This window comes from Streptococcus sp. CCH8-H5 (assembly GCF_001556505.1).
Classification (GTDB): Bacteria; Bacillota; Bacilli; order Lactobacillales; family Streptococcaceae; genus Streptococcus.
Genome location: NZ_LSIZ01000044.1, coordinates 1 through 57,671, shown reverse-complemented (window position 1 = coordinate 57,671; position 57,671 = coordinate 1). Strand labels below are relative to the sequence as shown.

General features: G+C 40.7%; 50 protein-coding genes and 1 pseudogene (1 of these 51 running past the window's edge). 45 read left to right on the top strand and 6 right to left on the bottom strand.

Annotated features, from left to right (window positions below; genetic code table 11):
• The 4 genes from AX663_RS03735 to AX663_RS03720 form a co-directional block, all read left to right on the top strand.
• Positions 1-1,088, top strand: partial view of an NADP-dependent glyceraldehyde-3-phosphate dehydrogenase gene (locus AX663_RS03735; protein WP_002884060.1) — the 3' portion only. The gene continues 346 nt to the left of window position 1, outside the view; 1,088 of the gene's 1,434 nt are visible here — the last part of the coding sequence; its start codon lies off the left edge, out of view; its stop codon occupies positions 1,086-1,088.
• 115 nt (positions 1,089-1,203) lie between these two features.
• Positions 1,204-2,031, top strand: a complete 828-nt coding sequence (locus tag AX663_RS03730; RefSeq protein ID WP_060972744.1) for an alpha/beta hydrolase — start codon at positions 1,204-1,206, stop codon at positions 2,029-2,031.
• A 46-nt stretch (positions 2,032-2,077) separates the two neighbouring features.
• The gene (locus AX663_RS03725; RefSeq protein WP_002884014.1) at positions 2,078-2,818 is read left to right on the top strand and encodes an esterase family protein; all 741 of its coding nucleotides are present in this window, start codon (positions 2,078-2,080) and stop codon (positions 2,816-2,818) included.
• Positions 2,819-2,864: 46 nt separating this feature from the next.
• Positions 2,865-4,028, top strand: a complete 1,164-nt coding sequence (locus AX663_RS03720) for an ATP-grasp domain-containing protein (RefSeq protein WP_022495748.1) — start codon at positions 2,865-2,867, stop codon at positions 4,026-4,028.
• Positions 4,029-4,080: 52 nt separating this feature from the next.
• Here the strand turns inward: AX663_RS03720 and AX663_RS03715 are convergent, their stop codons facing one another.
• Positions 4,081-5,163 (bottom strand): DEAD/DEAH box helicase, encoded by a 1,083-nt coding sequence (locus AX663_RS03715; protein WP_060972743.1) that lies wholly within the window; start codon positions 5,161-5,163, stop codon positions 4,081-4,083.
• 91 nt (positions 5,164-5,254) lie between these two features.
• On the opposite strand from AX663_RS03715, the gene udk reads away from it, so the two are divergent.
• The 5 genes from udk (at position 5,255) to mprF (ending at position 11,663) form a co-directional block, all read left to right on the top strand.
• Positions 5,255-5,890 carry a uridine kinase gene (udk, locus tag AX663_RS03710; RefSeq protein ID WP_002884073.1) on the top strand — a complete coding sequence of 212 codons (636 nt, stop codon included), beginning with the start codon at positions 5,255-5,257 and terminating at the stop codon, positions 5,888-5,890.
• Between the two features lie 36 nt (positions 5,891-5,926).
• Positions 5,927-7,846: an ABC-F family ATP-binding cassette domain-containing protein gene (locus AX663_RS03705; protein ID WP_060972742.1), complete on the top strand. Its 1,920-nt coding sequence runs from the start codon at positions 5,927-5,929 to the stop codon at positions 7,844-7,846.
• Positions 7,847-7,935: 89 nt separating this feature from the next.
• On the top strand, positions 7,936-8,196 hold the full coding sequence (locus tag AX663_RS03700) for a YiaA/YiaB family inner membrane protein (protein WP_002883990.1): 261 nt from the start codon (positions 7,936-7,938) through the stop codon (positions 8,194-8,196).
• 195 nt (positions 8,197-8,391) lie between these two features.
• A complete protein-coding gene (locus tag AX663_RS03695) occupies positions 8,392-9,111 on the top strand; it encodes an alpha/beta fold hydrolase (RefSeq protein WP_002884019.1) in 720 nt (239 codons plus the stop codon).
• Positions 9,108-11,663, top strand: a complete 2,556-nt coding sequence (gene mprF / locus AX663_RS03690) for a bifunctional lysylphosphatidylglycerol flippase/synthetase MprF (RefSeq protein WP_060972741.1) — start codon at positions 9,108-9,110, stop codon at positions 11,661-11,663. Before AX663_RS03695 ends, mprF begins: the two co-directional genes overlap by 4 nt.
• Positions 11,664-11,717: 54 nt before the next feature.
• Here the strand turns inward: mprF and gatD are convergent, their stop codons facing one another.
• Together gatD and murT are read right to left on the bottom strand one after the other, a co-directional pair.
• On the bottom strand, positions 11,718-12,506 hold the full coding sequence (gene gatD / locus AX663_RS03685; RefSeq protein WP_037600521.1) for a lipid II isoglutaminyl synthase subunit GatD: 789 nt from the start codon (positions 12,504-12,506) through the stop codon (positions 11,718-11,720).
• Entirely contained in the window at positions 12,506-13,849 is a 1,344-nt protein-coding gene (gene murT, locus AX663_RS03680) for a lipid II isoglutaminyl synthase subunit MurT (protein WP_060972740.1), read from the bottom strand. The genes gatD and murT overlap by 1 nt, the downstream gene beginning before the upstream one ends.
• Positions 13,850-13,950: 101 nt before the next feature.
• Between murT and cdaA the strand changes: the two genes are divergently transcribed.
• The 32 genes from cdaA to AX663_RS03520 all read left to right on the top strand — a co-directional run bounded on the left by cdaA (position 13,951) and on the right by AX663_RS03520 (position 42,643).
• Positions 13,951-14,802, top strand: a complete 852-nt coding sequence (gene cdaA, locus AX663_RS03675; protein ID WP_037597670.1) for a diadenylate cyclase CdaA — start codon at positions 13,951-13,953, stop codon at positions 14,800-14,802.
• Complete coding sequence (locus AX663_RS03670; RefSeq protein WP_002890696.1) at positions 14,799-15,764, top strand: CdaR family protein; 966 nt, start codon at positions 14,799-14,801, stop codon at positions 15,762-15,764. The genes cdaA and AX663_RS03670 overlap by 4 nt, the downstream gene beginning before the upstream one ends.
• Positions 15,765-15,984: 220 nt before the next feature.
• On the top strand, positions 15,985-17,337 hold the full coding sequence (gene glmM, locus AX663_RS03665; RefSeq protein WP_060972739.1) for a phosphoglucosamine mutase: 1,353 nt from the start codon (positions 15,985-15,987) through the stop codon (positions 17,335-17,337).
• A 2-nt stretch (positions 17,338-17,339) separates the two neighbouring features.
• Positions 17,340-17,780, top strand: a complete 441-nt coding sequence (locus AX663_RS03660; protein ID WP_060972738.1) for a GtrA family protein — start codon at positions 17,340-17,342, stop codon at positions 17,778-17,780.
• 98 nt (positions 17,781-17,878) lie between these two features.
• Complete coding sequence (locus AX663_RS03655; protein ID WP_060972737.1) at positions 17,879-18,565, top strand: tRNA (adenine(22)-N(1))-methyltransferase; 687 nt, start codon at positions 17,879-17,881, stop codon at positions 18,563-18,565.
• Positions 18,555-19,343 carry a Nif3-like dinuclear metal center hexameric protein gene (locus AX663_RS03650; protein WP_060972736.1) on the top strand — a complete coding sequence of 263 codons (789 nt, stop codon included), beginning with the start codon at positions 18,555-18,557 and terminating at the stop codon, positions 19,341-19,343. Before AX663_RS03655 ends, AX663_RS03650 begins: the two co-directional genes overlap by 11 nt.
• Before the next feature lie 12 nt (positions 19,344-19,355).
• Entirely contained in the window at positions 19,356-20,183 is an 828-nt protein-coding gene (locus AX663_RS03645; RefSeq protein ID WP_060972735.1) for a ZIP family metal transporter, read from the top strand.
• 64 nt (positions 20,184-20,247) lie between these two features.
• Positions 20,248-21,336 carry an NAD(P)/FAD-dependent oxidoreductase gene (locus AX663_RS03640; protein ID WP_060972734.1) on the top strand — a complete coding sequence of 363 codons (1,089 nt, stop codon included), beginning with the start codon at positions 20,248-20,250 and terminating at the stop codon, positions 21,334-21,336.
• A gap of 185 nt (positions 21,337-21,521) precedes the next feature.
• A complete protein-coding gene (locus AX663_RS03635; RefSeq protein WP_060972733.1) occupies positions 21,522-22,868 on the top strand; it encodes an acyl-CoA thioester hydrolase/BAAT C-terminal domain-containing protein in 1,347 nt (448 codons plus the stop codon).
• Positions 22,869-23,080: 212 nt separating this feature from the next.
• Positions 23,081-23,950 (top strand): glucose-1-phosphate thymidylyltransferase RfbA, encoded by an 870-nt coding sequence (gene rfbA, locus AX663_RS03630; RefSeq protein ID WP_002883992.1) that lies wholly within the window; start codon positions 23,081-23,083, stop codon positions 23,948-23,950.
• Positions 23,950-24,543 carry a dTDP-4-dehydrorhamnose 3,5-epimerase family protein gene (locus AX663_RS03625; RefSeq protein ID WP_060972732.1) on the top strand — a complete coding sequence of 198 codons (594 nt, stop codon included), beginning with the start codon at positions 23,950-23,952 and terminating at the stop codon, positions 24,541-24,543. Before rfbA ends, AX663_RS03625 begins: the two co-directional genes overlap by 1 nt.
• 270 nt (positions 24,544-24,813) lie before the next feature.
• Complete coding sequence (gene rfbB, locus AX663_RS03620) at positions 24,814-25,860, top strand: dTDP-glucose 4,6-dehydratase (protein WP_002884100.1); 1,047 nt, start codon at positions 24,814-24,816, stop codon at positions 25,858-25,860.
• 64 nt (positions 25,861-25,924) lie between these two features.
• The gene (locus AX663_RS03615; protein WP_060972731.1) at positions 25,925-27,013 is read left to right on the top strand and encodes a hypothetical protein; all 1,089 of its coding nucleotides are present in this window, start codon (positions 25,925-25,927) and stop codon (positions 27,011-27,013) included.
• A 202-nt stretch (positions 27,014-27,215) separates the two neighbouring features.
• Positions 27,216-27,956, top strand: a complete 741-nt coding sequence (locus tag AX663_RS03610) for a hypothetical protein (RefSeq protein ID WP_060972730.1) — start codon at positions 27,216-27,218, stop codon at positions 27,954-27,956.
• 96 nt (positions 27,957-28,052) lie between these two features.
• Positions 28,053-29,189, top strand: a complete 1,137-nt coding sequence (hemW, locus tag AX663_RS03605) for a radical SAM family heme chaperone HemW (protein WP_060972729.1) — start codon at positions 28,053-28,055, stop codon at positions 29,187-29,189.
• Positions 29,190-29,933: an acyl-ACP thioesterase domain-containing protein gene (locus tag AX663_RS03600; protein ID WP_060972728.1), complete on the top strand. Its 744-nt coding sequence runs from the start codon at positions 29,190-29,192 to the stop codon at positions 29,931-29,933.
• 1 nt (position 29,934) lies between these two features.
• Positions 29,935-30,708, top strand: coding sequence for a TIGR01457 family HAD-type hydrolase (locus AX663_RS03595; RefSeq protein WP_060972727.1), 774 nt, complete (start codon positions 29,935-29,937; stop codon positions 30,706-30,708).
• Positions 30,698-31,342, top strand: coding sequence for a TIGR01906 family membrane protein (locus AX663_RS03590; RefSeq protein ID WP_060972726.1), 645 nt, complete (start codon positions 30,698-30,700; stop codon positions 31,340-31,342). Before AX663_RS03595 ends, AX663_RS03590 begins: the two co-directional genes overlap by 11 nt.
• A gap of 8 nt (positions 31,343-31,350) precedes the next feature.
• The gene (locus tag AX663_RS03585) at positions 31,351-32,085 is read left to right on the top strand and encodes a PHP domain-containing protein (protein WP_060972785.1); all 735 of its coding nucleotides are present in this window, start codon (positions 31,351-31,353) and stop codon (positions 32,083-32,085) included.
• Positions 32,086-32,246: 161 nt separating this feature from the next.
• Entirely contained in the window at positions 32,247-33,170 is a 924-nt protein-coding gene (locus AX663_RS03580; RefSeq protein WP_060972725.1) for a phosphodiester glycosidase family protein, read from the top strand.
• Positions 33,151-33,540 carry a hypothetical protein gene (locus tag AX663_RS03575; protein WP_060972724.1) on the top strand — a complete coding sequence of 130 codons (390 nt, stop codon included), beginning with the start codon at positions 33,151-33,153 and terminating at the stop codon, positions 33,538-33,540. Before AX663_RS03580 ends, AX663_RS03575 begins: the two co-directional genes overlap by 20 nt.
• A gap of 750 nt (positions 33,541-34,290) precedes the next feature.
• Complete coding sequence (gene hisC, locus AX663_RS03570; protein WP_060972723.1) at positions 34,291-35,346, top strand: histidinol-phosphate transaminase; 1,056 nt, start codon at positions 34,291-34,293, stop codon at positions 35,344-35,346.
• On the top strand, positions 35,343-36,323 hold the full coding sequence (locus tag AX663_RS03565; RefSeq protein ID WP_037601023.1) for an ATP phosphoribosyltransferase regulatory subunit: 981 nt from the start codon (positions 35,343-35,345) through the stop codon (positions 36,321-36,323). Before hisC ends, AX663_RS03565 begins: the two co-directional genes overlap by 4 nt.
• Complete coding sequence (hisG, locus tag AX663_RS03560) at positions 36,316-36,966, top strand: ATP phosphoribosyltransferase (protein WP_060972722.1); 651 nt, start codon at positions 36,316-36,318, stop codon at positions 36,964-36,966. Before AX663_RS03565 ends, hisG begins: the two co-directional genes overlap by 8 nt.
• The gene (gene hisD / locus AX663_RS03555) at positions 36,963-38,246 is read left to right on the top strand and encodes a histidinol dehydrogenase (RefSeq protein ID WP_060972721.1); all 1,284 of its coding nucleotides are present in this window, start codon (positions 36,963-36,965) and stop codon (positions 38,244-38,246) included. Before hisG ends, hisD begins: the two co-directional genes overlap by 4 nt.
• 19 nt (positions 38,247-38,265) lie before the next feature.
• The gene (gene hisB, locus AX663_RS03550) at positions 38,266-38,850 is read left to right on the top strand and encodes an imidazoleglycerol-phosphate dehydratase HisB (RefSeq protein ID WP_002888923.1); all 585 of its coding nucleotides are present in this window, start codon (positions 38,266-38,268) and stop codon (positions 38,848-38,850) included.
• Positions 38,847-39,455 (top strand): imidazole glycerol phosphate synthase subunit HisH, encoded by a 609-nt coding sequence (hisH, locus tag AX663_RS03545; RefSeq protein ID WP_060972720.1) that lies wholly within the window; start codon positions 38,847-38,849, stop codon positions 39,453-39,455. Before hisB ends, hisH begins: the two co-directional genes overlap by 4 nt.
• A 48-nt stretch (positions 39,456-39,503) precedes the next feature.
• The gene (gene hisA, locus AX663_RS03540) at positions 39,504-40,223 is read left to right on the top strand and encodes a 1-(5-phosphoribosyl)-5-[(5-phosphoribosylamino)methylideneamino]imidazole-4-carboxamide isomerase (protein ID WP_060972719.1); all 720 of its coding nucleotides are present in this window, start codon (positions 39,504-39,506) and stop codon (positions 40,221-40,223) included.
• A gap of 1 nt (position 40,224) precedes the next feature.
• Entirely contained in the window at positions 40,225-40,983 is a 759-nt protein-coding gene (hisF, locus tag AX663_RS03535) for an imidazole glycerol phosphate synthase subunit HisF (protein WP_002890735.1), read from the top strand.
• Complete coding sequence (gene hisI / locus AX663_RS03530; protein ID WP_060972718.1) at positions 40,980-41,318, top strand: phosphoribosyl-AMP cyclohydrolase; 339 nt, start codon at positions 40,980-40,982, stop codon at positions 41,316-41,318. The genes hisF and hisI overlap by 4 nt, the downstream gene beginning before the upstream one ends.
• An 8-nt stretch (positions 41,319-41,326) precedes the next feature.
• Entirely contained in the window at positions 41,327-41,641 is a 315-nt protein-coding gene (gene hisE, locus AX663_RS03525) for a phosphoribosyl-ATP diphosphatase (RefSeq protein WP_002884043.1), read from the top strand.
• 207 nt (positions 41,642-41,848) lie between these two features.
• Complete coding sequence (locus AX663_RS03520; protein ID WP_060972717.1) at positions 41,849-42,643, top strand: hypothetical protein; 795 nt, start codon at positions 41,849-41,851, stop codon at positions 42,641-42,643.
• A gap of 137 nt (positions 42,644-42,780) precedes the next feature.
• On the opposite strand, the gene AX663_RS03515 is transcribed toward AX663_RS03520, so the two are convergent.
• Positions 42,781-43,464 (bottom strand): DUF4956 domain-containing protein, encoded by a 684-nt coding sequence (locus tag AX663_RS03515; RefSeq protein ID WP_060972716.1) that lies wholly within the window; start codon positions 43,462-43,464, stop codon positions 42,781-42,783.
• Positions 43,457-44,236, bottom strand: coding sequence for a polyphosphate polymerase domain-containing protein (locus AX663_RS03510; RefSeq protein WP_022495761.1), 780 nt, complete (start codon positions 44,234-44,236; stop codon positions 43,457-43,459). The genes AX663_RS03515 and AX663_RS03510 overlap by 8 nt, the downstream gene beginning before the upstream one ends.
• 379 nt (positions 44,237-44,615) lie before the next feature.
• Here AX663_RS03510 and AX663_RS03505 point away from each other — a divergent pair, with 379 nt between their 5' ends.
• The 4 genes from AX663_RS03505 (at position 44,616) to AX663_RS03490 (ending at position 56,673) form a co-directional block, all read left to right on the top strand.
• A complete protein-coding gene (locus AX663_RS03505) occupies positions 44,616-45,896 on the top strand; it encodes a carbohydrate-binding domain-containing protein (protein WP_060972715.1) in 1,281 nt (426 codons plus the stop codon).
• A 33-nt stretch (positions 45,897-45,929) separates the two neighbouring features.
• Positions 45,930-46,952 carry a glycosyltransferase gene (locus AX663_RS03500; RefSeq protein ID WP_060972714.1) on the top strand — a complete coding sequence of 341 codons (1,023 nt, stop codon included), beginning with the start codon at positions 45,930-45,932 and terminating at the stop codon, positions 46,950-46,952.
• 262 nt (positions 46,953-47,214) lie between these two features.
• Entirely contained in the window at positions 47,215-51,690 is a 4,476-nt protein-coding gene (locus AX663_RS03495) for a glycoside hydrolase family 70 protein (RefSeq protein WP_060972713.1), read from the top strand.
• Between the two features lie 426 nt (positions 51,691-52,116).
• Positions 52,117-56,673, top strand: a complete 4,557-nt coding sequence (locus AX663_RS03490) for a glycoside hydrolase family 70 protein (RefSeq protein WP_060972712.1) — start codon at positions 52,117-52,119, stop codon at positions 56,671-56,673.
• A gap of 213 nt (positions 56,674-56,886) precedes the next feature.
• Here the strand turns inward: AX663_RS03490 and AX663_RS03485 are convergent.
• A pseudogene (locus tag AX663_RS03485) lies at positions 56,887-57,671 on the bottom strand (transposase); the annotation flags it as partial.

The window sequence follows — 57,671 nt, the reverse complement described above, 5'->3', positions numbered from 1 at the left end:
TGCGTTTGGAAGGTGAAGTACTTGAAGGTGGTGCCTTTGACGCTGGTAGCAAGAAAAAAATTGCTGTTGTTCGTCGCGAACCAGTAGGTCTTGTCCTTGCTATTTCACCATTTAACTATCCAGTAAACTTGGCTGGTTCTAAAATTGCTCCTGCCTTGATTGCTGGTGACGTTGTTGCCTTCAAACCACCAACACAAGGTTCTATCTCAGGTCTTCTTTTGGTTGAAGCATTTGTTGAAGCTGGTATCCCTGCAGGTGTCTTGAACTCTATCACAGGTCGTGGTTCTGTTATCGGTGACTACATTGTTGAGCACAAAGCAGTTGATTTCATCAACTTTACAGGTTCAACACCAGTTGGTGAAAACATCGGTCGTTTGGCAGCTATGCGTCCAATCATGCTTGAACTTGGTGGTAAAGATGCCGCTATCGTTCTTGAAGATGCTGACCTTGACTTGACTGCTAAAAACATTGTTGCTGGTGCCTTTGACTATTCAGGTCAACGTTGTACAGCTATCAAACGTGTCCTTGTAATGGATAGCGTTGCAGATGAATTGGTAGAAAAAGTAACTGCTTTGGTAGGTAATATCACTGTTGGTATGCCTGAAGAAAGCGCAAGCGTTACACCACTTATCGATACAAAAGCAGCTGACTTCGTTCAAGGTTTGATTGATGATGCCGTTGAACAAGGTGCTACTGCTAAAACTGAATTGAAACGTGAAGGCAACCTTATCTACCCAGCTGTTTTTGACCATGTGACAACTGACATGCGTCTTGCTTGGGAAGAACCATTTGGTCCAGTATTGCCATTCATCCGTGTATCTTCAGTTGAAGAAGCAATCAAGATTTCTAACGAATCTGAATTTGGTCTTCAAGGTGCAGTCTTCACTCAAGACTACCCACGTGCGTTTGCAATTGCTGAACAACTTGAAGTTGGTACAGTTCACATCAACAACAAAACACAACGTGGTACAGATAACTTCCCATTCCTTGGTATTAAAGGATCTGGTGCCGGAACTCAAGGTGTGAAATACTCTATCGAAGCTATGACTCGTGTGAAATCAACAGTATTTGATATTGCAAACTACTAAGAGTTTAGCTATTCAATCATTAAAAAAGTGTAAAGAGTCCCCATTATTGGGGCTCTTTTTCTTTTAAAATATGGTATAATAGAACTAAATTTCGAATATAGAGAGTTTTCTGACAATGAATAAATCTTATTTTTACTTGGTTATGAAGACCCATGAATTAGAGGTGCCATACACTGGTAAACTTCGTCGTGTGCGTGTTCTTCTACCTAAGAACTATGAAACGGATACAGATCGTTCTTACCCTGTCGTGTATTTCCATGATGGTCAGAATGTTCTTTATAGTAAGGAGTCATTTTCTGGATATTCTTGGAAGATTATCCCAACAATCAAGCGTAATCCTGATATTTCGCGCATGATTGTTGTAGCCATCGATAATGATGGCCCTGGCCGTATGAATGAGTATTCTGCGTGGAAGTACCAAGAATCTAATATCCCTGGTGTTCAGTTCGGAGGCAAGGGAGTAGAGTATGCGGAGTTTGTCATGGATGTGGTTAAACCCTTTATTGACAAGGAGTACCGTACCTTCTCAGATCGTCAGCATACAGCTATGATTGGTTCATCTCTTGGTGGTAATATCACTCAGTTTATGGGGCTTGATTATAAGGAGCAGATTGGTTGTCTTGGGGTATTTTCTTCAGCTAACTGGTTGCATCAAGATGCCTTTGATCGTTACATGTCGCGTCAAAAGCTCGATGCAGATCAACGTGTCTACATTTATGTAGGGACTGAGGAAGCTGATGATACTGACAAGACCTTGATGGCTGGTAACATTAAGCAGGCTTATATTGACTCTTCATTGAGCTATTACCATGATTTGATCGCTCGTGGGGTTGATTTGGAAAATATCAAGATTCACATTCAATCTGGTGCTGAACACAATGAAGAAGCTTGGGCCGAGAATTTACCAGACTGTCTTCGCTTTTTCGCTGAAAAGTGGGACTAGTCTATATTAACGAAAATTATTTTAATTTAGGAAAAGGAATATAAATATGAATATCGAACATCTTAGCCACTGGAGTGGTCAACTTAATCGTGAAATGTATGTTAACCGTTATGGGCACGCTGGTATCCCTGTTGTGGTTTTTGCGTCATCAGGTGGTAGCCATAACGAATACTATGACTTTGGTATGATTGATGCTTGTGCACGTTTTATCGAAGAAGGACGCGTACAATTCTTTACGCTATCAAGTGTGGACAGTGAAAGCTGGCTTTGTGATTGGAAAAATCCACACGATCGTGCTGAAATGCATCGTGCCTATGAACGTTATGTTATTGAAGAAGCTATTCCGTTTATCAAACACAAAACTGGTTGGTTTGATCCAATGATGACAACAGGATGTTCAATGGGTGCTTACCATGCGCTTAATTTCTTCTTGCAACACCCTGATGTTTTCAATAAAGTAGTAGCCCTTAGTGGTGTCTATGATGCTCGTTTCTTTGTGGGTGAGTTTGGAGGGGATGAAGCTATTTACCAAAATTCCCCATCAGATTATATCTGGAACCAAAATGATGGTTGGTTTATCGACCGCTACCGTCAAGCTGAGATCATCGTATGTACAGGTCTTGGTGCTTGGGAACAAGATGGTCTTCCATCTTACTATAAACTCAAGGAAGCCTTTGAACAAAAGAACATTCCAGCTTGGTTCTCTGAGTGGGGCCATGATGTCGCTCACGATTGGGAATGGTGGCGTAAACAAATGCCTTATTTCCTTGACAATATGAACCTATAATTTCTTTGTCTATCCTATCTAAATAACTATAAAAGAGGAATCACTAATGAATTATCTTGTTATTTCACCATACTATCCACAAAACTTCCAACAGTTTACAGTTGAACTTGCAAATAAGGGAATCACAGTTCTTGGTATTGGTCAAGAGCCTTATGAGCAATTGGATCAACCTTTGAAAGATGCATTGACTGAGTACTTCCGTGTAGACAATTTGGAAAACTTGGATGAAGTTAAGCGTGCCGTAGCCTTTCTTTTCTACAAACATGGTCCAATCGACCGTATCGAATCTCATAATGAATACTGGTTGGAATTGGATGCAGCACTTCGTGAACAGTTCAATGTTTTTGGTGCTAAGCCAGAAGACCTTAAGAAAACTAAATTCAAGTCTGAAATGAAGAAACTCTTCCAAAAAGCTGGTGTTCCAGTTGTGCCTGGTGCTGTTATTAAAACTGACGAAGATGTGGATAAAGCTGTGAAAGAAATTGGTCTTCCAATGATTGCTAAGCCAGATAATGGGGTTGGTGCAGCTGCAACCTTCAAACTTGAAACAGAAGATGATATCAATCATTTCAAGGCTGAGTGGGACCATGAAACAGTTTATTTCTTTGAAAAATTTGTAACTTCAAGTGAAATCTGTACTTTCGATGGTTTGATTGATCATGATGGTAATATTGTCTTCTCAACAACTTTCGATTATGCTCACACTCCACTTGACTTGATGATTTACAAGATGGACAATTCTTACTACGTTCTTAAGGATATGGATCCTAAGTTACGTAAGTATGGTGAGGCAATTGTCAAAGAATTTGGTATGAAGGAACGTTTCTTCCATATTGAGTTCTTCCGTGATGGTGACGATTATATTGCTATTGAATATAACAACCGTCCAGCAGGTGGCTTCACAATCGACGTCTATAACTATGCTCATTCTTTCGATTTGTACAAGGGCTATGCGGATATCGTTGCTGGAGAACCATTCCCAGCTTCTCAGTTTGAGCCACTTTACTGTTTAGCAACTTCACGTCGTGCAAGCTCACACTATGCTTACTCAGAAGAAGAACTTTTTGATAAGTATCGTGAACAACTTAAAGTTAAGAAAATCATGCCTGCAGCCTTTGCAGAGTTGCAAGGTGACTTCCTTTATATGTTGACAACTCCAAGTCGTGAGGAAATGGAACAAATGATTGAGGACTTTGGTAAAAAAGCCTAATCTGTATATGTTAAAAGCACTTCAGAGTAAACTGAAGTGCTTTTGTAATGGCTTATTTTTCGTGGAGTTCTTGGTTTTTAAGAACCAGTTCTGATACTTTAGCGAATTTTTTAAGTTTTTTGAGGTCTTCTGGATGGGTTACCAAGCTAATGACGCTACCTTCATTTCCCATACGTCCGGTACGACCTGCACGGTGAGTGTAGGCTTCACGGTCTCGAGGAATATCGAAGTTGATGACCACTTCCAGATTTTCAATATCGATGCCTCGTGCCAATAGGTCAGTACCTAGTAAGAGTGAAATCTCATGGTTCTTGAATTTTTCCAAGATAACCTTACGGAATTTGACGTTGATGTCACTTGCCAATGATACTGCTGAAGCTCCGTTAAATTGGAGGCGTTCTTCAGTAGCACCAAGGTCAGAAAGACTGTTGAAAAAGACAAGGCCACGGAAGTCAGGAATATTGGAGAACTTACGGAGAAGTTCGACACGGTTACGTTTATCAACACTGATATAATAATGTTTGATGGTGTCTAGTTCCTGATCAGATAGGTCATAAACGATAGTATTTTCGACAAGATCTTGATCGTCAATTTTGTTGGTTGCCGAAATATAAATCATTTGATGGTCACGAGGAACATGGTGGCTGATTTTTGTCACAAAGTGGTATTGGCTATCACTGAGAAGCTCATCAAATTCATCAAGGACGATAGTATTGACGTTCATCATCTTGATCTTTTTGAGTTTAATCAGCTCAAAGACACGGCCAGGGGTTCCGATGAGAATTTCCGGTCCTTTCTTCAGGCGTTCAATTTGTCGCTTTTGACTAGAGCCAGAAAGGAAGAGCTGGGCAGTGAGTCCTAGTGGCTCAGCCCACTGTTTGGTTACGTCGAAAATCTGTCCAGCAAGTTCAGAATTAGGTGCTAGGATAAGCAGTTGCTGAGCTTTTTTGGGTTTGAGTTTGAGGAGCAGTGGGAGAAGGTAGGCAAGGGTCTTACCTGTTCCTGTAGGACTGATACCTAGGACATTATCTCCTTCAGTGATTGGTGCAAAGAGTTCTTTTTGAATGGCAGTCTCTGTAGTGATTCCTTTTTCTTTAAGGAGGTCTTGCCATTGTTCAGTAAAGTTTTTAAACATAAAAGTCTCATTTTCTATATGGATTTGCTTTTATTATATCATGATTTAGTGTAGAATAGATAAGAAAGACTATATTAGATAGGAATTTACCATGCCTAAAAAACCGATTATTATTGGGGTTACGGGTGGCTCTGGTGGCGGTAAGACCAGTGTTTCTCGTGCCATTCTATCAAATTTTCCAGATGAGAAAATTGCCATGATTGAGCATGATTCTTATTATAAGGATCAGACACATTTGACTTTTGAAGAGCGTGTGTCAACTAACTACGATCATCCCTTTGCCTTCGATACAGATCTTATGATTGAACACATCAATGAGCTGATTGCTGGGCGTCCAGTGGATATTCCCATTTATGACTACACCCAACACACTCGTAGTGAAAAGACTTATCGTCAAGAGCCACAGGATGTTTTCATTGTTGAAGGGATTTTGGTACTTGAGGATAAACGTTTGCGTGATTTGATGGATATCAAGCTTTTTGTAGATACTGATGATGACATTCGTATTATCCGTCGTATCAAGCGTGACATGGAAGAGCGTGGCCGTAGCTTGGATAGTATCATTGAGCAATATATCAGTGTGGTTAAACCTATGTATCACCAGTTTATCGAACCAACGAAACGCTACGCAGATGTGGTGATTCCTGAAGGTGTCACAAATACTGTTGCTATCGATTTGATTAATACTAAGGTAGCAAGCATTTTGAAAGAAAGTCAGAAAGCCTAAGCAGGAGCTTGGCTTTTTTGGTATAATTGAAACGTTATGATTATTTTACAAGGAAACAAGATTGAGCGCTCTTTCTCAGGAGATGTGCTCTTTGATAATATTAATATTCAGGTAGATGAACGCGATCGTATTGCCTTGGTTGGCCGTAACGGTGCTGGAAAATCAACCTTATTGAAAATCTTGGTTGGAGAGGAAGCGCCGACGAGTGGTGAAATCAACACAAAACGTGATTTGAATTTGTCTTACTTGGCTCAGGATAGTCGCTTTGAGTCTAGCAATACCATCTATGTGGAAATGTTAAATGTCTTTGCAGACCTACGTGCAGATGAAAAACGTCTACGTGACATGGAAATGAAGATGGCCGAGTTGACTGGGGCTGATTTGGACAAGTTAATGACTGACTACGATCGACTTTCCGAGGATTTCAGACAGCGAGGTGGATTTACCTATGAATCTGATATCAGAGCTATTCTCAATGGTTTTAAGTTTGATGAAAGCATGTGGGAGATGCCTATTTCAGATCTTTCTGGAGGGCAAAACACGCGCCTGGCTTTGGCGAAAATGCTGCTTGAGAAGCCTGAGCTCTTGGTACTGGACGAACCGACCAACCACTTGGATATCGAGACCATTGCCTGGTTGGAAAATTACTTGGTCAATTATCAGGGAGCTCTAATCATTGTCAGTCACGACCGTTATTTTTTGGACAAGGTGGCGACAGTGACCCTGGATTTGACCAAACATAGTTTAGATCGTTATGTCGGAAACTATTCAAAATTCATGGATCTCAAGGCTGAAAAATTGGCTACTGAAGCAAAGAACTTCGAAAAGCAACAAAAGGAAATTGCTAAGCTGGAGGATTTTGTTAATCGTAATATTGTCCGTGCCTCTACAACTAAGCGTGCTCAAGCCCGTCGTAAACAGCTAGAGAAAATGGAACGTCTGGATAAGCCAACAGAAGGTCAAAAGTCAGCTAATATGACTTTCCATGCGGATAAGGTCTCTGGAAATGTAGTTTTGACTGTTAGGGATGCTGCTATTGGTTATGACGATGAGATTCTCTCAGAGCCTATTTCTCTCGATGTTAAGAAGATGGATGCCATTGCCATTGTGGGACCTAATGGTATCGGAAAAACAACCTTTATCAAGTCGGTAGTAGGTAAACTGCCATTTATCAAGGGAACATCAACTTATGGTGCCAATGTTGAAGTGGGTTACTATGACCAAACCCAATCTGCCTTGACACCGTCAAACACTGTTCTTGATGAGTTGTGGAATGATTTTGCGACAACTCCTGAAGTTGAGATTCGTAACCGTCTGGGAGCCTTTCTCTTCTCAGGTGATGATGTCAAAAAGTCGGTTTCCATGCTTTCGGGTGGTGAGAAGGCTCGCTTGCTCCTAGCTAAATTATCAATGGAAAACAACAACTTCCTCATCCTAGATGAGCCGACCAACCACTTGGACATTGATAGTAAGGAAGTCTTGGAAAATGCCCTCATCGACTTTGATGGAACGCTTCTTTTTGTCAGCCACGACCGTTACTTTATCAACCGAGTGGCAACCAAAGTGATGGAAATTTCTGAGGATGAAGCGACCATTTATCTTGGAGACTACGATTACTACCTTGAAAAGAAGGCGGAGCTTGAAGAGTTAGCACGTCTTGAGGCAGAGGAAAATCAAGTATCAGAGGAAGTCCAAGTGGCTTCAGCGGGAGCTAGTGATTATCAAGCTCAAAAAGCCAATCAAAAAGAGATGCGTAAACTAAGTCGACGCATTGAGCAAATTGAAAATGAGCTAGAGACGATTGAGGAACGCTTGGAGGAAATTTCTGCTGCCATGCTTGAAACAAATGATGTGGCAGAATTGTCTGACTTGCAGAAAGAGCTGGATGACTTATCAGTTTCTCAAGAAGCTCTGATGGAAGAGTGGAGTGACTTATCAGAACAGTTGGAAGGTTAAGGAATGATGAGAGCCTTTTCATGTTTTGAGTTGTGAAAGGCTTATATTGTTGGTATAATAGTCTTAGTATATAAAAGGAGACTAACTTTATGAACAAAGTAAAGAAAAAAGTGTATCGTAACACAACATCTTTCAACATGATGGCATGGGGATCATTTGCCTTCTTCGTAATCTTGATGTTGGTAGGCCTCTATACCCTTAAAGAGCCTTTGATGGTTAAGGGTTACTACCTCATGGGATGTGTTGGCTTGATTTCATCTTCCTTTACAGTATCTAAGGTTGTCCGTGATAATCAAGAAGATGAAGAAAACTATAACAAACTCATCGCACAACAAACTTTCGAACAATAAGAAGAGAAGCCTGAAAAGGCTTTTTCTTTTTGCAGAAAATGCACAAATATTCTGACTCTTTCCTAGTGGAAGTGTTATAATGGAGTGAAGAGGGTTAGATGGTTTTGGAATGAGATAAGTCCAATTCATCAGCCTCAATGCCTTATAAGACTAATTATCGTATAAGAATGCGTTAGTGAAAAGGTAGGTAATATTATGGAATTCAAAGTGAAAGATGGTCAAATCATCTATTATCGTGATCTCGGTAAAGGCTTTCCAATTGTTTTTTTGCATGGCAATAATTTGTCAGGAAATTACTTTGGTAAGCAAGGAATTCTGTATCGAGACTATCGTTTAATTTTCATTGATAGTCGTAATCACGGCAGGTCCAGTCGTCATAGTGTTAAGATGACCTTTGAACAGATGGCTGCCGATTTGGAGGAAATTTTGCAATATTTGAATATCAAGAAGGCCTTATTTGTCGGTCATAGTGATGGTGCCAATTTGGCTATGGTTTATGCTAGTCGTTATCCTGACCGGATTGCAGGGCTTTTGCTTAATGCGGGAAATATGACCTTTAATGGGTTGACGAGACGCTCAAGATTCGCGGTCTATCTACAATATCTTTGCTTAAAAGCCTTGTCACCATTTTCATCTAAAATGGATATCATGGCTCAGGTAACGGGGCTTATGCTTCATGACTTGCCACTAGATAGGGAACGTCTACATCAGGCTGCCTATCCTGTTTGGGTAGTTATGGGGCAAAGGGATGTTATCAGTATCAGGCATTCTAGGGAGATTTCAGAACTCTTTCCGATTCATAAGCTCTATGTCCAACGTCGTGAAGGGCATCGTCTAGCTCAACGTAAATATAAGATTTTCAATCAAATGATTCGTGAGCTTGTGAGAATTAGTCGAAAAGAGGTGGTGGCATGAAGCGTCTTTTAGAGAGACTTCAACCTTTAAAAGCGGCCGTTAAATCTATCTTCTTTATCTCGATTACGGTTCTTGTCGTCATAGAATTGGTTCGCCTCAAACGGACCATCACTTTAGAGTCACTTGAGTCAGCTCTGGCCGGTTTGTCTATTTGGCATCTTGTTTTGATGGCTATCATCGGACTAGTCGCTGTCTCCCCTATGCTCTTTTATGACATCATACTGAATAAGGAGCTAGAAACGGATTATTCCAAATCCTATATCTTAGAAACAAGTTGGGCTGTTAACACCATCAATAATTTAGCTGGTTTTGCTGGTTTGGTCGATGTGGGTCTGAGATATTCCTTTTATTCTGAGGATGGGCAGGAAAAGACGGGTGTTAAGGCACTTTCTCGTTTATTGCCTTACTTTATGTCTGGCCTATCCCTTTTAAGTGGTTTGGTATTCGCTGTCTTTTGGTTCTTCCCTCTAAGTCCAGATTTAAGAAAGTATTGGTTACTGTTATTGGGTATTTTCCTTTATCTGCCTTTTATTTTCTTTGTTTCTAGTCGTGAAAAATTAGCCTATTTTGGTCAAGTACCATTGAAAACGAGGCTAAGTCTTCTTTTAGCTTCGACAGCTGAATGGGGAACGGCCCTTGGAAGCTTTGTAAGTGTAGCTTATTTAATGGGCTTGCATGTTCCTCTTTATAATCTGATTCCTCTTTATTTCCTAGCGGTTATTATTGGTATCTTCTCTATGATTCCGGGCGGGATTGGTAGTTTCGATTTGATTGTGATTACCGGTCTGACCTCTATGGGGGTTAGTAATGCTCTTGCGGTTAGTCTGCTCTTGCTCTTTCGTTTAACTTACTACGTTATTCCCTTCTTGTTAGGTGTTGTCTTCTTTTTCAAACACATGGGAGGGCGTATCAACGAGAAATACTTCAAACTTTCTTCACGAGTATTTGGTGGAACTCTCCACCGTTTTCTCGTGTATTTGCTGCGTTTCTTAGGTATTTTCTTGATTTTGTCAGCCTTAATCCCTGAACGCTTGGCAAATGTCTACTTTATTAGCAGTTTTGATCCTATTCAGGAACAGTTAATTTGGCAATTCCCAAGCATCCTATTTGGAACCCTATTCATTTTCATGGCTCGTCTCATCAGACGTCGGGTGAAGGGAGCTTTCATTGCTTCCTTAATAACCTTTGTTTTGACATTGATTTATGTCAATCTCAATGGTATTTCTTGGGCTATGTCTTTCCTAATTGTACTCTCTTTGGTGCTTATGTTGATCATCAGAAAGAGGTTGTATCATCGTTACTTTGTTTATAGTTGGGAAGACAAAACAAAGGATTTCCTTTTCCTAGCCTTTACTATTCTGGTTCTTCTTGTTCTGGGTGGCAGCGGTTTTTGGTCTCATTTATTGCCACCTAAGAACCGGGATGTTCTTGGACATTTTGTTCATATTTGGTTTGATATTTTACTGGCATCAGTTATCATTGCAACTATTGTTTGGGGAGTCTTGAGAATTTTGGCACCCCGTAGGCCCTTTGGTCAAAGTATGGATGACGAGCGCTTCACAGCTCTCCTTGAGAAATACGGAGGTGCATCAGAAAGTGCTCTGGCTTATTTACATGATAAACGCCTCTTTTGGTATCGTGTCGATGGACAAGACCAGGTAGTTTTCCAATTTGCACAAACCAGCAACAAGTGTGTGGTTATGGGAAATCCAATTGGTAATGAAAACTATTACCGAGCAGCTTGGGAATCTTTCTTGAAGACACTATCAGATTGGAATTTACAAGCCTTGTTTTATGAGGCAGACGAGAGTATTACCCTGATGCTTCATGATTATGGCTTTGATTTTATGAAATTTGGGGAAAACGCCATGGTTGATTTGACGACATTCTCTGTCGATGGTAAGCATGGTAAGAAGTTCCGTAAACCAACCAATCGTGTCGAAAAAGCAGGTTTCCAGTTTAAGTTGCTTGATCCTCCATTTTCAGAGACTCAGATGCAAGAAATGAAGGCTGTCTCAGATATTTGGCTTAACGGTCGTAAGGAGAAGGGCTTCTCTCTTGGTTTCTTTGATGAAGCTTATCTGCAGCAGGCACCGATTGCTATTGTTGAGAGTGAGGATGGAGAAATTGTAGCCTTTGCCAATATCATGCCAACCAAAAACAAACGGGTGGCGACGATTGACCTTATGCGTTATGATTTTGAAAAGGCACCTGAAGGTATCATGGATTACCTCTTTGTCAAACTCTTCCAGTATTTCCAAGCAGAAGGAAAGCAGTACTTCGATATGGGAATGGCTCCACTCGCGAATGTGGGTACTGAAGAAGATAGTTTCTTGGAAGAGAAGGTTGCCAATTTGGTCTATGTCTTTGCGCAGCGTTTTTACTCTTTTAGTGGGCTCCAACGTTATAAGGAAAAGTTCTCTCCAATATGGTCTCCAAAATACATTGTTTATCCTAAACGAACTTGGCTCTTGTTTGATATGATTGCCATTTTAAGGATTGATAATCGTAAAATTGAAGACAGATTGAAGAAAAGACGACTTTGGAAATAGAGATGAAAAAATAGCGAAACCCTTAGGGTTTCGCTATTTTGCTATGTCATAGAATTATTTTTCAAATTCTGCTTTTGATTTAGTATCTGCGTATTCTTCAGCGACTTCACTTGAAAGAATGTCATTGTAACTTGGCAATTTAATGTCTTGGCCATATTTGTTACGAAGGGCAGTAGTGACCAAACGGTAGGCCAGGTTGGCGTTACGAGAAAGAATTGGTCCATGGAAGTAGCTACCATAAACATTTTTATAGTGGACACCCTCAGAACCGTCTTCCTTGTTATTACCATTACCGTAGACCACTTTTCCAAGTGGTTTTTCATCATCAGAGAGGAAGGTGCGCCCTTGGTGATTCTCAAAGCCATAGTAAGTTTCATCGAACTCTTCGTTATGGATCTTGATGTCACCAATATAACGATTATTTTCTTGATTGAGGGTGTAGTGGCCCATAACACCGATACCATCAATGCGGACACCATTAGCCTGGATGTAATATTGACCAAGAAGTTGGAAACCACCACAGATGGCAAGAATTACTTTGTTATCTTGGATGAATTGACCAATAGCCTCACGCTTAGTTGGGAGGTCTTTAGCAACGATGGATTGTTCGTAGTCTTGACCACCTCCAAAGAAGACCATGTCGTAGTGGTCCTTGTCGAAGTCATCACCAACTGAAACGATGTCGAAGGTCATCTTAGCACCAAGTTTTTCACCCACGTATTTGATCATAAGGACATTTCCGTTGTCACCGTAGGTATTGAGCAGATTACCATAAAGGTGGGCGACATTTAGGTCATAGGTGTAGTCACGATTTTCTGGAGATTTGAGTGAAGTATAAGTCATTAGTTCATCTCCTTTCCGACAGCATGACGTTGAGCAAGAATATCACGGAATTCAAGCATGGCAGTATAGGTCGCTAAGATATAGGCATGATCGCAATCTTGTTTTTCAATCAAGGCCATAATATCTTCAAGTTTTTCTGCTTGCGTAATCTTTTCCTCTGGATAGCCGGTTACACGAAGACGACGGGCAATTTCAGAATGGCGAACACCACCAGCGTTAATCTCAGGGATATCCATCTCGATAATGCTTTCAAAGTTGGCATCCCAAATCCAGCTAGTATCAATACCATCAGCATAATTGGCGTTAAGAAGGACTGACAAGCTAAACGGATAATCTGCAAGTTTAATCATATCGAGAGCTTGGCTGGCTCCTACTGGATTCTTAATTAGTACGAGAGTACATGATTTGTCACCAATCTTAAAGGTTTCTTGGCGTCCAAAGACAGCACGACTCTTATCAAAACCAGCTTTGATTTGCTCTGGAGCCACTCCGAAGAATTCAGCGACAGAGACGGCAGCAAGGGCATTGTAGATGTTATAAAGACCACCGACATTAATCTTGTAATCTTGTCCATCAATGACAAATTCAGAAGTAGTGTTAGTGATTTTAGTCAACTCTGTTAGCTTATAGTCTAATTCTGGACGGTGAAAGTCACAGTTGAGGCATACATAGTCACCCAGATTAGCATAAGTATTGAGGTGATACTGAAGAATGCTCTCACATTTAGGGCAGACAATTCCTTCGGTATTATAATGTGCCAGCTCTGGAGCGTGTTTTTCAGTGTCAAAACCATAGAAGCGTACAGGATTGACCACTTCTTTAGAATTAAAGAGAGGACTGTCCCCATTGGCCAAAATAGTGGCCTCAGGTGCCTTAGCAGCACCATCTAAAATCATCTGATAAGTGGTATAGATTTCACCATAGCGGTCCATTTGGTCACGGAAAATATTTGTGAAGACAAAAAGACTTGGAGTGATGTATTCAGTGATTTTTGGAAGGCTAGCCTCGTCAATTTCCAAGACAGCGATTTTCTTACCAGACTTGGCTTTTTTAGCTGTTAGGAAAGTAGAAGTGATTCCTGTGATCATGTTGGCCCCACTAGGGTTGGTTACAATCTCACCAAAAGCTTCTTTAAGAATTCCTACTGTTAAAGCTGTTGTCAGAGTCTTACCATTGGTTCCAGTGACAACGACAATCTCGTAATCCTTGGCTAAAGTGTCTAAAATATCTTTGTCAAATTTAAGGGCGATTTTTCCAGGCAGGGTTGAGCCACGTCCCAATTTTGAAAGGATGAAATGGCTAGCTTTTCCCGCTAGAATTCCCATGGTAGTTTTCATAGTCATGAATTTATTTTATCACAAAAAGTAGTGATTGTAGTCTCAAAATAGTTAGAATTCGTGGTATAATAGAAACTGTTTAAAAATTAAAAGAAAGTGTGATATGTATGGGAATACTTTCGTCCATTGATATTGATTTTTGGCGGTCACTCTTTGATAGTCCGCTGAAAGTTATCGTCAATAGTTTGGACATATTGATTGTTGCTTTTTTAATTTATCGCTTTATTAGGGCCCTACGAGGGACAAAAATTATGACCCTTGTTCAAGGGGTTGTCTTATTTATTTTAGTCAAACTGATTTCTGATTTTATAGGCTTCACGACGATTTCTTATTTGATGAATCAGGTTATCACCTATGGAGCCATTGCGGCGGTTGTGATCTTTGCGCCAGAGCTTCGTTCTGCACTTGAAACCTTTGGACGTACGCCTCAGCATTTTTTGCAAAATAAAGAGGTTAGCTCAGATGAGAAGTTGGTTCAAGCCTTCGTTAAAGCTGTTAAGTACATGAGTCCTCGTAAGATTGGGGCGCTGGTTTCTATTGAACAGACTCAGACCTTACAAGAGCAGATTGCGACTGGTATTCCACTTGATGCAGTGGTGACTGGGGAACTGTTAATTAATATTTTCATCCCAAATACACCGCTTCATGATGGGGCTGTTATCATCAGAGATAACAAGGTTGCGACGGCTTGTTCTTATCTGCCATTGACGGAATCTAATAAGATTTCCAAAGAGTTTGGAACTAGACATAGGGCTGCTATTGGTCTTTCAGAACAGACAGATGCACTGACCTTTGTTGTGTCTGAGGAAACTGGTGCGATTTCAATTGCTTACAAGGGGAATTTCATCCATGATCTCTCGGTTCAAGAATTTGAACAAGAGTTGAGTCTTATCTTGTTGAAAGAACAAGAACCACGTCAGTCATTCTTCCAACGATGGATTGGAGGTAGCAAAAAATGAAGCGTTTCGTAAATTTCTTTAAAAACGATCGTTTATGGCAGATGCTAGTTGCTCTCTTCTTTGCTGTGGTACTCTTTTTCACGGCATGGTCGGGAAATACGCAAAATAAAAACAATAGCTCAAGTGCATCTAATACCTTTACACAAACCGTTGAGTCGGTTCCTGTGGATATTAAATATGATAGTGATAAGTACTTTATCAGTGGTTATTCCTATGATGCCGAAGTCTATTTGACAGCGACAACACAGCTGGCTTTAACGACTGAGACAAGTAGTGATACGCGTCACTTTAAATTAGTTGCTGATTTGTCGAATCTGGGTCAAGGAACCAGTCGAGTACCTATTCAGGTTAAGGATCTTCCAGCTGGAATGTCTGCGCAAGTATCGCCATCAACCTTGACGGCGACTATTGGTAAAAAAGCCAGCAAGACCTTTGACGTCGTAGCTAACATCACATCAGATAAGTTGGCAAATGGCTATGAAGTTAAAAAAGTTAGCCTGGATGCAACCAAGGTAGAGGTGACTTCGAGTGAAGATATCATTAACCAGATTGATCATGTTCAAGCAGTATTGGAAGGCGATTCCAACCTGTCTGAAGATTATGATGGGAACTTGGTCCTTCAAGCAGTTTCGACCAATGGAACAGTCCTAGCAAGTTCAATCTCACCAGCTAAGGTGCATGCCAAGATTAGTTTGCGAAAATTAAGCAAATCTGTTCCTGTCAAGGTCGAACTGACTGGAGATAAGGCTAGCAATGTGTCTAGTATCAGCTATAGCTTTAATCGTGGACATGTGACTATTGTTGGTAGCCAAGAAGCTATGGATAAGATTGATAGCATTACAGTCCCTGTGGACATTAGCCAAGTGACTAAGGACACTTCAAAAACAATAGACCTTAAGGCAGAAGGTGTTACGGTTCAGCCTGGCACTGTTAAGGTTAACTTAAAAGTTACGCAAAAATAGGGGAGTTACATTTTTCCTAAATTCATGTATAATGGATGGGATTGAGAGGGACTAATCTCATAAAAATGTAACCAATTAAAAATGTTTAAAATCAAGGGTTGAAAATATTGGCGAAATCTTATAAAGTTAGATTGTCTAGATAGATTTCACTAGATTGACTCTTGCTAAACAGCATCACAGTTTAAGGAGGATTTAGTGCTCAAGCACTAATAATAAAATTATGGGTAAATATTTTGGAACAGACGGTGTTCGTGGAGAAGCAAACGTTGAACTTACGCCTGAATTGGCCTTTAAATTAGGTCGTTTTGGTGGTTATGTGCTTAGCCAACATGAGACTGGCCGTCCTAAAGTTTTTGTGGCACGTGATACACGTATCTCTGGTGAGATGTTGGAATCTGCCTTAGTAGCAGGTTTGCTCTCAGTGGGTATTGAAGTCTACAAACTTGGAGTACTTGCGACACCTGGCGTCTCATACTTGGTCCGTACGGAAAATGCAAGTGCTGGTGTTATGATTTCAGCCAGCCATAATCCAGCTCTTGATAATGGTATCAAGTTCTTTGGTGGCGATGGCTTTAAATTGGATGATGCGCGTGAAGCGGAAATTGAAGCCCTTCTCGATGCTGCAGAAGATACGCTTCCACGCCCTTCAGCTGAGGGACTTGGAACACTTGTGGATTATCCAGAGGGTCTTCGTAAATACGAAAAATTCTTGGTGGCTACAGGTGTTGACCTCGGTGGCATGAAAGTTGCCTTGGATGCGGCTAATGGAGCAGCTGCGGTATCTGCACGTAACATTTTCCTTGACTTGAACGCAGAAATCTCTGTTATTGGTGACCAACCTGATGGCCTTAACATCAATGCTGGTGTTGGTTCGACACACCCAGAGCAGTTGCAAGCCTTGGTTAAAGAAACTGGCTCAGCTATTGGTCTTGCCTTTGATGGTGACAGTGACCGTCTCATCGCTGTTGATGAAAATGGCGATATTGTTGATGGTGATAAGGTGATGTATATCATTGGTAAACATTTGTCTCAAAAAGGCGAGTTGGCTAAAAATACTATTGTAACAACAGTTATGTCAAACCTTGGTTTCCACAAGGCACTTGACCGCGAAGGCATTAATAAGGCAGTGACAGCTGTTGGTGACCGTTATGTTGTCGAAGAAATGCGTAAAAACGGCTACAACCTTGGTGGTGAACAGTCTGGACACGTTATTATCATGGATTACAACACAACTGGTGATGGTCAATTGACAGCAATCCAATTGACTAAAGTCATGGTTGAAACAGGTAAGAGCTTGTCTGAATTGGCTTCAGAAGTGACCATCTATCCACAAAAATTGGTTAATATCCGTGTGGAAAATAGCATGAAAGATAAGGCTATGGAAGTTCCTACAATTGCCGCTATCATTGAAAAAATGGAAGCTGAGATGGCTGGAAATGGACGTATCTTGGTTCGTCCAAGTGGTACCGAACCTCTTCTTCGTGTTATGGCAGAAGCCCCAACAGATGATGAAGTGAACTACTATGTTGATACGATTGCCGATGTTGTTCGTGCAGAAATTGGATTGGACTAAGTATGATAGCTAAGCTCAGAGCCTTCATGGCCACCGAAGTTTTCAAGTACCTTTTCTTTGGTGTCTTGGCAACTTTGGTCTATATGGTCAGTCGTACTTTGATTTTCCAGTTTACCCAACAAGGAACACTTTCAGCAGTCTTAGCGAATGTGATTGCCATAATCTTTGCCTTTTTTACAAATGACATGTTTGTCTTTAATCAGGAAAAGACAGGTATGGTTACGCGCTTTGTTAAGTTCGTGGGTGCTCGCCTATTGACCTTGGTCTTGGATTTGGCACTGGCCTATTTCTTAGTCGATACCTATCCAGAAATTATTGGTCAATTTGTTGGTCATAGTCATGCTTGGGTAAACGGTATCGAGAGCCTCTTCTCTCAGGTCCTTATCATTGTATTGAACTATATTATTTCTAAATTCTTCGTCTTTACAGGCGAGAAAGTATAAGCAAAAAGGAAGTTGTTAGGAAATGTGTTAAAACCATTTCTTACCAACTTCCTTTTTTGATATAATTAAATAGACTTAAAAAAATAGAAAGATGAAATATGTACGTACAATTATCTCAACGCCTCAAGGACGTAGCAACCTATGTTCCCAAAGGTGCAAAACTCTTGGATGTAGGCAGTGATCATGCCTATCTTCCGATTTATTTACTTGAAAAAGGCCTGATTACTTCAGCTATTGCTGGAGAAGTGGTAAAAGGCCCTTATGAGTCTGCTCTTGCAAATGTCTCAGCTTCTGGTTTCCAAGATAAAATCGAGGTGCGCTTGGCTAATGGCTTGGCTGCCTTCGAACCTTCTGATGCTGTCACAACCATCACAATCTGTGGCATGGGGGGACGTCTTATTGCGGATATCCTTGATGCTGGAAAGGACAAACTTAAGGGCGTAAACCGTCTGATTTTACAACCAAATAATCGTGAAGATGATCTCCGTATCTGGTTGATGGAAAATGGTTTTGAGATTATTGCAGAGTCTATCATGACTGAAAATGGCAAATACTACGAAATCATGGTGGCAGAAGCTGGACACATGAGCCTTTCGGACAAGGAAGTGCGTTTTGGTCCTTATCTCATGAAAGACCAATCTCAGGTTTTCCAGCTCAAATGGCAACGCGAAATCAATAAATTAGAGCTTGCTTTAGGATCCATTCCACTGGCCAATCAGGCTGATCGTACAGCTATTGAAGATAAAATTCAAACCATTAAGGAGGTTTTGAATCATGTTAGATAGTGAACTTATTAAGTCTTATGAAGAATTTTGTCCACCGGAGCTTTCTATGGAAGGTGATGTGGTTGGCTTGCAGATTGGTAGTCTGGACAAAGAGATTCAGAAGGTCATGGTTACTTTGGATGTTCGTGAAAATACGGTAGCCGAAGCCATTGAAAAAGGTGTGGACCTCATTATTGCTAAACATGCTCCAATTTTTCGTCCAGTTAAGGATTTGGTGTCTTCGCCTGACCGAGATATTTTACTTGACCTGGTTAAGCATGATATTGCAGTCTATGTGAGTCATACTAATATTGATGTCGTTAATAATGGGCTTAATGATTGGTTCTGTGACTTACTTGATATTAAAGACACCACTTATTTAACGCAGACTTCTGGAAATCATGGAATCGGTCGAGTGGGTGATATCGTGCCTCAGACTATTGAAGAACTTGCTCTTAAAGTCAAGTCTGTTTTTGGCTTAGATAGTGTTCGCTTGGTTCGTTATAATCATGACAATCCTCTAGTTAGCCGTGTGGCTATTTGTGGGGGTAGCGGTCAAGGATTTTACAAGGATGCTTTGGAAAAGGGGGCACAAGTCTTCATCACTGGTGATATTTACTACCATACAGGACAGGAAATGATTACTAATGGTCTCTTGGCAATTGATCCTGGGCACCATATCGAAGCCCTTTTTATCTCAAAGATTGCTGAGAAACTTGAGGCTTGGAAACTTGAGCATGATTGGAATGTGACCATACTTGAAAGTCAGTCCTCAACCAATCCTTTTGACCATTTGTAGGAGGATGTGTCTGTGACTTGGCTTTTACATCAAAATGTGGTCTTTTTGGCCTTGATTGCTGGTCTTTTTACTTGGGGCTGTACCATTGTCGGATCGGCCATTGTTTTCTTCTTCAAGAATATTAGCCGTAAATTGCTAGATATCATGATGGGCTTTGCGGCAGGTGTCATGATTGCGGCCTCTTTTTGGTCGCTTTTGGACCCTTCTTTAACTTATGCGACTCAAAATGGCTATGGGAAGTGGTCATGGTTCCCTGCGGCAGCTGGTTTCTTGCTTGGAGGTGTTGCCCTTCGTTTGATTGATGCCGTCGTTCCCCATTTGCATTTGGGGAATGACATCTCTAAAGCAGAAGGTATTCAACCTCGTAAGAAAAAGTTGTCCAAGACAGCCCTGCTCTTTTTGGCTATCACCATTCATAATTTTCCAGAGGGATTAGCAGTCGGTGTGACTTTCGGAGCCTTGGCTGGTGGCAATATGACATTCGCGGGTCTTATGGGAGCCATTGGTCTAGCTATAGGTATTGGTTTGCAGAATGTCCCTGAAGGTGCAGCCCTCTCTATTCCTATTCGAGCAGATGGAAAATCTCGTATCAAGGCCTTTTATTGGGGCTCGATGTCAGCTATCGTGGAGCCTATAGGAGCTGTTATGGGAGCTGCTCTAGTCTTGTGGATGATGGTGATTATTCCTTATGCTTTGGCTTTTGCGGCTGGTGCCATGATCTTTGTGGTAACGGAGGAATTGATTCCTGAATCACAAACCAATGGTAATACTGACGTCGCAACCTTGGGGCTCATGGTTGGCTTTGTCGTCATGATGGTTATGGACGTGGCCTTAGGTTAAAAATACTAAAGAGCTGTGCCTATTGATATAGGACTCAGCTCTTTTCAAATAGATGGAGTAAAAAATGAAAATTGCAATTGTTGGTGCAGGTATCGTCGGTTCAACGGCTGCCTACTACTTATCAAAAGAAAAAGACGCAGAGGTTACAGTATTTGATCATGGTCTTGGGCAAGCAACCAAGGCAGCAGCAGGGATTATCAGCCCCTGGTTTTCCAAGCGTCGTAATAAGGCCTGGTATCGAATGGCTCGATTGGGAGCCGATTTTTACCAAGATTTAGTTTCAGATCTTGAAACTGATGGTTATGACACGAGCTTCTATGATCAGTCTGGTGTAGCCCTTCTCAAGAAAGATGATAGTAAGTTGGACGGTTTGTATCAGCATGCAGAAACTAGGCTAGAAGAATCACCCATTATTGGTGAACTTTCTATAAAAAATGTTGCCGACCTCCCGGAATTTACTGGATTTGACCGTTATCTTTATGCTTCTGGAGGAGCTAGAGTGGAGGGGGCAGAATTAACAGCTACTTTGATTGATGCCTCAGGTTTTGAAAAGGTAGAGGGGACAGTCACACTCTCTCCTCTTGACAATGGCACCTACGAGATTAATGGTCAAACTTTTGATAAGGTCATTCTCGCTTGTGGTGCCTGGCTAGGTCAAACGCTTGAACCCCTTGGTTTCGAAGTAGACGTCCGCCCCCAAAAGGGTCAATTGCGTGACTATTTCTTTGAGGGTATGGATACTGGTAGATTACCTGTTCTGATGCCAGAGGGCGAATTGGATGTCATTCCTTTTGCTGGTGGCAAGATTTCGGTAGGGGCCAGCCATGAAAATGACCAAGGCTTTGATTTGACAGTTGATGAGACTGTACTTGCAAGTCTGGAGGAGGAGGCTAAGACCTATTTCCATGACCTAAGTACTGCCAAGTCCTTCTCAGAACGTGTGGGAACTAGAGCCTACACGAGTGATTTCTCTCCTTTCTTTGGAGAAGTTCCAGAACTTGAGGGTGTCTTTGTCGCCTCTGGTTTAGGATCTTCAGGGCTTACGACGGGGCCACTGATTGGAAAAAATCTGGTTGAATTGGCTATGAACCGACTTGGTAGTTTGGACAGTTCAGACTATCCAGTGTCTCAGTACGTTAAGAAAAAAGACTAATAGTATTAAAACCCTCCAATATATTGAAATTTATGGATCAGTTAGCTATTTCTCCTTATTGAGGGATGCTAGCTGATCCTTTTTTATTAGAGTTATTTATATCTATTTCTTATTTAATTAGAAAATGATAAAATAGTAACTGTTCATCGATTGTAGGTGAATACTAATAAAAAAGGGGAGGGACTATGTTCCAAAAAGTTAAAGTTTATGTGACAGTCATTGTTACTTTGCTAGCCATAAGTTTAGGCCTATCTGTCAAAGCAGGGGCAGCAGAAGACTTGGCTGTGACAAAGACAAGTATTGTTCTAGAAAGTTATGAGTTTGGTCCTGCTGTAACCAAAGTCATTTTTGAATTTAATCAGAAGGTCACGCCAGAGGTTGTCCACAGCTCAACTCAGGTTACAACAGCAGGGGTCAGTCGTCAGGTAACGAACTCTTATGTGTCTGATGATCAGGGGCATGTGGTCTATTATGACAATAGCAAGTATGTGACGCTTGAATTGAGCCTACCATCTTATAATCGCTACAACATGGGTGGGAATGCTGAACCTATGTATTTCAACCTTTCTACTTGGACCAATCAATGGCTGGAAAGTTATATGGTGTCGATGAAAGATTTGTCAGTAGTGGCAGAGGGTAGTAGTCAGTCACAGATGGTTTCATCTGAGCAAGATGCCATCAACAATCGTTTGATGCCAACGACGGAAGTTTTCGACGAGCGAGGACAGGTAGGTAACATGCAGTATGCGGCTTATAGTGCCCAGACCGGTACGGGAAATAGCACCAAACCATTGATAGTCTGGTTACACGGCATTGGTGAAAGAGGGACAGACATGAATATTCCGCTTCTTTCAAATGACGTCTATGCGCTTACCCAGCCTGAGATTCAAGGTCATTTCTTAACAACTGGTGATCAGGCGCGTGGGGTTAATGTTCTAGCTGTTCAAACGCAGACACCTTGGGGGTCGGATAATGCAGCCCAACTCAAAGAGACCATCGATACCTACCTAGCTAATCACCCTGAGGTAGATAAGGGACGAATCTATCTTGCGGGAGTTTCAAATGGTGGTGGTATGGTCTTGACCATGGGAGCAACCTATCCAGATTATTTTGCAGCTCTCGTTCCAATTGCAGCGCCATTAACTGTTGACCAATCTGGGATTGATAAACTGAAGAACCAGCCTATGTGGTTGATTCACACGAAGGCAGACGCAACAGTACAACCAGAAAATAGTGTCTTGCCTTTATATAAGAGCTTGATTACCTCTGGAGCTACTAACAAGTGGTTCTCATACTTTGAAACAGCGACTGGGACTGATCTTCCTGGCACAGAGTATGATGGTCATTGGGCTTGGATTTATTTCTTCCATGACCAGGTGATTGGCGTTCAGCATCCTGAAAATACGAAAAATTGGGACGGATATAGTGGTATGGTAGCCACTGATCCAACTAATGGAGGAGGCTCTCGTGCCAGTGTCAATGGTCAAACTTATAACAGTATCTTTGACTGGATGAGTGCACAAAGACACTAAGAGGATGATAATCACACTTCCCAAGGGGAATATATCAAGAAGTTGTCTTCAATCGAAAAGGGTTTCAATCGAAATCCTTTTTTGATTGGATTAAGAAAATGGACACTTGTGATTTTCTTAATGAAAGCTTAAGAACATAGGGTTTACCGTGACAAGAGGGCCGAAAAATGCTAAAATATAGGTAATATATTAGAGAAAAAAGGAGCCTTCTTATGAAAGGTATTATTCTTGCAGGCGGTTCAGGGACACGTTTGTATCCATTGACACGTGCTGCATCAAAACAACTGATGCCGATTTACGATAAACCAATGATTTACTATCCACTTTCAACGCTTATGTTGGCTGGTATTAAGGAAATCCTCATCATCTCAACGCCACAGGACCTTCCACGTTTTGAAGAGCTCCTTGGTGATGGTTCTGAGTTCGGTATTTCCCTTTCTTACGCAGTACAACCAAGTCCAGATGGATTGGCTCAAGCCTTTATCATTGGTGAAGACTTCATTGGTGACGATAGTGTTGCACTTGTCCTCGGGGATAACATTTTCCATGGAAATGGTCTTTCTGCCATGCTTCAACGTGCTGAAGCTAAGGAAAAAGGCGCTACAGTCTTTGGTTATCAAGTTAAGGACCCAGAACGTTTTGGAGTTGTTGAATTTGACGACAATATGAATGCCATCTCAATCGAGGAAAAACCTGAGCATCCAAAATCAAACTTTGCTGTAACTGGACTTTATTTCTATGACAATGATGTTGTGGAAATTGCTAAAAATATCAAGCCAAGTCCTCGTGGCGAACTTGAAATCACAGATGTTAACAAGGCTTACCTAGAACGTGGAGACCTCTCTGTTGAGCTTATGGGACGTGGCTTTGCTTGGTTGGATACAGGCACTCACGAAAGTCTCTTGCAAGCTGCTCAGTACATCGAGACAGTTCAACGTTTGCAAAATGTCCAAGTAGCTAACCTTGAAGAGATTGCCTATCGCATGGGTTATATCACTAAAGAACAGGTTCTTGAATTGGCACAACCACTTAAGAAAAACGAATACGGACAATATTTGCTCCGTTTGATTGGAGAAGCATAATGACTGAACAATTTTTTGGTAAAGAACTAGCTGCCCGCAAGATTGATGCTATCCCAGGTCTGCTTGAATTTGATATTCCTGTTCATGGAGATAACCGTGGATGGTTCAAGGAAAACTTCCAAAAGGAAAAGATGTTGCCACTTGGTTTTCCAGAGTCATTCTTTGCAGAAGGAAAATTGCAAAATAACGTTTCTTTCTCACGTAAAAATGTTTTGCGTGGCTTGCATGCTGAGCCTTGGGATAAATACATCTCAGTAGCAGATGAAGGAAAGGTTCTTGGAACTTGGGTTGACCTCCGTGAAGGCGAAACGTTTGGGAATACTTATCAAACTGTTATTGATGCCTCAAAAGGAATCTTTGTTCCTCGTGGTGTTGCCAATGGTTTCCAAGTTTTGTCTGACAAAGTATCATACAGCTACCTTGTAAACGATTACTGGGCACTTGAACTTAAACCTAAATACGCCTTTGTCAACTACGCTGACCCAAGCCTTGATATCAAGTGGGAAAACTTGGAAGAAGCAGAAGTCTCAGAAGCAGATAAAAATCACCCATTGCTCAAAGACGTTAAACCACTAAGAGTAGAAGATTTGTAAGAATATAGCTCTTAAAACAATTAAGAAAATCATTATATAGTTTTTAGCTTTGTTATAAACGAGCGAAGCGAGCTATATGATTAGCTTTCCGCCGTGAGAAAAGCACCTGAACCATTGTGTTTCAGGTGCTCGGAGGTTTTGAGACATTAGGTTCAAAACTTAGTCATGGAACTTCTTCGAAGTTCGCTGACGTCCGTACTCACCTAAGGAAAGCCAAAAAAGATTGATTTAAGGAACGATTAAGAAAAAACAATATTTTTTGGAGAAAAAATGACTGAATATAAAAATATCATCGTAACCGGTGGCGCAGGTTTCATCGGTTCAAACTTCGTACACTATGTCTACAACAACCATCCAGACGTACATGTGACTGTCCTTGACAAACTCACTTACGCTGGTAACCGTGCCAACATTGAAGAAATCCTTGGTGACCGTGTTGAATTGGTTGTTGGTGATATTGCTGATGCTGAATTGGTTGATAAATTGGCTGCTAAGGCTGATGCTATCGTTCACTATGCGGCTGAAAGCCACAATGATAATTCATTGAACGACCCATCACCATTTATCCACACAAACTTCATTGGTACTTACACACTCTTGGAAGCTGCTCGTAAATACGATATTCGTTTCCACCACGTATCAACAGACGAAGTGTATGGTGACCTTCCATTGCGCGAAGATCTTCCTGGACACGGTGAAGGTCCTGGTGAAAAATTCACAGCAGAAACAAAATACAACCCATCGTCACCTTATTCATCAACTAAGGCTGCTTCAGACCTTATCGTTAAAGCATGGGTGCGTTCATTTGGTGTTAAGGCAACTATTTCAAACTGCTCAAACAACTATGGACCATACCAACACATCGAAAAATTTATCCCACGTCAAATCACCAACATCTTGTCAGGTATCAAACCAAAACTTTATGGTGAAGGTAAAAATGTCCGTGACTGGATTCACACTAACGACCACTCAACTGGTGTTTGGGCTATCCTCACTAAAGGTCGTATCGGTGAAACTTACTTGATTGGTGCCGATGGTGAAAAGAACAACAAGGAAGTGCTCGAGCTTATCCTTGAAAAAATGGGGCAACCCAAAGATGCTTACGATCGTGTAACAGACCGTGCTGGTCATGATTTGCGTTACGCTATTGACTCAACAAAATTGCGTGAAGAACTTGGTTGGGAACCACAATTCACAAACTTTGAATCAGGTTTGGAAGAAACAATCAAGTGGTACACAGATCACCAAGACTGGTGGAAAGCCGAAAAAGAAGCTGTTGAAGCTAACTACGCTAAGACACAAGAAGTGCTTAAATAATTGGGAAATCTATCACTTCCAAGCTAGTGATAGATTTTTCTATTAAGAAATATTAGGAGAGATGATGAATAGAAAAGAATGGATTGAATATTTTGAAGCGATTAATAATCGTAAGCCCACTATTCAGGAGTGTCAGCAGGCCCTTCTAAATGGTGAATTTGTTATGGAAGGAAAACAAGCTACTTTTTCTAACAATGGAAAGTCTGTGACTGAAGGAGCCATGCCTTTACCAAATCAAATGAATAGTCAAATGGTCAACCCAGCTTATTCACAACAAATGGTCTTTGTTAAGAAGAAAAAGTTTGGCAAGAAGACTTTTATTGGTCTTGGGATTGCTTTATTTCTTGTTGTAGCAACAAGTCTTGGCCTCTTTTTGTTTTCTTCCAAAGGAACAAACTTGGGTGGCTTGTGGGTAAATGGTAATAATGCTGGTTTGGTTTATGAGTTAAGTGGGAAAAAGTCAAAACTTGTTGCAGGACATAGGGAAGAAGAAATCAAAGAAATCTCTATTGGCCAGAAAGTAAGACAGAAGTTTGAAACAAGCTTAGAGGACGTCAGTGATTCAAAACTAAAAACGATTGCTGATTTTGACAAGAAATACCAATTACAGACAAAAGAGATCATCCTGGTAAAGACGAAAGTGTTTGGATACTATAATCTGATTCAGAAAGATGGGACAAACTTAGTTCTAGATTTATTCTTATCAGACCTCTACTATGGATCAAGAAGTACCAAAGATTTAAAAAAGACATGTCTTTTTCATAAGGCAGCGGTTCCAAAAGTTTTTGTTGGGCAATGGAAAAAATTTGATTCCGATGATGATTCAGAAGGAGAAGGGACTATCTCTGAAAATGGGGTTGTTACTACAGATTCTGATGGTAAAGATATCTTAATTGCTAAGCCTTTAAAAGAATATCTGGTGGATCAATCAGGCAGTATAGATAATGATAAGGTGCAAAAAGAGTTTGCTAAAATACAGAAGTCTCTTAAGTCACATGGTTTTCAGGCTAAGAGTGTTAATGACATCTACCACGATGCGAGCAAGTCATACTATTATGTCCTTGTAGATGGTGGTAAGCGCATTATTCTCTTAGAGGATAGCTTTAACCTTCTCTCTTATAAAGGTTATCTTGAAAGAGAAGAAAAGCACTAATCAGGATACCTTTCGCAGATAGGAGGTAATTAAATAATAGCCCAAAATCTATTATTCCTATGGGAGTGATAGTTTTTTTGGTTTCAAGGACCTATTAACTTATGACAGTGATACAATTAATTACATAAATATTACGAAAATTACACAAAATACTTGATATTTGTAACAAAACAGATATAATAGACATATAGAAAAGAGGTTTATGAAAATGAAAAGAAAAGTTATTCGTGTTTGTTCCCTTGTTTTGTTGTCTGTAGCTGTTTCTACAGCACTTGTCGGATGTGGCTCTAAGTCAGAAAAAGACACTGCAGCGTCATCTACAACGTCAACTTCTAAAGTTGTGAAGTCATCAGCAAAAACAAAAACTTCTGAAAAGAAATCTGCTAAAAAGACTAAGACAGAGGATTCATCTTCAAAGGATTCTCAAGGTCAAGAAGAAGTGAGTGCTCCTGAAGCTAGCTCTTCAAAAAATCAAGCCACAGCAGGAAATAATGCTCAAGCAGGAACAAGTAGTAGCGCTGCTTCTGAGTCAAACAAGTCTAGTCAAGCAACAACTGATACTCAAAGTGACGCTCCTGTCCCAGCAGCATTAGTAGGAACTTGGACAGGTACGAGTCCTCAAGCAACAGACATTAGTTTTACAGTTGATGCTGATGGAAACATCACTTCAAAAGCTAATTTCAATGTCGATTACGAACCCTATCGTCAAAGTTCAACAACTGCAAAAGCTGTTCAAATTTCTGGTAATCTCTACGTTTGGGAGGGTGGCGATTTTTCAACCTTGCTTCCTGGTATTACTGGACTAGGGGGAGCTGGTTTCCAAGCTAAGCCTGGTTTTATTCTTGAAAATGGAACTTACACGCCAGTTCAATTTATCTCTGATTTGGGACCAACCTTTGATTATAGCAACTATAAAGCTTTCCCATTTTCATTAACAAAATAAAGGAAAGAAGCTATTTGGAGAGATTGCTTCTTTTTTCGCTTTAAACTCTTATTTTTCAAGGTCTCATTTCTGCTTAAAAAATGGTAGAATAGTTACATGCAAACAAAACCAACGTCAGCCTATGTGCACATTCCGTTTTGCACACAAATTTGTTATTATTGTGACTTTTCCAAGGTCTTTATTAAAAATCAGCCCGTTGATGACTACCTACGGGCTTTGATTCGTGAGTGGGAGCTTTTAGATATCAAGGAGCTTCGCACGCTTTATATTGGTGGAGGGACCCCAACAGCTATTTCTGCCGAGCAATTGGACTACCTTTTAAGTCATCTTCAGAAGAACTTGGATTTGTCAAAGCTGGAGGAGTTTACCATTGAGGCCAATCCTGGTGATTTGACGGTTGATAAAATTGAAGTACTCAAAAAATCTGCTGTTAATCGGGTGTCTTTAGGGGTTCAGACTTTTGATGACAAGCACTTGCGTCAAATTGGTCGCAGTCACAATCAAGCACAGATTTATGAAAGCATTGATAGCTTGAAGTCTGCTGGTTTCTATAATATTTCCATTGACCTCATTTATGCTCTACCTGGTCAAACCATGGATCAGGTCAAGGAAAATGTGAGAAAGGCACTGGAACTGGATATTCCACATCTAAGTCTCTACAGTTTGATATTGGAACATCACACGGTCTTTATGAATAAGATGCGTCGGGGTAAGCTCAATCTGCCAACTGAGGATTTGGAAGCAGAGATGTTTGACTATATTATCCAAGAGTTGGAAAAAAATGGTTTTGAGCATTATGAGATTTCCAACTTTACCAAACCTGGGATGGAGAGTCGTCACAATCTCATGTACTGGAATAATGATGAGTATTATGGTGTTGGTGCTGGAGCCTCTGGTTATGTCAATGGTGTTCGTTATCGCAATAGAGGACCTATCCAGCATTATCTAAAGGCTATAGCTGAGGATGGTCATGCTAGACTCCAGGAGGAGCATCTGACTAAGGCGGAAATGATGGAGGAGGAGTTCTTCCTTGGTTTACGTAAAAAGTCAGGTGTGTCTATCAAACGTTTTGAAGAGAAGTTTGGTTTGTCATTTTCGGATACTTATGGAGACATTGTGAAAAAACTACAGGAAGATGGTCTCTTGGTCAAGGATCCAGAGGTGGTTCGTATGACCAAACGAGGACTCTTTCTGGGAGATAGTGTCGCTGAGCAATTTATCTTGGAGGATTAGATGGGATTAAAATTTAGTATTCCTTATCAGATTCCGTTTTATGAGACGGATATCATGCATCAGGTGAAGTTACCACATTTATTGGCTTTTTCATTGCAAGTATCAGGCATGCAGTCAGAGTCTCTGGGTAATACGGATAAGGAAGTTTTTGATAAGTACGGTCTGGTTTGGATTGTGACAGACTATGCGATTGAGATTGACCGTTTGCCTCGTTACAATGAAAAGGTGATCATTACAACTGAAGCCGTTTCCTATAATAAGATTTTTTGTTACCGTAATTTTTACATCACGGATGAAACTGGTCAACAAATCATGCTCTTTAAGACTACTTTTGCTCTTATGGATTATGAAACGCGTAAGGTAGCCGAAGTGCCAGATGAGGTGGTAGCACCTTATGGGGCTGATAAGACTAAAAAGTTGATTAGAGGACCTCGTTATAAGGCTTTGGAAAATCCAATTGAGACGCTTTATCGTGTGCGTTATTTTGACCTAGACATGAATGGCCATGTTAATAATAGCAAGTACTTGGAGTGGATGTTGGATGTTTTCGATTTGGACTTTTTGACCAAGTACACACCGGCCCATATTGACCTCAAGTATGTTAAGGAAATTCATCATGGATCAGAAATTTATTCAGGTTACGAGTTTGACCAAGAAAGTTTGAGCAGTCAACACCAGATTTGTGTGGACGGTAATGTTCATGCTCAGGCTATTATCCAATGGAAAGAAATAGGAGACGAGTAGGATGACATATAAAGGTTATTTGATTGATTTAGATGGAACTATTTACAAGGGGAAGGATCGCATTCCTGAGGGAGAAGCCTTCGTTAAGGAGTTGCAGAAGCGTCAGATTCCCTATCTTTTTGTGACTAATAACAGTATGCGTACACCAGAGATGGTCCAAGAGCTTTTGCGTAATCAGTGCGAGTTGGAAACGCCTCTTGAGACCATTTACACAGCTACTTTGGCGTCAGTTGACTACATGAACGATATGAATCGTGGCAAGACGGTTTATGTTATCGGTGAGACTGGGCTTAAATCTGCAATTGCGGAAGCGGGATATACGGTAGATGAGGAAAATCCTGCCTATGTTGTGGTGGGCTTGGATCGTGAAGTCACTTATGAAATGTTGGTAAAGGCAACTCTTGCTATCCACAAAGGGGCTATATTTATTGGAACTAACCCAGATTTGAATATCCCAACAGAACGTGGTCTTCTTCCAGGTGCTGGTTCCCTCTTGGCCCTTATTGAGGCGGCTACCCGTGTGAAACCAATCATTATCGGTAAGCCTAAAGCTATTATCATGAATAAGGCTCTTGAAATCCTTGGGACAGAACGTAGCCAAACTATTGTGGTTGGTGACAATTACTTGACTGATATTACAGCTGGCATTAAAAATGACTTTCCAACACTACTTGTGACAACTGGATTTACCAAGGCGGAAGAGGTTGCAGGTCTACCTGTCAAACCAGACCACGTACTTGCTAGTCTAGCGGAGTGGGATTTTGATGCGAACTAGGATTAATGCTGTTCTGACTCCGATTTGGCTCTTGGCCTTGTCTATTCTGGTGACAATTTATCTGGCATGGGGATTCTATTATTTTGATATTGACTGGATGCATCTTATGGACTATGTCATTATCGGAAAGACGGAGCTTTGGCATAATTTCAATGTCCTCATGCAGTACTTGACCTTTCCTTGGGTTGGTCATCTGGCTATGCCTGATTTTCCATCGTCGGAGAGTGGGCTAAAGCATTTTCATGATGTGAAGTGGCTCTTTCATTTGGTACAGGGGCTTGTTATTCTACTGGCTTATCCCGCAGCAACTTCTCTCTGGCGAAATGTGAAGAAGGGCACCTTTGGTCTTTATCGTAGGCTTTATATGAGTCTAGCAATCTTGCCAGTCCTTATTGGGGTTGTGGGGCTTTTTCTCGGATTTGATGATTTTTTTACGCTCTTTCATGAAGCCCTCTTTCCTGGAGATAGCAGTTGGCTCTTTAATCCAATCTTGGATCCGATTATCAATGTTTTGCCAGAAGAGTACTTTCTTCAGTGCTTTGTGATTTTCTTTATTATTTATGAGGGAATCATGGTGAGTCTGACTTGGTTGGCCCGTAAGCAGCTTAAAATGTATTTGAAAAATAAGGAGTAGTTATGTCTATTCGTGATAACCATTTGCATACCCATCATTCCTATGATTCGGATGCGAACTTTACTGACTATTTGACACATTTTGATGGCGAAATTGTAACGACTGAGCATTACGATCTCTCTAATCCTTATACCAAACAGGACGATGTGCCCGAGTACGAGGCTTATAGTCACGAAATCGAAAGTCTTAACCTCAAGTATGGCAATCGTATTAAACGTGGCATCGAGATTGGTTATTACCAGCCTAGAGAAAGCGATATTTTAGACTTTTTGGATGGGAAGGACTATGATCTCAAACTGCTTTCTGTTCACCATAATGGGGTCAATGATTATCTTGATGATGAGGTAGCTGATATGGACAAGGCAAGCATTATTCAAGAGTATCTGGACAAGTTGGAGTACGCTATTGGTCGTGTGGACGCAGATGTTCTGGCCCATTTTGACTATGGTTTCCGACTTTTTGACGTGACTGTTGATGAGCTAAAAGCCTATGAGGAGCAGCTCAAACGCATTTTCCAGAAAATGCTTGCTAATGATTTGGCTTTTGAGCTGAATGCAAAGAGTATGTATCTCTATCATCACGAAGATCTTTATCGTTATGCCTTGGGCCTTGTTAAGGATCTGGGATGTTGCAAGTATTCTATTGGGTCTGATGGTCATAAGTTGGAGCATTTCCGTCTGAACTTTGAAAAGATTGAGGAGCTCTTGAGAGAATTTGGCATTACAGAAGATATGATCATATAGCGTAGACAGCTTCAACTGAAGCTGTCTTTTTCTTAAGGAAAACTTAAAGGAAAAGCGTGGTTGTGGGATTTATAGAAGATTTTAAGCTTTGCTTGTTATGCTAATTTCAAGCAAAAGAAACTTATGGTTTCTATCTTATCTTTCAAAATTGGAGGTTTTCTATGAAATTTCTCAAAAGGCATGCCTATGCCTTACTCTTTACCCTTTTTCTGATGGGGGCAAATGTCTACTCTCTCCTAAAGGTCTTTGTCATTCCCTCAGCAGTCTCAACGGTTTCAGCCAATACGACTAGCTCAAGCACATCTTCGTCGACAGCATCTACCAGCACTGGTAAGGTGACTAAGACGGATACAACTTACAAAGATGACAATATAGATATCAAAATCACGACGGGTAAAACCAGTGATACCACATACTATGTGGCAGATATCAAGTTGTCAAGTGCAGACTACCTTAAAACAGCTTTGGCGCAAAATACCTACGGGACTAACATCACTGACACGACATCAAGTATTGCTCAGCAAAACAATGCTATCTTTGCCATCAATGGTGACTACTATGGGGCTAATCAGTCAGGTTATGTGATTAAGAATGGTCAAGTCTATCGTGATACTGATCGAAACAGTGATTACGAGGACCTTGCCGTTTACTCAGATGGTAGCTTCAAGACCTTTAAGGAGAGCGATACAACGGCTCAAAAATTGGTTGATTCAGGTGTGGTGAATACCTTTGCCTTTGGTCCAACCTTGGTTGAAAATGGCAAGGTAGCTGTATCAGAAAATGAAGAGGTCGGTCAAGCCATGGCTGACAATCCACGTACAGCCATCGGAGTCATCGAAGAAAGTGACGGCAGTGTGCACTATATTGTCATTGTCTCTGATGGTCGTACCAGTGAGTCGTCAGGATTGACTCTTTATGAAATGGCAGAGTTGATGAAATCTTATGGCGTGACGACAGCTTACAATCTTGATGGTGGTGGCTCATCAACCATGTACTTCAATGGTCAAGTCATTAACAAGCCAACCACAAACGGAAATAAAATCTCAGAAAGGGCGGTGAGCGATATTGTTTACATCGGTTACTAAAAAATCAGCCAGCAAACACTTTTTCACCTACATCGGACTAACCATTTTTAGTCTAGTCTTTACCTTTGTTTATGAGCGCTTTTCTTATGGTGAATCATCCATGTTTATGCGCATGATGTTCTTTGCGCCATTGGCTGGAGCACTTATTTATCTACTTACTGGACTGGGAATGTCTTGGGTGAAGAATCGTGCCTCAAAACTTCTCTTTAATTCAGCCATCGCTGTTGTCGCTAGTGCTTGTTTAGTTAAAGGTATTGTTGAAGTCTCAGGCCGTACGACTAGCGTGGATATGCCCTATTGGTATGTTGCTGCAGTGCTACTTTGTTTGAGTATTATGACAGGATTTATCAGACCTAGAAAATTGGCTTAACCATGAGAGCTTGGAGCTGTGCTTCAGGCTTTTTGTCTTGCTTTGAAAAATTATTTAGGATAAATATACAAATTATAATATGAAGAAATGATTTCAATTTGGGAAATAGTACAAAGAAATTGTCATAAAAAATAACTGAGCAAGATTTTTTTGTGATAGGAATTTAGATAGAACGAGATCTTCTGTAGTGGTGAAAGTACTTGAAAAAAGTAGTGGTTTCCAGTTAAGCTATCACAGTCAGAAGTCTCTTTAGGTATCCACTTGGTTTGTAAAAAGATACCGCATCAACTTTTTATTTATTTGAACTCAATTTCACAGCAGTTTGTTTTGGCTATTAAATATACAAGGAATTCATTTTTTTATAAAAATATACAAAAAAGACTTGCTTTGTTCTAAATTTTCAGGTAAAATAAACTAAAATCAAAATCGTTGATAGAAAAAGTCAGATCGTTTCACAGAGAATGCGGGAAGCTGAGAACGCATGAGATCAAAGACGACACATTCTTGAGAGCGTATGCGAACTCTGGATGACAGTAGTGTACGACGGGTGGTTCCGTTAGAGACTGGGAGTTACAAGTGATACTTTGTGACTTCATGAGGAAGAGGGGGCGACCCCTGTTCGAATTAAGGTGGAACCACGTGCCAACGTCCTTGCAAAAGTTATTTTTGCGAGGACGTTTTTTGTTACACTTTTTTAAGAGTGTGTAGCTGGCAGTACACTTGGTCGGAGTTGAACAGAAAGGATAAACTATGGAAATCAAGGGATTATTACGAAAGATTGAACCCTATGTAGCGGGTAGTCAGCCTGCTGAGAAAAATATCATTAAGTTGAATACTAATGAAAATGCTTATGAACCAAGTCCAGCAGTTCATCAAGCTTTAGCATCCTTTGATGCCCATCAGTTACGAAAGTATTCGACTTTGGATCAAGCAGCTTTACGTCAGGCTTTGTCTGAACAGTTGGGTGTGCGTGCCGATCAAGTGATTATCGGAAATGGCTCAGACGATATCCTGTCAATGGCTTTCCTAGCTTTCTTTAATAGCGAGGAAGAAGTTTTGTTTCCAGATTTGACCTATGGTTTTTACAAGGTATGGGCAGATTTGTACCACATCCCTTTTAGAGAAGTGCCTTTGAGCTCTTCGTTTGAGATAGCTACTCAAGATTATCTGGTTGAAAATGGTGGGATTGTTATTACCAATCCTAATGCGCCAACAGGTATTTATAAACCGCTCAATCAAATTGAGGAGATTGTAAAGGCTAACCAGTCGGTTGTTGTGATTATTGACGAAGCCTATATTAACTTTGGTGGGGAGACGGCCTTACCGCTCCTAGAAAAGTATGACAATGTGTTTATCACTAGGACCTTTTCTAAGGATGCCTCCCTTGCTGGTCTGCGTGTCGGCTATGGCATCGGAAGTCCTAAACTAATGGCTGTAATCAATGCCGTCAAAAATTCAGTCAATCCCTATAATGTGGATAGCATCGCAGAAGTTTTGGCGACTGCAGCGGTTAAGTCCTGGGACTACTATGAGGACACTTGCGCAAAGATTATGGCAACACGTGACTGGTTTAGCCAAGAATTGCAGGCGATTGGTTTTGATATCCTACCTTCAAAAACTAATTTTGTTTTGGTCAAACCTCACGGAGTGACTGCAGGTCAATTGTTTGACTACCTCCAAAGTAAGAAAATTTATGTCCGTTATTTTCCAAAAGTGGAGCGTATTTCAGATAGACTACGAATTTCTATTGGGACGCAGGATGAGATGGAGCGCGTCTTAATGACAATACAGGAGTTACAAGCATGAAAAAAACGACATTAGCCTTAGGAATGCACGATAAACTTTTCAAACGTGCCCGTACCATGTATCAGATTGAACACCGTATCTGTGACTTGTTGATGACAAAGGGGTTCCTTCGAATTGAGACACCAACCTTAGAGCATTTTGAAGTCTTTAGTGATCTTGTGGACAATGGTAACTATAATTTCTTTGATAAAAATGGAGATCTTGTTAGTTTACGTCCTGATATTACCAGCCAAATTGGGCGCGTGATTGCTTCGACTCAAGTTCATACACCGATTAAATTTTCTTACTCTGGAAAAGTCTTTAACTACAATGAGGAGATGCGTGGCTTGTCCAATGAGCATACGCAGGCTGGTGTGGAAATCATTGGTTTTCCAGTTCATCAGGCATTGGAAGAAGCAATCGCTTCTGCTAAAGAGGCTCTAGATGCTGCAGGGGTCAAAAATTACAAGTTTGAATTTTCACATGCCCGCCTCCTACAACTCATTTTTGAAGAATTAAACCTTCCAGCTGTAAAAGAAGCAGAGTTGGCGGCCTATATCCGTGATAAATCGATTACCGGTCTTAAGGAGTTCACCAAAGAAAATCCAAGTCAATATGACAAGGTCTTGGAGCAGTTACCCTTCTTGTTTGGTGAGACAAATGCTGTCCTGACCAAGGCTAGACAGTTAACGGACAGTGAAGCCTTTTTGACGGCCTTGGATAGTTTGGAAGTTTTAACTAATCGTTTATCAGATAGTCTCCCAGAGACGACGCTTGATTTGGCTCAATTACCAGCAGTGCCTTACTACACGGGTATGATGTTTAAGGTCTTCGGTGACAAGGTACCAGATGCCTTTGTATCAGGTGGCCGTTACGATAAACTATTTGAACGCTTTGGAGCTACCGAGTTAACAGCGGTTGGCTGGGCCATTGATATCGACTCAGTTTATCAAGCAGTACATGACGATGTGGAATTTGGAGGTGACTTGGATGACTAGCAATCAAATCACAATTGCCTTGACCAAGGGACGTATTGAGAAAGATACGGTTAAATTACTGGAAAAAGCTGGCTTTGATATGTCTTTCATGGCCGATAAGGGACGTAATTTGATTTTCGAGAGTCCTGACAACCGGTTCCGTTTTCTCTTGGTCAAAGCTCCAGACGTGACTACCTATGTTAGACACGGTGTCGCAGATATTGGGATTGTCGGTAAGGATGTTTTGGTCGAACATCCGACAGGCTATTTAGAAATGTTAGACCTTAATTTTGGTCTTTGTAAATTCTCCGTAGCATCAACAGAAGACTATAACCCTGATGACCATAAGCGTAAACGTATTGCGACCAAGTATCCAACCATTGCGACGGATTATTTTAATCAAAAGGGTGAGGATGTTGAGATCATTTCGATTCAAGGGAGCGTTGAGATTGCCCCCGTCATTGGTCTAGCAGATGCCATTGTCGATATTGTAGAAACAGGGAATACCCTTGTTGCTAATGGCTTAAAAGTTTATGAAGATATTTGCAGGATTTCAGCACGAATGATTGTTAATAAGGCTTCTTTGAAAAATAACAAGGAAGTTCTACCATTCATTTGTAAGATTGAATCACTTGTAGGGAACGAGGAGGTACCGTTCGAATGAAACGATTAACTGGAACAAATAAAGAAATTGCGGAGCTTCTTTATCAGGAGCAATTGGAACTGTCAAAAGAAAATAGAGACGTTGAAAGCACTGTTCAAGCTATCATTGAGGATGTCAAAAAACGTGGAGACGAGGCCCTTCGTGACTATTCAGCTAAATTTGATAAGGTTGACTTGACTGATTTTGAAGTTGGACAGGACTTGATTGATCAAGCCTTTAAAGAGATTGATCCAGAGGTTTACCAAGCCCTAGTTAATGCCAAAGAAAACATTGAATCTTATCACAAACATCAGTTGGAGGCTGGTTTTGAGGACCAACCAAGTGAGGGTGTTATTCGTGGTCAATTGATCCGTCCTATCAATCGTGTGGGTGTTTATGTGCCTGGAGGAACTGCGGCTTATCCGTCATCAGTTCTTATGAATGTTATTCCTGCCAAAATTGCTGGGGTTAAAGAGATTATTATGATTACGCCGCCTCAAGAGCATTTTGTTCCTGCGATCCTGGTAGCTGCAAAATTGGCTGGTGTGGATAGCATTTACCAAGTTGGTGGGGCTCAAGGGGTTGCGGCCTTGGCCTTTGGTACAGAAACAATTCCAAAAGTGGACAAGATTACAGGTCCTGGTAATATTTTCGTGGCGACTGCCAAGAAACAAGTTTACGGTATTGTCGGTATTGATATGATTGCAGGGCCATCAGAAATTGGTGTCATTGCTGATAGTAGCGCTAATCCAACCTATGTGGCAGCCGATCTCTTGTCTCAAGCAGAGCACGATACACGTGCACGTGCCATTTTGGTAACAGATTCTCAAGCCTTGGCTGATGCAGTTGAAAGTGAGATTGAACGTCAACTCAAGCTTTTGCCACGTGAGGCGATTGCTCGTCCATCTATCGAAAATAACGGTCGGATTATTATTGCCAATGATACAGATGCTATGTTTGAACTCATGAACTTGGTTGCGCCAGAACATTTGGAAATTGCTATGGACAATGCTTATGATTACTTGGAAAAAGTGGAAAATGCTGGTTCCGTCTTTCTTGGTCACTTTACCAGCGAACCAATTGGCGACTACTATGCAGGTGCCAACCACGTTCTTCCAACGACAGCGACTAGCCGCTTTTCATCAGCTTTAGGCGTGCATGATTTTGTCAAACGTATCCAATATACGCAATACGACAAGGCAGCAGTTAATAAGGCTCAGCACGATATCACAACCTTGGCTTATGCGGAAGGCTTGCAGGCCCACGCCAAGGCAATTGAAGTCAGAAACGACAATAATTGAGAGAGTAGAGGAAGAAGTTATGAGACAAGCAGAAATTGAACGTAATACCTTTGAAACCAAAATTAAGTTAAGCCTCAATTTGGATGCTCAAGAACCAGTAGATATTCAAACAGGTGTCGGATTTTTTGACCACATGTTGACCTTGTTTGCCCGCCACGGTCGTATGTCTTTGGTGGTTAAGGCTGATGGCGACCTTTGGGTTGATAGTCACCACACTGTTGAAGATGTCGGTATTGTCCTTGGTCAAGCTCTTAAAGAGGCCTTGGGCGATAAAGCAGGAATCAACCGTTATGGAACGGCTTTTGTACCTATGGATGAAACCCTCGGAATGGCAAGTTTAGATTTGTCTGGACGTAGCTTCTTGGTCTTTGATGCTAGTTTCGATAATCCAAAATTGGGTAATTTTGATACAGAACTGGTAGAAGAATTTTTCCAAGCCTTGGCTTTCAATGTTCAGATGAATCTCCATCTCAAGATTCTCCACGGAAAAAACAATCACCACAAGTCAGAAAGTCTTTTCAAGGCAACAGGACGTGCCTTGCGTGAGGCAATCACAATCAATCCTGACATTCACGGCGTAAACTCGACAAAGGGGATGCTATGATTATCGTCATTGATTACGATGCTGGGAATACTGCAAATGTTCTGCGTGCCCTTGAAAAAATCGGAGTGACTGCAGAATTGTCTGCCGATAAAGAAAAAATCCTAGCTGCAGATGGGTTGATTTTACCTGGTGTAGGTGCTTATCCAACGGCTATGGCAGAGTTGGAGCGAAGAGGTTTGGTAGCTGTTATCAAAGAGGCAGTCGCACAGGGAGTTCCCCTTTTAGGAATTTGTTTAGGCATGCAGATTTTAACAGAAAAAGGACTGGAACATGAAGAAACAGATGGTCTTGGCTTTATTCCAGGTGTCTGCCGTCCTATTCCAGCCAGCAAGGAGCAACCTGTCCCACATATGGGGTGGAATGATTTGGCTGTTAAGCAAGCCAGCCCTTTGACAGATGGTTTAGATGGCCAAGCTGTCTACTTCGTTCACAGTTATTTCACAGATGCCCCTAGTCAATACATTGATGTTACCGCAGATTATAGTATTGAGGTACCAGCCATGATTCATAAAGACAATGTTTATGGGGCCCAATTTCATCCTGAAAAATCAGGGGATATTGGCTTAGGTATTCTTGAAAAGTTTGCAGGGTTATGTAAAGCCTAGAAGCTAGTGAGAACAAAGACTTTTTAGTTAGAAAGGATGGTAGGGGAGATGCAAATTCTACCAGCAATTGATATTAAGGATGGACAGGCTGTTCGTCTCTTTAAAGGAGATTTTAACCAACAAACCGTTGTCAATCCAGATGTTATTGAGCAGGCAAAGATCTTTAAGGATGCGGGCATTCAATTTATTCATGTCGTCGACTTGGACGGTGCCCTTGATGGTCGTGCCACTAACCGTGACTTGATTGCAGAGGTCAAGAAGGTTTCTGGACTTGGCATCGAAGTTGGTGGCGGTATCCGTACCTTGGAGCAGATTCGTGACTATTTGGAAGTTGGCATCGACCGTATCATTATCGGTTCAATGGCCGTTAAAAATCCTGACTTCGTTCGAGCAGCTTTAGAGGAATTTGGTGCCGATAAGATTGTCGTGGGTATTGATGCCAAGGCAGGGTTTGTCGCTACTGAAGGTTGGTTGGAAACAAGCAATGTAGACTACATCACCTTGGCCAAGGAAATGGAAAGGATGGGTGTAACCCTCTTTGTCTATACAGATGTTGATCGAGATGGCACACTGACAGGACCCAATCTTGATCACTACAAACGTTTGGTATCTGAACTCACAACCGCCAAAGTCATTGCTTCAGGTGGGATTGCAGAAGTAGCTGACTTAGATCACCTAAAAGAGATTGGTGTGGCAGGAACCATTGTCGGTAAAGCCTACTATAACGGCAATATCACTTTAGACCAGCTCAAGTCTTTCGGAGGTTAATATGCTTAAAAAACGTATTATTCCTTGTTTGGATGTCAAGGACGGTCGTGTCGTTAAGGGAGTCAATTTTGTGAATTTGACAGACGTTGGAGACCCTGTTGATTCTGCACGTGCTTACTATGAGGCTGGCTGTGACGAACTCGTTTTCCTAGATATCACAGCGACTTCAGACAATCGTGAAACAACGGTTGACATGGTGCGACGCGTTGCCGATCAGGTCTTTATTCCCTTCACAGTTGGTGGTGGTATCCGTTCAGTTGAAGACATGAACAAGATGCTTAAAGCTGGTGCTGACAAGGTTGCGGTTAATTCCTCAGCCCTTGCCAACCCGCAACTAATCGCTGATTGTGCTCAAAAATTTGGCAACCAGTGTGTGGTGGCTGCGATTGATGCCAAAAAGATGGCTGATGGGAGCTGGCATGTTTTTGTGGCGGGTGGCCGTAAGGATACAGGTAGGGACCTCATCCAATGGGCTCAAGAAGTCGTCGCCTTGGGGGCTGGAGAAATTCTCTTAACCAGCATGGACAAGGACGGCACTAAGTCTGGTTTTGATTTGGAAATGCTAAATCGTGTGGCGGAAGTCGTTGATGTTCCGATCATCGCTTCTGGTGGCGCGGGAAATATTGAGGACATTGTAGAGGTCTTTGAAAAGACAACAGCAACGGGTGCACTGGCAGCCTCTATCTTCCACTTTGGTGAGGTAAATATAGGCGAAACCAAACAAGTCTTGGCAAATGCAGGAATTGAGGTGAGACGATGACAGAGGTTAAACTTGATTTTGATAAACAAGGGGGACTTGTACCAGTCATTGTGACCGATTACAAGACGGGGCAGGTGCTCATGTTGGCCTATATGAATGAGGTGTCCTATCAGTTGACCCTAGAGACCAAACAAATGCATTACTGGAGCCGTTCTAGAAACGAGCTTTGGCATAAGGGAGCCACATCTGGTCATTTCCAACATGTTAAAAGCATCAAGACTGACTGTGATCAGGACACTCTGCTTATCGCTGTGGAACAAGAAGGAGCAGCCTGTCATACAGGAGCCTACAGCTGTTTCTTTACGGATATATATGATGACAGACAAGACAGATAGGAGTAGCTATGTTAGAAACACTTTATAAGGAAGCCTTAGATCGTAAAAAGAATCCTAAAGAAGGGTCTTATACCAATTACCTTTTTGACAAGGGACTAGACAAGATTCTTAAAAAGGTTGGCGAAGAAGCGACAGAAGTTGTGATTGGGGCCAAAAATGCTGATAAAGAAGAAATTGCCAACGAGACAGCAGACGTCCTCTATCACCTAGCCGTTATGCTCGTTGAAACAGGGGTTAGCCCTGAAGACGTTGAAGCCGTACTTAAAGCACGTCAGGGCAAGCAAAGCAATGTCCATGACCGAAAAGAAGTAACAGATTATTGAGGATTATCTCAACCGATTTGAACTAAGATGAAAAGCCTGAAGTGATGATTCAGGCTTTTTTGCTAGAGGAATTCTAATGATTTTGTCCCTCTAACTACCATGAGAAAGCGCTTTAAAATGCTATAATAGGAGTGAAGAAAGCTCGTTTTATTTGAAGGATTTGGTGTGCTTATTTATACAAATCATTGAGGAAAGGAAGGATGTCCTATGAAGAAAAATACTCCTTATATCATAACTCTTTCTCGTTTAGCAATTCTCCTCCTTTGTTCTAGTCTTTTAGTTGGTTGTACAGTTGTACTTCCAAATGCTTACTCAAAAGCCAGGGAAAAAACGCAAAAAATCTTGGCTCATAATGGTTTTAAGGGAAAGGTCCAAGTTAAGAATATCAAAAAGGTGATTCTAGATAGTGCAGGTATTTATGTCGATTATACCTATTCAGAGGAAACCTACGACAATCAAACTATATCATTAGATTCACAAATTACTTTTAACCTGGACTGGACAGTTAATGGTGAAGAATATAAGACTCCTGGTCTATACTCGGAAACCTATTTACAACAAAAATCTGTAAAAAAAGAAGAGCAAAAACTCTTCAAGGAACTTAAAAAGCAATCTTTAGACCTTGATATTGAAGAATTCTCCTTCAGTGATAATACTTTGATAGATCAAGAAGCTAATAATCGTAAAGCTCATTTAGCTGAAGAAAACCGTAAAAATGGCAAGAATGATTTTTATGGCTATTATCAAATTCCCTACCAAACAATGATTGATGAACACCTTGTCACTATGAGAATAGAAGTAGGCGATACAGAAAATACTAGTAAGAAAGATTTAGAAGAGGCAGTAACTAAACTGGATGCTAGCAAGCTGCCAGACGGAGAGTACGAATTTTATTTTTTCACAACTGATGAAGAAAATTCCACTAATTATGACAAGTCCGTATATATTGGCTATACCTTTAACATACAAGATGGTAAGGTTATCCAAGATGATGATGATTAGATGATACTTTGATTCCTGCGATAATCTCGCACTCCATACTGGTGGCATAGAAGTATAGGCTATAGCTAAGTGAAAATGTTAACCTCAAAACATGCAAAAAGACATCTCCAAAAATCAATTGGAGATGTCTTTTTATCTTACAAATTCTTTTTCTTTTTAGCTTTTTTGGTTATGGCAAGGTCACAATTTTCAATACTTGAGATAAGGTGGTTCGTCAATTGGAAGTCGTCCACTTGGGGATTCAAGTCCACTTCATAGACCAGTTGCATGGTTTCACCCCCACCTGTGGTATTAAGGGAAATCAAGTCACATTCACTGGTGAAATTGAGCAAGGCTTTAGTGATTTTTTGATCAATCAAGTCTTGGTAGGAGACGTTAATGGTCAGGAGTCTACGACGTTGGTTGTCGGTACGACTTTGACGATTTTCCAAAAGAAGCCAAACAGCTAGAAGGAAAATGGTAAAGAGGACAGCCAGTAAGAGATAGCCTGTCCCAGATGCCAGACCAATAATCATGGCCATGAAGACAGCGATTAGTTCTCTAGAACCGCTGGTGGCAGAACGAAAACGAATGAGACTAAAGGTCCCTGCCACGGCAATAGAGGTCCCCAAACTACCATTGACAAGGAAGATAACTAGGGTCATCAAACATGGAAGTAGGGTCAAACTGATGACAAATTCTCTGGTGTAGAGGGTCCGGTATTTGTAAGTCCAGGTTAGGGCCAATCCTAAAACAAGACTGACCAGTAAGGCCAGCATGAGTTGAAGGGGACTTGCGGTTGCGGTCGCATCATTAAAGATAGAATTGAAGAGATTAGACATAGGCAGCAGCTCCTTTTTCTTGTGCTGGACGTGGTCCGTAGTCTAGACCTTGAGACTTATGATAGGCACAGCTGTATTTTGAGAATTTCTGCTCTTCCAAACCATGTTTGTCTAAGATAGCTTGAAGCCAGTCAGGCTTTTTGCCAGGTGCCTTGATTTCCATGATAATCGTATCTTCATCAAGAAGGGGAAAACCATGATTTCCTTTAAAGAGACTGACGTCTTCATCACGGTAAGTCAAATTTTGGTCAAGGGTAACACGAACTTTATTGTAGGCATAGCCTTCGATAGTCTCTTTTTCTTTCATCGAAAAACGGTCGTAGTAGATATACATACGAGGTTTGAGCCCCTCATCATATCGTTGACGTAAGTGGTGGATATCCTGTAAGAGCTGGCGGTCAGTGATTTGACCATGGTTCTTACCATCTGTCATCAAGTTAGTGATGGCAAGCGGTGTTGAAAAGAGACGAAACTTATGACCGATTCCTTCATCATCTTTGGCTTTAACCTCTAAAAATACCTTACTATCAATTTTAGGATTGGCTAGGTAGGTACGCATGCGGATTTTCTCTTGACGGTGATTACCATCTAAGGCATCTTGGATGACGTCAAAATTATCCGTATCAAAGTAAATATTTGAAATGGTAGAAGTCGGATAATCGTCCTCCACTAAATACTCCTTAAGATCAGTAAGCAGGTCCTCAAGATTTTCCTTTGAGACCACATATTTTGTTTCAATACGTTTAAAACGTGTTTCCAATTGTTTAACCATGAAAAAACTCCTTTTATAGATAAGATACAAAGCCGTGAAGCAACTCTCAGGATAATAGGGGGACCAGTCGAAGGAGTTTAACTCCAAGCAGGTCCCATCTTTTCCCACGAGTTGTAGGCGAGTTCACTTAGATGAGATACAAAGCCGTCACTTCAAGATTTGGCTTTTATTTTTTAGTAGAAAATTAAATTGAGAGCAAAAGTACTACTATATAAAGTATTCATTTGCTTGCCTATTAGTCTATGGAACTTTTCTGAAAGAAGTCCTAAGCTAAACTTTCACCAAACTTAACTTAAGATAAGTTTTAGTTAACCTTTAGAAATGTTTTAGCTAAGTCCCGTAAACTGTAATCATCCAAACGAACCCGAGAGGAAAAAATATGAAATCAAAAAAACTAAAAAAATGGACGACTTTATTGACCTGTGCGACTGCCCTAACAGTCATGACAGCTTGTAGCCAATCAAGCAGTCAGGCAACTGGGACGACGTCAAGCACTACATCAAAAACAAGTGCTGTAACAGCAACGACTAGTAAGAAAACAAATAAGAACAACAGCAATTATTTTACTTCTAAAGATTCTGATACCTCTTATAATGAAAGCTCAGCTACTAAGATTAAGTTATCAGGCTCATCTGCGGATGTTTCGGGTGATGGTGCAGCCCTATCAGGTTCAACTGTAACCATCTCCAAAGCTGGTACCTACGTCATTTCAGGAAAATCCGACGGTTTGCAAATCAAGGTAGACGCTGGGGATTCAGATGATGTCCATATTGTTCTAGATGGTGTTACCATGACTAATACAAATGCAGCAATCAACGCCACAAAAGCTGGTCATGTCTACCTGACACTTAAAGATGGCACTACAAACACACTTTCTGATTCAAGTTCTAATAGTGATGAAGATGCGGATGCTGTGATTTTCTCTAAAGAAGATTTGACCATTAACGGTACAGGTACTCTAAACATTGATGCCAAGAAAAACAACGGTATTAAAGCCAACGACAGCCTTCATATGACTGGCGGTACCTATAAGATTTCCTCAGTCGGTGATGCCTTCAATGTCAACGATGAACTCAACATCACAGGAACAACTATGACCATTGAGGCTGAAGAAGATGCTGTTAAGGTCGATAATGATGACGACACCTCAGTAGGTACCATGTATCTGTCTGACAATACCATGACCATTAAGGCCGGTGATGACGGTATTCATGCCTCTGGTGACCTGATTATTGATAGTGGTACTTACAAGGTTGAAAAATCAACTGAAGGTATCGAAGGTAAATCTGTGACCATCAATGGTGGAAACATCGATGTCTATGCAACGGATGATGGTGTCAATGCGGCCAATGCTAATGCCAGTCAAAGTGAAATTATCTTCAAGATGACCGGTGGAACCCTAAATGTCGAGGTTGGCCAGGGCGATACCGACCCAATTGACTCTAACGGCGATATTTTCGTATCGGGTGGAACAATCAATCTGACTGGTCAATCTGGCTTTGACTTTGATGGTTCAGCAACCAATACCGGTGGTGACATTATTATCAATGGTGAAAAACAAACTAAGATTGAAAACTCAATGCCTGGTGGCGGTGGCCCCCAAGGTGATGGTGGTCCCCAAGGTAGTGGGCAACCAGGTGGCTTTCGCGGAGGTCACTAAAGAGTCATAGGATGAAACAGAAAGGAAGTGCCTATGTATATTATTATTCCAGCTTATGAACCAGACAAACGCCTGATTCAGGTGGTTCAAGATATTACCATAAAACTCCCTAAAGCCCGTATTATTGTCGTTAATGATGGGAGTGGCCCAGGCTATAACGACTATTACGACGAAACAGCTTTTATTGGAGCGACTGTCCTTACCCATCCTGTCAATAAAGGAAAGGGAGCAGCTCTCAAGACAGCCTTTGCTCACATTCAAGAAGAAGTAGTCGGTCAGCACCTTTCGGCGCAACCTATTGTCACAGTTGACAGTGACGGTCAGCATCTGATTAAAGATATTGTCCGTGTGGCCAAGGTCACCGAGGAAAATCCAAGTCATCTTGTCTTGGGTGCGCGTGCCTTTGTTGGTAAGGTACCAGCACGTAGCCGCTTTGGGAATAAGGTGACTGCTGGACTTTTCCGTCTAGTAACTGGCCAAAAGGTGACAGATACTCAGACAGGGCTTCGAGGCATGTCAACCGACCTGATTCCATGGCTTCTTAATCTGGATGGCAATCGTTTTGAGTACGAGTTTAATATGTTGCTTGAAGCCAAAAAGTCAGGCCACCAAATCTCTGAAGTCCCTATCGAGACCGTTTATCTGGAGGAAAATAAAAGTTCGCACTTTCGCCCCATTCGTGATTCCATCCGTATTTACAGCCCTTTTTTAAAGTTCTCTGGCACGGCCGTCCTGGCCTCAGTCATTGATGCAACAGCCTTATTTGTGCTCTTTGCCTTGACGAAAAATCTGCTTCTTTCGGTCGTGCTAGCCCGTGTCATTTCGGCTTCCAGCCAGTGTTTGCTGAACGCTAATGTGGTCTTTAATCCGACAAGCTCCCTCTTTAGATCGAGTGTTCGTTACTTTATGTTGGTCCTGGTCCTCCTGGCCTGTAACTATTTCTTACTTAGTAGTTTAGTTGCTATTGGTTTAGGCCTGGTTCTGGCAAAATTGGTGACAGAAACCTTGCTCTTTTTAGTCAGCTACAGGGTCCAACATAACGTCGTTTTTGCTTAATAGCTGACTTGAAAATCGCTAACTGATTGAATAGAGATAGCTTATTTACCTCTCGATTACTTCTAAAAATATAGAAAGAACTACCGTTTTCGACATTCGGTAGTTTTTAATGATTGTCGAAATGTTTTTCAATTTACATTATGATTAAAAAGTTAAAAGGTCTGATAAAGTCTCCAAATGCTTGAAAAAAATATGCTATAATGAAAATGTTTGAATTATGTAGATTTTCATTCAAACTAGGAAAAAGAAATGAGGACCTAAAATGGGAAAAAAGGTACATTACAAGCTTCACAAAGTTAAGAAGCAATGGGTGACGATTGCCGTCACTTCGGCAGCACTTGCCTCTATTGTAGGTGGTGCTACAGTAGCTAATCAAAAGGTTTCAGCGGATGAAACAACTCAACCAGTTGCCTCTACGACAGCCGAAAGCGATGTTGTAGTCGAAACGCATGAAGTAGCGACTCCAGCAGCAACTGCTACGACAGATGCGACAGCAACAACAACTGACAAGGCTGCTGATACTGCAACGGTCGAAACTCCTGCGGCAGCAACCACTGCAGCAGATACAACTACTAATACTGCAACACCAGCAACAACTGATCGTGCAGCAGTAGCAAATGGTGCGACAACAGAAACACCAGTTGCAGCAGCGACAGATACAACGCTTACAGTAGCTGAAAAACCAAAATCTGGTGTTACTGAAAAAGAAGAAACAGCAGCACTCTCTTTGGACAACATCAAACAAGTTGATGGTAAATACTATTATGTCAAAGAAGATGGTTCATACAAAACAAATTTTGCTGTTTCAGTAAATGGCCAGTTACTTTACTTCGGTAAAGACGGTGCTTTGACAAGCACATCAACACACTCATTCACACCAGGTACAACTAATCTAGTTGATGCTTTCTCTTCACATAATCGTGCTTACGATTCTAAGAAAGAAAGCTTTGAGTTGGTAGATGGTTATTTGACACCTAATAGCTGGTATCGTCCAGTCACTATTTTGGAAAATGGTGAAAAATGGCGTGTATCAACTGAGAAAGACTTCCGTCCACTTTTGATGGCATGGTGGCCTGATGTAGATACACAAGTTGCCTACCTCAATACTTTCTCTAAACACTTTAACCTTAACGCAACTTATTCAACCAGCCAAAGTCAATCTGAATTGAATGCAGCTGCTAAGACAATTCAAATTAAGATTGAACAAGAAATTTCAGCTAAAAAATCAACTGAATGGCTTCGTCAAGCAATTGAGTCTTTTGTAAAAGAACAAGACCAGTGGAATACTACAACTGAAAACTATACCCTTGCTGACCACCTTCAAGGGGGAGCTCTTCTTTATGTCAATAATGACAAGACACCTTGGGCAAATTCTGATTACCGTTTGCTTAACCGTACACCAAGTAACCAAGATGGTTCTCTAAATGGTACAGGAAGATACTTGGGTGGTTATGAATTCCTACTTGCCAATGACGTTGATAACTCAAATCCAGTTGTGCAAGCTGAGCAGTTGAACCAAATTCACTATCTTGTGAACTGGGGATCAATTGTTATGGGTGATAAGGATGCTAACTTTGATGGTATCCGTGTTGATGCAGTTGACAATGTCGATGCAGACCTTCTCCAAGTTTATACAAACTACTTCCGTGCGGCCTTTGGTGTGGATAAATCTGAAGCCAATGCACTCGCTCACATTTCTATCCTTGAAGCTTGGGATTTAAATGATAATGCTTATAATCAAAAACATGATGGTGCAGCCCTTGCCATGGATAATAACCTTCGTTATGCAATTATGGGTGCACTTTATGGATCGGGCTCTTCATTGAAAGATTTGATTACTAGCAGTTTGACAGACCGTACAAATAATAGTAAGTATGGAGATACACAAGCTAACTATATCTTTGCGCGTGCTCATGATAACCTTGTTCAAGATATCATTCGTGATATTGTTCAAAAAGAGATCAATCCAAAATCAGATGGTTATACCATGACTGATGCTGAATTGAAACGTGCCTTTGAAATCTATAATGAAGATATGAAGAAGGCAGAAAAACGTTATACTATTAACAATATTCCAGCTGCCTATGCTTTGATTCTTCAAAATATGGAGCAGGTAACTCGTGTTTATTATGGAGATCTTTATACGGATAACGGCCAATATATGGCTACCAAGTCTCCTTACTACGATGCTATCACAACGCTCTTGAAGAACCGTATGAAATATGTTTCAGGTGGACAATCGATGAAAGTCGACACGTTCAATGGAAAAGAAATCTTGTCATCTGTTCGTTACGGTAAAGATATTATGACTGCTGACCAAACTACGGGTGTAGCAGAAACAAGTAAACATTCTGGTATGTTGACCCTTATTGCCAATAATCAGGATTTCTCACTGGGTGATGGTACTTTGAAAGTTAACATGGGTAAACTTCATGCTAACCAAGCCTACCGTCCATTACTTCTTGGTACTGATAAGGGAATTGTCACTTACGAAAATGATGCAGCAGCAGCTGGAAAAATTAAATACACCGATGCTGAAGGAAACTTGTCTTTCAGTGGAGATGAAATCAAGGGGTATCGAACTGTTGATATGAGAGGTTATCTTGGTGTTTGGGTACCAGTAGGTGCGCCTGATAACCAAGATATCCGTGTTAAAGGTTCAGATAAGAAACTTGACAAGACATTTTCTGCTACTGAAGCACTGGACTCACAAGTTATCTATGAAGGTTTCTCAAACTTCCAAGATTTTGTTGAAAAAGATAGCCAATATACTAATAAATTGATTGCAGAAAATGCAGAACTCTTCAAGTCATGGGGAATCACATCATTCGAGATGGCTCCTCAATTTGTATCGGCTGATGACCGTACCTTCCTTGATTCTGTTATCCAAAATGGCTATGCCTTTACTGACCGTTATGACCTTGCCATGAGTAAGAATAACAAATACGGTTCTAAAGAAGATCTTCGTGATGCCCTTAAGGCGCTTCACAAGCAAGGTATTCAAGCAATTGCTGACTGGGTTCCAGATCAACTTTACCAATTGCCAGGACAAGAAGTTGTAACAGCAACACGTGCTAATAGTTATGGTACTCCAAAGGCCAATGCTTATATCAATAACACTTTATATGTTGCAAATTCTAAATCATCAGGTAAGGACTTCCAAGCTCAATATGGTGGTGAGTTCCTTGATGAGCTCCAAAAGAAATATCCACAGTTGTTTGAAGATGTGATGATATCAACTGGTAAGAAGATTGATCCATCTGTTAAAATCAAGCAATGGTCTGCTAAGTACATGAATGGTACTAATATCCTTGGTCGTGGTAATCGTTATGTTCTCAGCAACGATGCTACTGGTCGCTATTATCAAGTTACTGATAATGGCATCTTCTTGCCAAAACCTTTGACAGACCAAGGTGGTAAGACAGGTTTCTACTATGATGGTAAGGGTATGGCCTACTTTGATAATAGTGGTTTCCAAGCTAAGAATGCCTTCATTAAATATGCTGGAAATTACTATTACTTCGATAAAGAAGGTTATATGTTAACTGGTCGTCAAGACATCGATGGTAAGACTTATTTCTTCTTACCAAATGGTATCCAGCTTCGCGATTCTATTTATCAGCAAGATGGTAAATATTATTACTTTGGTAGCTTTGGTGAGCAGTACAAAGATGGTTACTTTGTATTCGATGTACCGAAAGAAGGTACTTCAGAAACAGAAGCTAAATTCCGTTATTTCTCATCAACTGGAGAAATGGCAGTTGGCTTGACTTATGCTGGTGGAGGATTACAATACTTTGATGAAAATGGCTTCCAAGCTAAAGGCACTAAGTATGTGACTCCAGATGGGAAACTCTACTTCTTCGATAAAAATTCAGGTAATGCCTATACAAATCGTTGGGCAGAAATCGATGGTATCTGGTATGAATTCAACGATCAAGGCTATGCACAAGCTAAGAAGGGTGAATTCTACACAACGGATGGCTCAACATGGTTCTACCGTGATGCAGCTGGTAAAAATGTGACAGGTTCCCTTACTTTGGATGGTCACGAATACTACTTCCGTGCAAATGGTGCCCAAGTTAAAGGTGAATTTGTTACTGAAAATGGCAAGATTAGCTACTACACTGTAGATAATGGTTACAAGGTTAAAGACAAGTTCTTCGAAGTAAACGGCAAGTGGTACCATGCTGATAAGGATGGTAACCTCGCCACAGGTCGTCAAACAATTGACCACCTTAACTATTACTTCAATGCTGATGGAAGCCAAGTCAAATCTGATTTCTTCACTCTTGATGGTGGTAAGACATGGTACTATGCCAAAGATAATGGTGAAATCGTGACAGGTGCCTATAGCATTGGCGGTAAAAACTATTACTTCAAAGAAGATGGTAGCCAAGTTAAAGGTGACTTTGTTAAGAATGCTGATGGTTCACTTTCTTACTATGATAAAGATTCAGGGGAGCGTCTCAATAACCGTTTCTTGACAACTGGTAACAATGTTTGGTACTACTTCAAAGATGGTAAGGCTGTAACAGGACGCCAAAATATCGATGGTAAAGAGTATTACTTTGATCATTTGGGACGTCAAGTTAAAGGTAGCCCAATCAGCACACCAAAAGGAGTGGAATACTACGAATCAGTTCTTGGAGAACGTGTGACAAACACATGGATCACTTTCCAAGACGGTAAGACTGTCTTCTTCGATGAAAATGGTTATGCTGATTTTGATAAATAATCAATCAATCTAATCTTAATCTGAGAGATTAAGTGAAAAACGATATGATTTGACATGAATTTATAGGTGAAATTTCTTGAAAACGAGAATCGTTTAAAGAAATTTTGCCTTTTTTTGCTCCTTAAAGAAAAAAATCTGACAAATATCAATTTTGAGTCAGAATCGTTGTAAAAGCCATTGTATCAAGGGTTTTAGTGGTTTTTATAGAAAATAGTTTTACTTATCAAATGATATGAAAATGAGAATTGAAAGCCTATGAAATAGGTGTGTTACAAAACTTTTCTAATGTTGCTGTTATGTTACATATAATTTATAAAAAAACAATTAATTCGAGAAATAGTTAGAAAATAATGATATAATGTAATTGTTTGAAATCGGATAGATTTCAGTCTGATTTTGACAAATAAAATCACGGGGAAAATTATAATGGAAAATAAGGTACACTATAAGCTTCATAAAGTTAAGAAGCAATGGGTCACAATTGCAGTTGCCTCTGCAGCACTTGCTACTGTCGTAGGAGGATTGTCTGCAACAACATCTTCAGTTTCAGCGGATGAAACTCAAGATAAGATAGTAACTCAACCAAATTTAGATACAACAGCCGATTTAGTTACTTCTACAGAAGCAACCAAAGAAGTCGATAAACGTACAAATACAAAAGAAGCAGATGTTTTAACGCCTGCTAAAGAAACAAATGCCGTCGAAACAGCAACTACAACGAACACACAAGCAACAGCTGAAGCAGCTACAACAGCAACAACTTCTGATGTAGCGGTGGCAGCTGTTCCAAATAAAGAAGCAGTTGTGACAACAGATGCACCAGCTGTTACAACTGAAAAAGCAGAAGAACAACCAGCAACAGTGAAGGCTGAAGTTGTAAACACAGAAGTTAAAGCGCCAGAAGCTGCTTTGAAAGATTCAGAAGTAGAAGCTGCGCTTTCCTTGAAAAACATCAAAAACATTGATGGTAAATATTACTATGTTAATGAAGATGGTTCACACAAAGAAAACTTTGCCATTACTGTAAATGGTCAATTGCTTTACTTCGGTAAAGATGGTGCCCTTACAAGCTCATCAACATACTCTTTCACACCAGGAACAACAAATATTGTTGATGGTTTCTCAATAAATAACCGTGCCTACGATTCATCTGAAGCTAGCTTTGAATTGATTGATGGTTATTTGACTGCAGATAGCTGGTACCGTCCAGCTTCTATCATCAAAGATGGTGTAACTTGGCAAGCATCAACGGCAGAAGATTTCCGTCCACTTTTGATGGCTTGGTGGCCAAATGTAGATACACAAGTTAACTACTTGAACTACATGTCTAAAGTATTTAACTTGGATGCTAAATACACTAGCACAGATAAGCAAGAAACTTTGAATGTTGCTGCTAAGGATATCCAAGTTAAGATTGAACAAAAGATTCAGGCTGAAAAATCAACACAATGGTTGCGTGAAACTATTTCTGCTTTTGTTAAGACACAACCACAATGGAACAAAGAAACTGAAAACTACTCTAAAGGTGGCGGCGAAGATCACCTTCAAGGTGGTGCCCTTCTCTATGTAAATGATTCACGTACACCATGGGCTAACTCTAACTATCGTCTTTTGAACCATACGGCTACTAATCAAAAGGGTACAATTGATAAGTCAGTTCTTGATGAGCAGTCAGATCCAAACCACATGGGCGGTTTCGACTTCTTGCTAGCTAATGACGTAGATTTGTCAAACCCAGTTGTTCAAGCGGAACAATTGAACCAAATCCACTACCTTATGAACTGGGGTTCAATCGTTATGGGTGACAAGGATGCTAACTTCGATGGTATCCGTGTCGACGCGGTAGATAATGTCGATGCAGACATGCTTCAACTCTACACAAACTACTTCCGTGAGTACTATGGTGTAAATAAATCTGAGGCGCAAGCTCTTGCTCATATCTCAGTTCTTGAAGCGTGGAGTCTTAACGACAACCATTACAATGACAAGACTGATGGTGCTGCGCTTGCCATGGAAAATAAACAACGTTTGGCCCTCCTTTTCTCATTGGCTAAACCAATTAAGGATCGTACACCAGCTGTAAGTCCTTTGTATAACAATACTTTCAATACGACTCAACGCGATTTTAAGACTGACTGGATTAACAAAGATGGAAGCACTGCCTACAACGAAGACGGTACAGCTAAACAGTCTACAATTGGTAAATACAATGAGAAATACGGAGACGCGTCAGGAAACTACGTCTTTATCCGTGCCCATGATAACAACGTTCAAGATATTATTGCTGAAATCATTAAGAAAGAAATCAATAAAAAATCAGATGGTTTCACTATCTCTGATTCTGAAATGAAGCAAGCATTTGAAATTTACAACAAAGACATGCTCAGCAGCAATAAGAAATATACCTTGAATAACATCCCTGCAGCTTATGCTGTAATGTTGCAGAACATGGAAACGATCACTCGTGTCTACTATGGAGACCTTTATACAGATGACGGTCACTATATGGAAACTAAATCACCATATCACGACACCATCGTTAACTTGATGAAGAACCGTATCAAGTATGTATCTGGTGGACAAGCGCAACGTTCTTACTGGTTGCCAACTGATGGTAAGATGGACAATTCAGATGTTGAACTTTACCGCACAAGTGAAGTCTACACTTCAGTACGTTATGGTAAAGACATCATGACAGCTGACGATACAGAAGGTTCTAAATACAGCCGTACCTCTGGTCAGGTAACTCTTGTAGTGAATAATCCAAAATTGACTTTGGATCAGTCAGCTAAACTTAATGTTGAAATGGGTAAAATCCATGCCAACCAGAAATACCGTGCTTTGATTGTTGGTACAGCTGATGGTATCAAGAACTTTACATCTGATGCAGAGGCAATCGCAGCAGGTTACGTGAAAGAAACAGACAGCAATGGTGTCTTGACTTTCGGCGCTAATGACATCAAGGGTTATGAAACATTTGATATGTCAGGTTTCGTAGCAGTTTGGGTTCCAGTCGGAGCTTCAGATGATCAAGATATCCGTGTAGCACCTTCAACAGAAGCTAAAAAAGAAGGCGAATTGACCCTTAAAGCGACTGAGGCTTATGATTCACAATTGATCTACGAAGGATTCTCAAACTTCCAAACTATCCCGGATGGTTCAGATCCTTCAGTCTATACTAACCGTAAGATTGCTGAAAATGTTGATTTGTTCAAATCATGGGGCGTAACATCATTTGAAATGGCACCACAATTTGTATCTGCCGATGACGGTACCTTCCTTGACTCAGTTATCCAAAATGGTTATGCCTTTGCAGATCGTTATGATCTTGCCATGAGTAAGAACAATAAATATGGTTCTAAAGAAGATCTTCGTGATGCTCTTAAAGCCCTTCACAAAGCGGGTATCCAAGCAATCGCTGACTGGGTTCCAGACCAAATTTACCAATTGCCAGGTAAAGAAGTCGTAACAGCGACTCGTACTGACGGTGCAGGACGTAAGATTGCAGATGCTATCATTGATCACTCACTTTATGTAGCTAACTCTAAGTCATCAGGTAGGGATTACCAAGCTCAATATGGTGGCGAATTCTTAGCTGAACTTAAAGCTAAGTACCCTAAAATGTTCACGGAAAACATGATCTCAACTGGTAAACCAATTGATGATTCTGTTAAATTGAAACAATGGAAGGCTAAATACTTCAACGGAACAAACGTTCTTGACCGCGGTGTTGGCTATGTACTTAGCGATGAAGCAACTGGTAAATATTTCACTGTCACTAAAGAAGGTAACTTCATTCCTCTTCAATTGACAGGAAATGAAAAGGCTGTTACTGGGTTCTCAAATGATGGTAAGGGAATCACTTACTTCGGTACAAGTGGTAATCAAGCTAAATCTGCCTTTGTTACTTTCAATGGAAATACCTATTACTTTGATGCACGTGGTCACATGGTTACAAATGGTGAATACTCACCAAATGGTAAAGATGTTTATCGTTTCTTGCCAAATGGTATCATGTTGAGCAATGCCTTCTATGTTGATGCTAACGGTAATACTTACCTTTATAACTATAAAGGTCAAATGTACAAGGGTGGTTACACTAAATTTGATGTAACTGAAACTGATAAAGATGGTAATGAATCTAAGGTTGTGAAATTCCGTTACTTCACTAATGAAGGTGTCATGGCTAAAGGTCTTACTGTTATCGATGGTTCCACACAATACTTTGGTGAAGATGGTTTCCAAACTAAAGATAAGTTAGCAACCTATAAAGGTAAGACTTATTACTTCGAAGCTCATACTGGTAATGCTATCAAGAACACTTGGAGGAACATCGATGGTAAATGGTACCACTTCGATGAAAATGGTGTTGCCGCTACAGGTGCTCAAGTTATCAATGGTCAAAAACTTTACTTTAATGAAGATGGAAGTCAAGTTAAAGGTGGCGTTGTTAAGAATGCAGATGGTACTTATAGTAAGTACAAAGAAGGTTCTGGAGAGCTAGTGACTAACGAATTCTTCACAACTGATGGCAATGTTTGGTACTATGCAGGCGCTAATGGTAAGACTGTTACAGGTGCTCAAGTTATCAATGGACAACACCTCTACTTTAAAGAAGATGGAAGCCAAGTTAAAGGTGGCGTTGTTAAGAATGCAGATGGTACCTATAGCAAGTACGATGCTGCAACAGGTGAACGTTTGACTAATGAATTCTTCACAACAGGTGATAACAATTGGTATTATATTGGTTCTAATGGTAAGACAGTAACTGGTGAAGTTAAAATCGGTGCTGATACCTATTACTTCGCTAAAGATGGTAAACAAGTAAAAGGACAAACGGTAACTGCTGGCAATGGTCGTATTAGCTATTACTATGGTGATAGTGGTAAGAAAGCCATCAGCACATGGATAGAAATCCAACCAGGAATCTACGTTTACTTTGATAAGACTGGTATTGCTTACCCACCTAGAGTGTTAAACTAATAGAATAAAATAAAAAGGAGAACTTCGGTTCTCTTTTTCTACCATTTGCCAAGTCTATCAAGGCTTTAAGTAAAAAAAGAGATAAGATAGTGGCTATTCTGAGGTTACTGTCTTATTTTTAACACTTTTTGATCCATAAATGGGCATGCTAAAAAAACACCTCATCTGGTATTTTTTGAAACAAGGTGTTACCATAATACGGCATAGACAGCCTTATCGATTTTGGGTCAAAGAGTAATCGTAAAGTTTGTTATGCGTAATGAGGTAATACATTGTTCGAATGAGACGATGTATAGAGGAAATCGTATGTGGCTTAGTTGAAGCTATTGTCGATTGTCTGTTTCGTTTCTCATAGAAATCTGCGATATGACAAGGATTGGTATGGCTAGCTGAAGCGATATTGCGAATAGATTTGTACAGAATTTTTCTTGCACAAGGATTCCCACGCTTAGTAATATGCTCTTGACCTAGGAAATCTCCCGACTCATAGTGTTTGAGATCAATACCGATAAAAGCGTTGATTTGATTAGCAGACGTAAAGCGACGAATGTCTCCTAATTCGCCAATAACGCTTGTACCCGTTGTCTCTGCGATGCCAGGAATAGAGAGAAGAATCACATATTCAGGTAGAGGTTTAGCTAACTCTATCAACTGTTCTAAAACTTGTTCTCGACGGCTTGTCAACCTTATAAGTTTCTGTGCATTATACTTAACCTCTTCTATTATAGGAGAGGTTTTTGAAATGGCAGAATAAGATTGCTTTACCAGTCCAACTAGCTTCTCAGCCAAGTTACCTACTCTGTTCTCTGAAATGCGTTTAGAGGTTGACTGGCGAATAGTCTCTTTCAACTCAACTTCCGATAATTCCAGCACCTAATGCTTTGTTGGGAAGATGGACACGAGATTCTAATATTGCTCACCTGCAGGAGTAGATAGTAGAATCTCGATTTCTGGGAAGGCGACTTGAAGAACTTTGTGCAGCCTATTCTTCGTCCTTA

What these genes read in the sequence shown, in the direction of transcription:
- AX663_RS03730 (WP_060972744.1), top strand. Translation starts at nt 1,204, where the DNA reads ATGAATAAATCTTATTTTTACTTGGTTATGAAGACCCATGAATTAGAG.
- AX663_RS03725 (WP_002884014.1), top strand. Translation starts at nt 2,078, where the DNA reads ATGAATATCGAACATCTTAGCCACTGGAGTGGTCAACTTAATCGTGAA.
- AX663_RS03720 (WP_022495748.1), top strand. Translation starts at nt 2,865, where the DNA reads ATGAATTATCTTGTTATTTCACCATACTATCCACAAAACTTCCAACAG.
- AX663_RS03715 (WP_060972743.1), bottom strand. Translation starts at nt 5,163, where the DNA reads ATGTTTAAAAACTTTACTGAACAATGGCAAGACCTCCTTAAAGAAAAA.
- udk (WP_002884073.1), top strand. Translation starts at nt 5,255, where the DNA reads ATGCCTAAAAAACCGATTATTATTGGGGTTACGGGTGGCTCTGGTGGC.
- AX663_RS03705 (WP_060972742.1), top strand. Translation starts at nt 5,927, where the DNA reads ATGATTATTTTACAAGGAAACAAGATTGAGCGCTCTTTCTCAGGAGAT.
- AX663_RS03700 (WP_002883990.1), top strand. Translation starts at nt 7,936, where the DNA reads ATGAACAAAGTAAAGAAAAAAGTGTATCGTAACACAACATCTTTCAAC.
- AX663_RS03695 (WP_002884019.1), top strand. Translation starts at nt 8,392, where the DNA reads ATGGAATTCAAAGTGAAAGATGGTCAAATCATCTATTATCGTGATCTC.
- mprF (WP_060972741.1), top strand. Translation starts at nt 9,108, where the DNA reads ATGAAGCGTCTTTTAGAGAGACTTCAACCTTTAAAAGCGGCCGTTAAA.
- gatD (WP_037600521.1), bottom strand. Translation starts at nt 12,506, where the DNA reads ATGACTTATACTTCACTCAAATCTCCAGAAAATCGTGACTACACCTAT.
- murT (WP_060972740.1), bottom strand. Translation starts at nt 13,849, where the DNA reads ATGACTATGAAAACTACCATGGGAATTCTAGCGGGAAAAGCTAGCCAT.
- cdaA (WP_037597670.1), top strand. Translation starts at nt 13,951, where the DNA reads ATGGGAATACTTTCGTCCATTGATATTGATTTTTGGCGGTCACTCTTT.
- AX663_RS03670 (WP_002890696.1), top strand. Translation starts at nt 14,799, where the DNA reads ATGAAGCGTTTCGTAAATTTCTTTAAAAACGATCGTTTATGGCAGATG.
- glmM (WP_060972739.1), top strand. Translation starts at nt 15,985, where the DNA reads ATGGGTAAATATTTTGGAACAGACGGTGTTCGTGGAGAAGCAAACGTT.
- AX663_RS03660 (WP_060972738.1), top strand. Translation starts at nt 17,340, where the DNA reads ATGATAGCTAAGCTCAGAGCCTTCATGGCCACCGAAGTTTTCAAGTAC.
- AX663_RS03655 (WP_060972737.1), top strand. Translation starts at nt 17,879, where the DNA reads ATGTACGTACAATTATCTCAACGCCTCAAGGACGTAGCAACCTATGTT.
- AX663_RS03650 (WP_060972736.1), top strand. Translation starts at nt 18,555, where the DNA reads ATGTTAGATAGTGAACTTATTAAGTCTTATGAAGAATTTTGTCCACCG.
- AX663_RS03640 (WP_060972734.1), top strand. Translation starts at nt 20,248, where the DNA reads ATGAAAATTGCAATTGTTGGTGCAGGTATCGTCGGTTCAACGGCTGCC.
- AX663_RS03635 (WP_060972733.1), top strand. Translation starts at nt 21,522, where the DNA reads ATGTTCCAAAAAGTTAAAGTTTATGTGACAGTCATTGTTACTTTGCTA.
- rfbA (WP_002883992.1), top strand. Translation starts at nt 23,081, where the DNA reads ATGAAAGGTATTATTCTTGCAGGCGGTTCAGGGACACGTTTGTATCCA.
- AX663_RS03625 (WP_060972732.1), top strand. Translation starts at nt 23,950, where the DNA reads ATGACTGAACAATTTTTTGGTAAAGAACTAGCTGCCCGCAAGATTGAT.
- rfbB (WP_002884100.1), top strand. Translation starts at nt 24,814, where the DNA reads ATGACTGAATATAAAAATATCATCGTAACCGGTGGCGCAGGTTTCATC.
- AX663_RS03615 (WP_060972731.1), top strand. Translation starts at nt 25,925, where the DNA reads ATGAATAGAAAAGAATGGATTGAATATTTTGAAGCGATTAATAATCGT.
- AX663_RS03610 (WP_060972730.1), top strand. Translation starts at nt 27,216, where the DNA reads ATGAAAATGAAAAGAAAAGTTATTCGTGTTTGTTCCCTTGTTTTGTTG.
- hemW (WP_060972729.1), top strand. Translation starts at nt 28,053, where the DNA reads ATGCAAACAAAACCAACGTCAGCCTATGTGCACATTCCGTTTTGCACA.
- AX663_RS03600 (WP_060972728.1), top strand. Translation starts at nt 29,190, where the DNA reads ATGGGATTAAAATTTAGTATTCCTTATCAGATTCCGTTTTATGAGACG.
- AX663_RS03595 (WP_060972727.1), top strand. Translation starts at nt 29,935, where the DNA reads ATGACATATAAAGGTTATTTGATTGATTTAGATGGAACTATTTACAAG.
- AX663_RS03590 (WP_060972726.1), top strand. Translation starts at nt 30,698, where the DNA reads ATGCGAACTAGGATTAATGCTGTTCTGACTCCGATTTGGCTCTTGGCC.
- AX663_RS03580 (WP_060972725.1), top strand. Translation starts at nt 32,247, where the DNA reads ATGAAATTTCTCAAAAGGCATGCCTATGCCTTACTCTTTACCCTTTTT.
- hisC (WP_060972723.1), top strand. Translation starts at nt 34,291, where the DNA reads ATGGAAATCAAGGGATTATTACGAAAGATTGAACCCTATGTAGCGGGT.
- AX663_RS03565 (WP_037601023.1), top strand. Translation starts at nt 35,343, where the DNA reads ATGAAAAAAACGACATTAGCCTTAGGAATGCACGATAAACTTTTCAAA.
- hisG (WP_060972722.1), top strand. Translation starts at nt 36,316, where the DNA reads ATGACTAGCAATCAAATCACAATTGCCTTGACCAAGGGACGTATTGAG.
- hisD (WP_060972721.1), top strand. Translation starts at nt 36,963, where the DNA reads ATGAAACGATTAACTGGAACAAATAAAGAAATTGCGGAGCTTCTTTAT.
- hisB (WP_002888923.1), top strand. Translation starts at nt 38,266, where the DNA reads ATGAGACAAGCAGAAATTGAACGTAATACCTTTGAAACCAAAATTAAG.
- hisH (WP_060972720.1), top strand. Translation starts at nt 38,847, where the DNA reads ATGATTATCGTCATTGATTACGATGCTGGGAATACTGCAAATGTTCTG.
- hisA (WP_060972719.1), top strand. Translation starts at nt 39,504, where the DNA reads ATGCAAATTCTACCAGCAATTGATATTAAGGATGGACAGGCTGTTCGT.
- hisF (WP_002890735.1), top strand. Translation starts at nt 40,225, where the DNA reads ATGCTTAAAAAACGTATTATTCCTTGTTTGGATGTCAAGGACGGTCGT.
- hisI (WP_060972718.1), top strand. Translation starts at nt 40,980, where the DNA reads ATGACAGAGGTTAAACTTGATTTTGATAAACAAGGGGGACTTGTACCA.
- hisE (WP_002884043.1), top strand. Translation starts at nt 41,327, where the DNA reads ATGTTAGAAACACTTTATAAGGAAGCCTTAGATCGTAAAAAGAATCCT.
- AX663_RS03520 (WP_060972717.1), top strand. Translation starts at nt 41,849, where the DNA reads ATGAAGAAAAATACTCCTTATATCATAACTCTTTCTCGTTTAGCAATT.
- AX663_RS03515 (WP_060972716.1), bottom strand. Translation starts at nt 43,464, where the DNA reads ATGTCTAATCTCTTCAATTCTATCTTTAATGATGCGACCGCAACCGCA.
- AX663_RS03510 (WP_022495761.1), bottom strand. Translation starts at nt 44,236, where the DNA reads ATGGTTAAACAATTGGAAACACGTTTTAAACGTATTGAAACAAAATAT.
- AX663_RS03505 (WP_060972715.1), top strand. Translation starts at nt 44,616, where the DNA reads ATGAAATCAAAAAAACTAAAAAAATGGACGACTTTATTGACCTGTGCG.
- AX663_RS03500 (WP_060972714.1), top strand. Translation starts at nt 45,930, where the DNA reads ATGTATATTATTATTCCAGCTTATGAACCAGACAAACGCCTGATTCAG.
- AX663_RS03495 (WP_060972713.1), top strand. Translation starts at nt 47,215, where the DNA reads ATGGGAAAAAAGGTACATTACAAGCTTCACAAAGTTAAGAAGCAATGG.
- AX663_RS03490 (WP_060972712.1), top strand. Translation starts at nt 52,117, where the DNA reads ATGGAAAATAAGGTACACTATAAGCTTCATAAAGTTAAGAAGCAATGG.